This window comes from Pantoea sp. GABEPS69 (assembly GCF_045780835.1).
Taxonomy (GTDB): Bacteria; Pseudomonadota; Gammaproteobacteria; order Enterobacterales; family Enterobacteriaceae; genus Pantoea; species Pantoea septica.
In genome coordinates this window covers 2,942,788-2,998,547 of sequence record NZ_CP118618.1, presented here as the reverse complement: position 1 = coordinate 2,998,547, position 55,760 = coordinate 2,942,788, and the positions used below count along the sequence as shown (strand labels likewise).

The 55,760-nt window shown below is 52.5% G+C and carries 59 protein-coding genes, 1 tRNA gene and 2 pseudogenes (2 of these 62 only partly in view); 44 read left to right on the top strand and 18 right to left on the bottom strand.

Annotated elements, in window-relative coordinates; all coding sequences use genetic code 11:
• Positions 1 to 24, top strand: the end of a protein-coding gene (gene cysS, locus PVE98_RS14745) for a cysteine--tRNA ligase (RefSeq protein WP_096072724.1). The gene continues 1,362 nt to the left of window position 1, outside the view; the window shows 24 of its 1,386 coding nt (coding positions 1,363–1,386); its start codon lies beyond the left edge, outside the window; its stop codon occupies positions 22 to 24.
• A gap of 164 nt (positions 25 to 188) precedes the next feature.
• On the opposite strand, the gene ybcJ is transcribed toward cysS, so the two are convergent.
• Both ybcJ and folD read right to left on the bottom strand, forming a co-directional pair.
• Positions 189 to 401 (bottom strand): ribosome-associated protein YbcJ, encoded by a 213-nt coding sequence (ybcJ, locus tag PVE98_RS14740; RefSeq protein WP_048781499.1) that lies wholly within the window; start codon positions 399 to 401, stop codon positions 189 to 191.
• Positions 401 to 1,267 carry a bifunctional methylenetetrahydrofolate dehydrogenase/methenyltetrahydrofolate cyclohydrolase FolD gene (gene folD / locus PVE98_RS14735; protein ID WP_033752629.1) on the bottom strand — a complete coding sequence of 289 codons (867 nt, stop codon included), beginning with the start codon at positions 1,265 to 1,267 and terminating at the stop codon, positions 401 to 403. The genes ybcJ and folD overlap by 1 nt, the downstream gene beginning before the upstream one ends.
• A gap of 181 nt (positions 1,268 to 1,448) precedes the next feature.
• Here folD and PVE98_RS14730 point away from each other — a divergent pair.
• The 26 genes and pseudogenes from PVE98_RS14730 to PVE98_RS14605 form a co-directional block, all read left to right on the top strand.
• A tRNA-Arg gene (locus PVE98_RS14730) sits at positions 1,449 to 1,525 on the top strand.
• A gap of 166 nt (positions 1,526 to 1,691) precedes the next feature.
• Entirely contained in the window at positions 1,692 to 2,906 is a 1,215-nt protein-coding gene (locus PVE98_RS14725; protein ID WP_333620561.1) for a phage integrase central domain-containing protein, read from the top strand.
• Between the two features lie 144 nt (positions 2,907 to 3,050).
• Positions 3,051 to 3,368, top strand: a complete 318-nt coding sequence (locus PVE98_RS14720; RefSeq protein ID WP_333620560.1) for a hypothetical protein — start codon at positions 3,051 to 3,053, stop codon at positions 3,366 to 3,368.
• A gap of 17 nt (positions 3,369 to 3,385) precedes the next feature.
• Positions 3,386 to 3,844: a hypothetical protein gene (locus PVE98_RS14715; RefSeq protein WP_333620559.1), complete on the top strand. Its 459-nt coding sequence runs from the start codon at positions 3,386 to 3,388 to the stop codon at positions 3,842 to 3,844.
• Positions 3,845 to 4,092: 248 nt separating this feature from the next.
• A complete protein-coding gene (locus PVE98_RS14710) occupies positions 4,093 to 4,290 on the top strand; it encodes an AlpA family transcriptional regulator (protein WP_333620558.1) in 198 nt (65 codons plus the stop codon).
• Positions 4,290 to 4,709 carry a hypothetical protein gene (locus tag PVE98_RS14705; protein WP_239952729.1) on the top strand — a complete coding sequence of 140 codons (420 nt, stop codon included), beginning with the start codon at positions 4,290 to 4,292 and terminating at the stop codon, positions 4,707 to 4,709. Before PVE98_RS14710 ends, PVE98_RS14705 begins: the two co-directional genes overlap by 1 nt.
• 13 nt (positions 4,710 to 4,722) lie before the next feature.
• Positions 4,723 to 5,565 carry an antA/AntB antirepressor family protein gene (locus tag PVE98_RS14700; protein WP_407568517.1) on the top strand — a complete coding sequence of 281 codons (843 nt, stop codon included), beginning with the start codon at positions 4,723 to 4,725 and terminating at the stop codon, positions 5,563 to 5,565.
• On the top strand, positions 5,558 to 5,737 hold the full coding sequence (locus PVE98_RS14695; RefSeq protein WP_239952727.1) for a DUF4222 domain-containing protein: 180 nt from the start codon (positions 5,558 to 5,560) through the stop codon (positions 5,735 to 5,737). Before PVE98_RS14700 ends, PVE98_RS14695 begins: the two co-directional genes overlap by 8 nt.
• Positions 5,734 to 6,480: a host cell division inhibitor Icd-like protein gene (locus PVE98_RS14690; protein WP_333620556.1), complete on the top strand. Its 747-nt coding sequence runs from the start codon at positions 5,734 to 5,736 to the stop codon at positions 6,478 to 6,480. The genes PVE98_RS14695 and PVE98_RS14690 overlap by 4 nt, the downstream gene beginning before the upstream one ends.
• Positions 6,473 to 6,760, top strand: coding sequence for a transcriptional regulator (locus PVE98_RS14685; protein WP_333620555.1), 288 nt, complete (start codon positions 6,473 to 6,475; stop codon positions 6,758 to 6,760). Before PVE98_RS14690 ends, PVE98_RS14685 begins: the two co-directional genes overlap by 8 nt.
• Positions 6,757 to 7,050: a hypothetical protein gene (locus tag PVE98_RS14680; RefSeq protein WP_333620554.1), complete on the top strand. Its 294-nt coding sequence runs from the start codon at positions 6,757 to 6,759 to the stop codon at positions 7,048 to 7,050. Before PVE98_RS14685 ends, PVE98_RS14680 begins: the two co-directional genes overlap by 4 nt.
• Positions 7,050 to 7,277, top strand: coding sequence for a hypothetical protein (locus PVE98_RS14675; RefSeq protein WP_316552048.1), 228 nt, complete (start codon positions 7,050 to 7,052; stop codon positions 7,275 to 7,277). Before PVE98_RS14680 ends, PVE98_RS14675 begins: the two co-directional genes overlap by 1 nt.
• A complete protein-coding gene (locus PVE98_RS14670; protein ID WP_333620553.1) occupies positions 7,274 to 7,885 on the top strand; it encodes a hypothetical protein in 612 nt (203 codons plus the stop codon). The genes PVE98_RS14675 and PVE98_RS14670 overlap by 4 nt, the downstream gene beginning before the upstream one ends.
• 10 nt (positions 7,886 to 7,895) lie before the next feature.
• Positions 7,896 to 8,252, top strand: coding sequence for a hypothetical protein (locus PVE98_RS14665; protein WP_333620552.1), 357 nt, complete (start codon positions 7,896 to 7,898; stop codon positions 8,250 to 8,252).
• A complete protein-coding gene (locus PVE98_RS14660) occupies positions 8,245 to 11,028 on the top strand; it encodes a DUF927 domain-containing protein (RefSeq protein WP_333620551.1) in 2,784 nt (927 codons plus the stop codon). Before PVE98_RS14665 ends, PVE98_RS14660 begins: the two co-directional genes overlap by 8 nt.
• 151 nt (positions 11,029 to 11,179) lie before the next feature.
• Positions 11,180 to 11,509: pseudogene (locus PVE98_RS14655) on the top strand (PerC family transcriptional regulator).
• Positions 11,510 to 11,575: 66 nt separating this feature from the next.
• A complete protein-coding gene (locus PVE98_RS14650) occupies positions 11,576 to 11,932 on the top strand; it encodes a hypothetical protein (RefSeq protein WP_033752613.1) in 357 nt (118 codons plus the stop codon).
• A 43-nt stretch (positions 11,933 to 11,975) separates the two neighbouring features.
• Positions 11,976 to 13,115: a hypothetical protein gene (locus PVE98_RS14645; protein WP_084882798.1), complete on the top strand. Its 1,140-nt coding sequence runs from the start codon at positions 11,976 to 11,978 to the stop codon at positions 13,113 to 13,115.
• Positions 13,116 to 13,302: 187 nt separating this feature from the next.
• Entirely contained in the window at positions 13,303 to 13,476 is a 174-nt protein-coding gene (locus PVE98_RS14640) for a hypothetical protein (protein ID WP_167626699.1), read from the top strand.
• Positions 13,476 to 13,802 carry a hypothetical protein gene (locus PVE98_RS14635; RefSeq protein WP_084882802.1) on the top strand — a complete coding sequence of 109 codons (327 nt, stop codon included), beginning with the start codon at positions 13,476 to 13,478 and terminating at the stop codon, positions 13,800 to 13,802. Before PVE98_RS14640 ends, PVE98_RS14635 begins: the two co-directional genes overlap by 1 nt.
• A gap of 9 nt (positions 13,803 to 13,811) precedes the next feature.
• Positions 13,812 to 16,385, top strand: a complete 2,574-nt coding sequence (locus PVE98_RS14630; protein WP_333620550.1) for a tail protein (tape measure) — start codon at positions 13,812 to 13,814, stop codon at positions 16,383 to 16,385.
• An 81-nt stretch (positions 16,386 to 16,466) separates the two neighbouring features.
• Complete coding sequence (locus PVE98_RS14625; RefSeq protein WP_084882809.1) at positions 16,467 to 16,901, top strand: hypothetical protein; 435 nt, start codon at positions 16,467 to 16,469, stop codon at positions 16,899 to 16,901.
• Entirely contained in the window at positions 16,898 to 17,116 is a 219-nt protein-coding gene (locus PVE98_RS14620) for a hypothetical protein (RefSeq protein ID WP_143807591.1), read from the top strand. The genes PVE98_RS14625 and PVE98_RS14620 overlap by 4 nt, the downstream gene beginning before the upstream one ends.
• A complete protein-coding gene (locus PVE98_RS14615; RefSeq protein ID WP_143807592.1) occupies positions 17,109 to 17,327 on the top strand; it encodes a hypothetical protein in 219 nt (72 codons plus the stop codon). Before PVE98_RS14620 ends, PVE98_RS14615 begins: the two co-directional genes overlap by 8 nt.
• Complete coding sequence (locus PVE98_RS14610; RefSeq protein WP_333620549.1) at positions 17,317 to 17,541, top strand: hypothetical protein; 225 nt, start codon at positions 17,317 to 17,319, stop codon at positions 17,539 to 17,541. The genes PVE98_RS14615 and PVE98_RS14610 overlap by 11 nt, the downstream gene beginning before the upstream one ends.
• 3 nt (positions 17,542 to 17,544) lie before the next feature.
• Positions 17,545 to 17,679: pseudogene (locus PVE98_RS14605) on the top strand (DUF6246 family protein); the annotation flags it as partial.
• A gap of 51 nt (positions 17,680 to 17,730) precedes the next feature.
• Here the strand turns inward: PVE98_RS14605 and PVE98_RS14600 are convergent.
• The gene (locus PVE98_RS14600; protein WP_333620548.1) at positions 17,731 to 18,363 is read right to left on the bottom strand and encodes a hypothetical protein; all 633 of its coding nucleotides are present in this window, start codon (positions 18,361 to 18,363) and stop codon (positions 17,731 to 17,733) included.
• 194 nt (positions 18,364 to 18,557) lie between these two features.
• Between PVE98_RS14600 and PVE98_RS14595 the strand changes: the two genes are divergently transcribed.
• Positions 18,558 to 18,887 carry a hypothetical protein gene (locus tag PVE98_RS14595; RefSeq protein ID WP_333620547.1) on the top strand — a complete coding sequence of 110 codons (330 nt, stop codon included), beginning with the start codon at positions 18,558 to 18,560 and terminating at the stop codon, positions 18,885 to 18,887.
• A gap of 32 nt (positions 18,888 to 18,919) precedes the next feature.
• On the opposite strand, the gene PVE98_RS14590 is transcribed toward PVE98_RS14595, so the two are convergent.
• Positions 18,920 to 19,384: a hypothetical protein gene (locus tag PVE98_RS14590; RefSeq protein WP_333620546.1), complete on the bottom strand. Its 465-nt coding sequence runs from the start codon at positions 19,382 to 19,384 to the stop codon at positions 18,920 to 18,922.
• A gap of 143 nt (positions 19,385 to 19,527) precedes the next feature.
• Between PVE98_RS14590 and PVE98_RS14585 the strand changes: the two genes are divergently transcribed.
• Positions 19,528 to 19,743: a hypothetical protein gene (locus PVE98_RS14585; protein WP_407568516.1), complete on the top strand. Its 216-nt coding sequence runs from the start codon at positions 19,528 to 19,530 to the stop codon at positions 19,741 to 19,743.
• A 311-nt stretch (positions 19,744 to 20,054) separates the two neighbouring features.
• Here PVE98_RS14585 and PVE98_RS14580 read toward each other — a convergent pair whose 3' ends face one another.
• Complete coding sequence (locus PVE98_RS14580) at positions 20,055 to 20,678, bottom strand: hypothetical protein (RefSeq protein ID WP_333620545.1); 624 nt, start codon at positions 20,676 to 20,678, stop codon at positions 20,055 to 20,057.
• 42 nt (positions 20,679 to 20,720) lie between these two features.
• Positions 20,721 to 21,155: a hypothetical protein gene (locus PVE98_RS14575; RefSeq protein WP_084882845.1), complete on the bottom strand. Its 435-nt coding sequence runs from the start codon at positions 21,153 to 21,155 to the stop codon at positions 20,721 to 20,723.
• Between the two features lie 1,231 nt (positions 21,156 to 22,386).
• On the opposite strand from PVE98_RS14575, the gene PVE98_RS14570 reads away from it, so the two are divergent.
• The gene (locus PVE98_RS14570) at positions 22,387 to 24,306 is read left to right on the top strand and encodes a methyl-accepting chemotaxis protein (protein ID WP_096072726.1); all 1,920 of its coding nucleotides are present in this window, start codon (positions 22,387 to 22,389) and stop codon (positions 24,304 to 24,306) included.
• Between the two features lie 62 nt (positions 24,307 to 24,368).
• Here PVE98_RS14570 and PVE98_RS14565 read toward each other — a convergent pair whose 3' ends face one another.
• Positions 24,369 to 24,944, bottom strand: coding sequence for a TetR/AcrR family transcriptional regulator (locus PVE98_RS14565; protein WP_096072727.1), 576 nt, complete (start codon positions 24,942 to 24,944; stop codon positions 24,369 to 24,371).
• Between the two features lie 99 nt (positions 24,945 to 25,043).
• On the opposite strand from PVE98_RS14565, the gene PVE98_RS14560 reads away from it, so the two are divergent.
• Both PVE98_RS14560 and PVE98_RS14555 read left to right on the top strand, forming a co-directional pair.
• Complete coding sequence (locus tag PVE98_RS14560) at positions 25,044 to 25,937, top strand: ABC transporter six-transmembrane domain-containing protein (RefSeq protein WP_096072728.1); 894 nt, start codon at positions 25,044 to 25,046, stop codon at positions 25,935 to 25,937.
• Positions 25,938 to 25,984: 47 nt separating this feature from the next.
• Positions 25,985 to 29,101: a multidrug efflux RND transporter permease subunit gene (locus tag PVE98_RS14555; RefSeq protein WP_096072729.1), complete on the top strand. Its 3,117-nt coding sequence runs from the start codon at positions 25,985 to 25,987 to the stop codon at positions 29,099 to 29,101.
• 78 nt (positions 29,102 to 29,179) lie between these two features.
• Here the strand turns inward: PVE98_RS14555 and PVE98_RS14550 are convergent, their stop codons facing one another.
• Both PVE98_RS14550 and PVE98_RS14545 read right to left on the bottom strand, forming a co-directional pair.
• On the bottom strand, positions 29,180 to 29,608 hold the full coding sequence (locus PVE98_RS14550) for a GFA family protein (RefSeq protein WP_072010452.1): 429 nt from the start codon (positions 29,606 to 29,608) through the stop codon (positions 29,180 to 29,182).
• Positions 29,609 to 29,777: 169 nt separating this feature from the next.
• A complete protein-coding gene (locus PVE98_RS14545) occupies positions 29,778 to 30,911 on the bottom strand; it encodes a glutathione-independent formaldehyde dehydrogenase (RefSeq protein WP_033752588.1) in 1,134 nt (377 codons plus the stop codon).
• A 179-nt stretch (positions 30,912 to 31,090) separates the two neighbouring features.
• Here PVE98_RS14545 and PVE98_RS14540 point away from each other — a divergent pair, with 179 nt between their 5' ends.
• Complete coding sequence (locus tag PVE98_RS14540; protein ID WP_096072730.1) at positions 31,091 to 31,441, top strand: DUF305 domain-containing protein; 351 nt, start codon at positions 31,091 to 31,093, stop codon at positions 31,439 to 31,441.
• Between the two features lie 78 nt (positions 31,442 to 31,519).
• On the opposite strand, the gene PVE98_RS14535 is transcribed toward PVE98_RS14540, so the two are convergent.
• Positions 31,520 to 32,860: an aspartate aminotransferase family protein gene (locus PVE98_RS14535; protein WP_096072731.1), complete on the bottom strand. Its 1,341-nt coding sequence runs from the start codon at positions 32,858 to 32,860 to the stop codon at positions 31,520 to 31,522.
• Positions 32,861 to 32,923: 63 nt separating this feature from the next.
• A complete protein-coding gene (gene eat, locus PVE98_RS14530; protein WP_096072732.1) occupies positions 32,924 to 34,288 on the bottom strand; it encodes an ethanolamine permease in 1,365 nt (454 codons plus the stop codon).
• A gap of 243 nt (positions 34,289 to 34,531) precedes the next feature.
• On the opposite strand from eat, the gene PVE98_RS14525 reads away from it, so the two are divergent.
• The 9 genes from PVE98_RS14525 (at position 34,532) to PVE98_RS14485 (ending at position 47,966) form a co-directional block, all read left to right on the top strand.
• On the top strand, positions 34,532 to 35,536 hold the full coding sequence (locus PVE98_RS14525; protein WP_096072733.1) for a phosphotransferase enzyme family protein: 1,005 nt from the start codon (positions 34,532 to 34,534) through the stop codon (positions 35,534 to 35,536).
• Between the two features lie 138 nt (positions 35,537 to 35,674).
• The gene (locus PVE98_RS14520; protein WP_096073879.1) at positions 35,675 to 36,742 is read left to right on the top strand and encodes an AraC family transcriptional regulator; all 1,068 of its coding nucleotides are present in this window, start codon (positions 35,675 to 35,677) and stop codon (positions 36,740 to 36,742) included.
• A gap of 583 nt (positions 36,743 to 37,325) precedes the next feature.
• On the top strand, positions 37,326 to 41,057 hold the full coding sequence (locus PVE98_RS14515) for an inverse autotransporter beta domain-containing protein (RefSeq protein ID WP_187143622.1): 3,732 nt from the start codon (positions 37,326 to 37,328) through the stop codon (positions 41,055 to 41,057).
• A gap of 854 nt (positions 41,058 to 41,911) precedes the next feature.
• Positions 41,912 to 42,292: a hypothetical protein gene (locus tag PVE98_RS14510; protein ID WP_096072735.1), complete on the top strand. Its 381-nt coding sequence runs from the start codon at positions 41,912 to 41,914 to the stop codon at positions 42,290 to 42,292.
• Positions 42,293 to 42,326: 34 nt separating this feature from the next.
• Entirely contained in the window at positions 42,327 to 42,899 is a 573-nt protein-coding gene (locus PVE98_RS14505; protein WP_096072736.1) for a hypothetical protein, read from the top strand.
• A gap of 176 nt (positions 42,900 to 43,075) precedes the next feature.
• Positions 43,076 to 43,639 (top strand): fimbrial protein, encoded by a 564-nt coding sequence (locus PVE98_RS14500; RefSeq protein ID WP_096072737.1) that lies wholly within the window; start codon positions 43,076 to 43,078, stop codon positions 43,637 to 43,639.
• Positions 43,640 to 43,698: 59 nt separating this feature from the next.
• Positions 43,699 to 44,376, top strand: a complete 678-nt coding sequence (locus PVE98_RS14495; RefSeq protein WP_096072738.1) for a molecular chaperone — start codon at positions 43,699 to 43,701, stop codon at positions 44,374 to 44,376.
• 43 nt (positions 44,377 to 44,419) lie between these two features.
• Positions 44,420 to 46,912: a fimbria/pilus outer membrane usher protein gene (locus PVE98_RS14490; protein ID WP_227741472.1), complete on the top strand. Its 2,493-nt coding sequence runs from the start codon at positions 44,420 to 44,422 to the stop codon at positions 46,910 to 46,912.
• Between the two features lie 76 nt (positions 46,913 to 46,988).
• A complete protein-coding gene (locus PVE98_RS14485; RefSeq protein ID WP_096072740.1) occupies positions 46,989 to 47,966 on the top strand; it encodes a fimbrial protein in 978 nt (325 codons plus the stop codon).
• A gap of 85 nt (positions 47,967 to 48,051) precedes the next feature.
• Here PVE98_RS14485 and PVE98_RS14480 read toward each other — a convergent pair whose 3' ends face one another.
• From PVE98_RS14480 to PVE98_RS14450, 7 genes are all read right to left on the bottom strand, one after another.
• The gene (locus tag PVE98_RS14480; protein ID WP_096072741.1) at positions 48,052 to 49,407 is read right to left on the bottom strand and encodes an MFS transporter; all 1,356 of its coding nucleotides are present in this window, start codon (positions 49,405 to 49,407) and stop codon (positions 48,052 to 48,054) included.
• Positions 49,408 to 49,441: 34 nt separating this feature from the next.
• On the bottom strand, positions 49,442 to 50,377 hold the full coding sequence (locus PVE98_RS14475; RefSeq protein WP_096072742.1) for an SMP-30/gluconolactonase/LRE family protein: 936 nt from the start codon (positions 50,375 to 50,377) through the stop codon (positions 49,442 to 49,444).
• Positions 50,374 to 50,640, bottom strand: coding sequence for a hypothetical protein (locus PVE98_RS14470; RefSeq protein ID WP_096072743.1), 267 nt, complete (start codon positions 50,638 to 50,640; stop codon positions 50,374 to 50,376). Before PVE98_RS14470 ends, PVE98_RS14475 begins: the two co-directional genes overlap by 4 nt.
• Positions 50,640 to 50,765 carry a hypothetical protein gene (locus tag PVE98_RS14465; protein WP_255404267.1) on the bottom strand — a complete coding sequence of 42 codons (126 nt, stop codon included), beginning with the start codon at positions 50,763 to 50,765 and terminating at the stop codon, positions 50,640 to 50,642. The genes PVE98_RS14470 and PVE98_RS14465 overlap by 1 nt, the downstream gene beginning before the upstream one ends.
• Before the next feature lie 550 nt (positions 50,766 to 51,315).
• On the bottom strand, positions 51,316 to 51,552 hold the full coding sequence (locus tag PVE98_RS14460; protein WP_096073880.1) for a DUF2171 domain-containing protein: 237 nt from the start codon (positions 51,550 to 51,552) through the stop codon (positions 51,316 to 51,318).
• A gap of 390 nt (positions 51,553 to 51,942) precedes the next feature.
• Positions 51,943 to 53,451: a UbiD family decarboxylase gene (locus tag PVE98_RS14455; RefSeq protein WP_096072744.1), complete on the bottom strand. Its 1,509-nt coding sequence runs from the start codon at positions 53,449 to 53,451 to the stop codon at positions 51,943 to 51,945.
• Positions 53,452 to 53,489: 38 nt separating this feature from the next.
• Positions 53,490 to 54,056: a non-oxidative hydroxyarylic acid decarboxylases subunit B gene (locus PVE98_RS14450; protein ID WP_096072745.1), complete on the bottom strand. Its 567-nt coding sequence runs from the start codon at positions 54,054 to 54,056 to the stop codon at positions 53,490 to 53,492.
• A 138-nt stretch (positions 54,057 to 54,194) separates the two neighbouring features.
• Between PVE98_RS14450 and PVE98_RS14445 the strand changes: the two genes are divergently transcribed.
• Together PVE98_RS14445 and mdcA are read left to right on the top strand one after the other, a co-directional pair.
• The gene (locus PVE98_RS14445; RefSeq protein WP_096072746.1) at positions 54,195 to 55,103 is read left to right on the top strand and encodes a LysR family transcriptional regulator; all 909 of its coding nucleotides are present in this window, start codon (positions 54,195 to 54,197) and stop codon (positions 55,101 to 55,103) included.
• A 291-nt stretch (positions 55,104 to 55,394) separates the two neighbouring features.
• Positions 55,395 to 55,760 carry the start of a malonate decarboxylase subunit alpha gene (gene mdcA / locus PVE98_RS14440; RefSeq protein ID WP_096072747.1) on the top strand. 1,290 nt of this gene lie beyond the right edge of the window, so the window shows 366 of its 1,656 coding nt (coding positions 1–366); it begins with the start codon at positions 55,395 to 55,397; the stop codon falls past the right edge of the window.

Genomic DNA, 55,760 nt, shown 5'->3' with positions numbered 1-55,760 from the left:
GGCTCTACCTGGCGTCGTAAGTAACACCGGAAAGGGCGCTCAGGCGCCCTTTTTTATGCCTTAGCGGATAGCCTGTGCCTGCTGCAAAGGCTATCTGCTAAGGCATCGCGGGTTGATGAGGGCAGTGTTCAGAAAGTGGCAGGGCGGGACGCCTGGCCTTTACGCCAGACGCCCGCTTGTCGCCGCCGTCAGGCGGTAACGGTAATGCGCTGTCCGGCGAACGCGACGGTCTGTCCGGCCACGATTTTGCAGCGCTTGCGGGTTTCCACCGCGCCGTCAACCGTCACTTCGCCGTCGGCGATAACGATTTTGGCCTGCGCGCCGCTCTCTACCCAGCCTTCCAGCTTCAGCAGATCGCACAGATCGACGTGTGGATGTTTACCCAGGCTAAAAGTCGCCATTATGCTTCCTCTCTATCGTGATAGGTTTCGCACGCGTGCAGCGTGTTTTCGATCAGCGTAGCGACGGTCATCGGACCTACGCCGCCCGGCACCGGCGTGATGTACGACGCGCGCGCCGAGGCCGCCTCGAAATCGACGTCGCCGACCACTTTGCCGCTCTCCAGTCGGTTAATGCCGACATCGATCACCACCGCGCCCGGCTTAATCCAGTCGCCGGGAATAAAGCCCGGCTTGCCGACGGCGACCACCAGCAGATCGGCATGCTCGACGTGGTGACGCAGATCTTTGGTGAAGCGGTGGGTAACGGTGGTGGTGCAGCCCGCCAGCAGCAGCTCCATGCTCATCGGACGGCCCACGATATTGGAGGCGCCAACCACCACGGCGTTCAGGCCGTAGGTGTCGATATTGTAGCGCTCCAGCAGCGTCACGATGCCGCGCGGCGTGCAGGGACGCAGCGTCGGCGCGCGCTGGCAGAGACGGCCGACGTTGTAGGGATGGAAGCCGTCGACGTCTTTATCCGGCGTAATGCGTTCCAGCACCTTGACGTTGTCGATGCCGGCCGGCAGCGGCAGCTGCACCAGAATGCCGTCAATCTCCCGATCGTCATTGAGATCGTCAATCAGCTGCAGCAAATCGGCTTCGCTGGTGGTCGCCGGCAGATCGTAAGAGCGCGACACGAAGCCGACCTCTTCGCAGGCGCGGCGTTTGCTGCCGACATAGATTTGCGAAGCGGGGTTTTCGCCCACCAGCACGACCGCGAGACCCGGCGCGCGTTTACCGGCCGCCAGGCGCTGCTTTACTTTTTCCGCAACCTCAAGGCGCACCTGCTGCGCAATCGTTTTACCGTCAATAATTTTTGCTGCCATCAGAGAGGAAATCCACTGTGTTGTGTTGAATCGGGGAAAGGCGCCTATTCTGTCAGAAGCGCGGCGCGCTGTCAGGTTCTGAATCGCCGCCCGTTGTCTGATTCTTCGGCATACGCATTGTGGCAGCGGCCAAAATCGTTGACTCGTCGAGGTCTCGCCGTATAATCCTCGCCATCCCCGTGCGCCCTTAGCTCAGCTGGATAGAGCACCGGCCTTCTAAGCCGTAGGTCACAGGTTCGAATCCTGTAGGGCGTGCCATTTTCACTTCTCCTGTCGTCTACTAAAGTCCACAAAACCCCAGCCAGTAAGCACCTTCCTGCGAGTCTCGTTATCTCAACGTCTACTATCATCTATTGAAATCAACAATCATGTGGGGGTACATTTGGGGGTATAGTTCTGTTCAATGAGATGAGATACCCCCAAATTGAAACTTAATGCCCGCACGGTGGACACTTCAAAGGCCAAAGATAAAGCCTACAAGCTCTCTGACGGCGGCGGTCTTTACCTTCTCGTTAACACCAATGGCTCACGATACTGGCGCTTGAAGTACCGCGTTGCGGGAAAAGAAAAGCTGCTGGCGCTGGGGGTATATCCTGATGTCTCTCTGGCCGATGCCAGGGCAAAGCGTGATGAAGCAAAACGCACTTTAGCTGCTGGTGGTGATCCGGGTGAGGTTAAACAGACGGAAAAGCAGGCTAAGATTCTGGCGGTCAGTAACAGCTTCGAAGCACTGGCGATTGAATGGCATGAGCATAAGCGCCCTAACTGGTCACAGGGCTATGCCAGTGACATCCTGGAGTACCTGCAAAAAGATGTGTTCCCGTTTATTGGTAAACGTGCCATCGCAGAAATCAAAGCGGCAGAGATGCTGCTGGTGCTGAGAAAGATGGAGCAGCGCGGCGTTCTGGATAAATTGAAGAAAACACGTCAGGCTTGCCGCCAGATTTTTACCTACGCCGTCATCACCGGCAGGGCAGAGCATAACCCTGTTACCGATCTCGCCGGCGCACTAAAAGCGCCAAAGCAAAAGCATTTCCCTCATCTTATCACTGAACAGATTGGCGGCTTCCTTCGCGCACTTAGTGAATACACTGGCAGCAAGGTTACACAAAATGCCACACGGCTGTTGATGCTTACTGGCACACGCACGATTGAATTACGTGCTGCTGAATGGGCTGAATTCGATTTAGAGAAAGGCATCTGGCAGATACCTGCAGAACGTATGAAGATGCGCCGCCCACATGTAGTGCCGCTTTCCATCCAGGCTAAATCTCTCCTCAAAGAAATCCACCAGCTGACGGGAAGAGGGCGCTTCGTATTCCCCGGACGCAACGATGCCGGAAAGACGATGAGTGAAGCCAGCATCAATCAGGTGATCAAACGTATCGGCTACGAAGGTAAAGCTACTGGGCATGGCTTCAGGCACACCATGAGTACCATACTGCATGAGCAGGGCTATAACACTGCCTGGATTGAAACCCAGCTGGCTCACGCAGATAAGAACAGCATCCGTGGAACATATAACCATGCCCAATATCTGGACGGGCGCCGGGAAATGCTTCAGTGGTATGCCGACTATATGGATGCGCTAGAGAAAGGTGAGAACGTGGTTCATGGTTCGTTTGGGAAACGTGCATAACTGGATGAATAGACAGTGTTAGATGAAGGTAGTAGACTTCAGTAGACGAACAAAGAATAGGCTATGTCTAGGCTGATCCCCGAAAACCCGTACACCTCTATGGGCTGGCATAGCCGCCAAAATCAGAGGGCGTGAGGTGGCGTTATGTTAGACATCGCTGAAGTGCTCAAAGCACGAGAAAATGAGTTTATAAGTTTAAGAGAATTGATTACTCGTATCAGACTACAGCAACCACATGTCAGTGAATCTGATATCGCAAGCTTCCTTTACATCGAAAATAGTAATAGAGAACTCCCTGAGTGGGTGAAGAAAGGTATTGCAAGCACAATTGAGGGGACCGATGGTGGATACCAAGATTCAGAATTGGTAACTCTCCTGAAGGTTATTCATGAGGAAGGGCATATGCCTGAGGTGACTCCACCACCAGAGCCTCCTATGAACTTCGATGATATTCCATTCTAGAACTGGAGGTTAATGTTATGGCGGGATGGGGAAAGCCGGTGGAAGATCATTGGTCAGCACCAGCGTTTGATACTTATGGATTCAGGCGTTCCGAGTTGAAGCAGTTAGCGGATAAGCTTGGAATTGACCTTTCAATTCCTCTTGAGGATGTTAAGCCCACACCACTGAATGGTGTTGAGCAAAAACCACTCAGCGAAGCTGATGTTGAGATCCTGAAAATGGAAATCGACTCGCTTAAAAAGCAGGTTAGAAAGCTCGAAAATGAACGTCCTATTTTGATTAACAAATATCGGGAAGATGACCCTCTCTACCTTGCAATTAAAATTCGGAACCAAGAATGGGCAAAGTACGACCCTGATAGTGATAGGCAAACAAGAGGCAACCAAACTGCGATTGTTAAAGACTTAGAGGATAAAGGTTTTTCGAATGTCCAGGCCAAAGCAATCGAAATGGTGGCTTGCCCTATTAAACGTTGAACAATCAGCACCCTTAGGGATTATGCAGCATGAGGCTTACCCTCAGGGTGAAAATGAAATTTTATCCATACCCTTAAGGCAGTCTCTAGCTTACCCTGAGGGTGCAATTAGACATAGAGCCACTGAGCACCCTTAGCCCTTAGGGTATTTGAAAAAGTAAAATCCCTCATGCCTGAGGGTATGATTTTTTTTTGTTTTTCCATGCCATCATTTATCTCGTAAACCGCAATAGACGTTACGAGGTAAACATGTCTAACAGCCTTATCCGCTTATCAGAAGTTCAACGCCGCACTGGCTATAGCAAGGCATGGATTTATCGCCTGCTTAAAGAAAGTCGCTTTCCTCAATCTGTGAAAATTGGCTCACGCGCTATCGCTTTCGTCGAAAGTGAAGTTGATGACTGGATTAATCAGCGCATCGCTGAATCACGCGGTGAGGTGGCGTAATGGAAATGAAAAACCGCCCATCACAGGCGGCTAATCAGGGAGTTGGCACCTCTGATATTACGCCTGCCGCAATCATTAAGCCAATCCCAAAGAAGCACCGCGCCCGCGTCTATATGATGCGAACCGGAGTTAATGGTTTCACTGAGAACGAAATCCTCCGCTACTGCCGATTGTCTAGCGCCCGTAATTACGCGACTGAGCTGGAAAGAAGGCTTGATATTCGCCTGGAGCGCATTGACGAGCCTAATGGTGATGGCATCGGTAGCCACTTCCGTTACCGGATCACCTGCCGCGCTGACGTGATGCGAGTGATTCAACTCGTTAATAGCAATGCCGCTGCTGGTGGCTATACCGGCCTGTCTCAGCATGAGATTAACGACATTCTTTCCCTCTACCCGGATGCGTTCAGCGCCGCTTAACGGAGCCTGACAAATGAAAACTGAAAAAAGCAGATTAAATTCTGAGGCCGCCCCTCAGCCCACAACCAGCATCAGCGATATTTCAGAAAACGACTTTGCCACTATTGTCCCGGTTATTTCCGGCCAAATCGGTGGGCGTGAAACCAATATTGTAAGTGCAAAAGCTCTGCATAAAGCATTAGGCGTGGGTAATGACTTCTCTACTTGGGTAAAACTCCGCATTGATGAATATGGGTTTACCCTCGGTGCTGATTACGTGGTTTTTGATTCCTCAGATTTCAGGAATCAAAGTGCAAATATTGAGCAGGCCGAGCGCGGATGGGTCACGAAGCGCGGCGGTGATCGTCGCAGTAAGGATTACGGCCTTTCGCTTGGGATGGCAAAAGAAGTGGCTATGGTTGAGCGCAATGAGCAGGGCCGTGCCATACGCCGCTACTTCATCCAGTGTGAAGAGGCACTACAGCGCAGCGTGCCTGAGATTGCCGCACAGTATCGCCGCCAGCTTAAAGCCCGCCTGAGTGCCGCCAACATGTTTAAGCCGATGTGCGCCGCTCTGGATGTTGCCCGTGCAGAACAGGGGAAACAAACTTTATCCCGTCACTACAGCAACGAGAGCAACATGATCGCCCGTATTGTCTTGGGTGGCCTCACGGCTAAGCAGTGGGCGCAGGTAAATGGCGTTCAGGGCGAACCACGCGACGGCATGAATTCATCTCAGCTGGAGCACCTCACCTATCTTGAAAGCACCAACATCACGCTGATTGATATGGGCATGGCCTATGACCAACGGAAAGCCGAACTGATGCGTCTGTCTCAGCGGTGGCTGGCTAAACGCCTGGAGGCAGCCCATGACTAAGCCCACCAGAAATCCAACCCCAAACGCTCGCTATCAGGACGCCAGCGGCGCGATGGTCACAGTACACAGCGTGCAATTTAATCGCGTGACGTTCTACCGAGACGGGTACTCATCGCCCTGCAAACAACCACTAGAGCGCTTTATGCGTGAGTTTACGGAGATAAAGCCATGATGGCCGTTCAGAGCAATGCTTACCCGCTGGCTGGCCTGTCACTATGCCCGGAAAACTTAGCCAAACTTAGCCAGTTGATGACAAATGATGACGTCAGCAACCTCACAAAACCTGACATTTACTCAGCCAGTAATTTGGCTTTGTGCCTGACGATGCGTAAAGCCATGATGCGTAAGGCAGTGTCTTACGCTGTCGGCAGCGCCTGTCACAAACACTTAAAAAACCGCTTGCCCTCTTTGCAACCTTCGGACTATCCTCAATCTGCATCGGCAAAATCCGGTGTCAGGATTGGCGTCCTGGGAATGTTGTCGGCGACAAGTGACGCGCCTAGCGTCTTTTTTTGTGTCGTAAATCTGACTCACCCTTTTTTCGGCGATATGGTTATAATCCGTGTCGCTCACGAAGTAATGGTGGGCTGGATGGGGGCGGAGAAATCCGCGCCGGTTTCCGATAACGCCGGTTACGCCAACCCTGTTCAGTCCACCACCAGTGAAATTGGCGTTTCCGGTGGTGGTATCAAATACCAGTTATCGGAGGCTGCCATCATGGCTACTACCCCCACCCAAGCCACATCCAAATTTGAGTTTCGTTTTCTGGCTTTGTCACGCGCTGACATGCAGGCCAAACCTTGCCGCGTATCCGTTCAGGCTGTTAGCGAGAAAGAAGCCCGCCGCGTTCTGGCGCCTCACTTCAGCCTGTCATTAGCCGCACGCCTGCCAGTTCAGGAGGTGGCTCATGCATAACGACACCATTAAATCCCACACTGAAGATTTCAAGCGTACTCAGGCCATCATCGGCAATGAGAGCGCCCCGACGCCAAACACGCCTGAGAATATCTCTCGTGATCGCCTGCTGCGCGCTCAGGCTGGCTTGCTCCACCTGCTGACTGTGGTAATCCCTCAGATTACAGACGAAGAGCAGCGCCGTGAGATGTACCTGCTCGTAGATGGCATCCACAATCTGACTCGCTTTGAGGAATGTGATGCTGCGAGAGAACGTCAGGCGCAGGAGGGAAAAGCATGAAACATCTCCACGTCGCCGTATCTAACAAGCACCCGCAGCCGGTTGCCGTTCTTACTGAGCAGCAATCGCCCCTCAGATCTGTGTCTATCGACATTCATAACGCTGACAAATACGCGAATCTGCTCGCTGAAATCTACAACGGCAGCGTGCACGCAGCCCTTATGGAGCACGATCCAAGAGCCGCAGTCCGCATCGCCACACTGTTTGCAGAGCTGTGCTCAACCACTGATCGGGCTGGTATGCGTATCGCCAGACTCTCCAGCCAGCTTGCTCATGGAGGTGCTATCTGATGGCTATTTCATTTGCTGATATTGACGGGCAAGCAGCCAATCTGAAGAAGGCTCGTGCCGTTCTCTCAATCCTTCTCGATACGATGCCTGGCACCGACATTAACGAGGATTACACCTGGCTCATCAATCTGGCGCACGACACCGTTCACGACACCATTGAGGCGCTTGAGGCGGCAGTAGATACCGAGCTGAAATCACGCGAAAAGGGGGCAAAGACAAAATCATGAGTAACGTCCTCAAATTCCCGAAAATGCCGGAGAAATCCGGCTCTTTCTCAGCAGAAGCCACTTCTGATGGTGTGCGCTGTGGCAACAGAGTTATTGGTTACTCATCAGCTATCCGCCAGCTGAATGACGGGCGCTTTGATAACCCGCTTTCAGAGAGTTTTGGCGTGATTGCTGAGTTATCCCTGGCTGAAATTAACGGCTGGTTCAAACCCAGCCTGGAGCAGCAAGTAAGCGTCTGGCGCTGGATGGTGGCGGGCGTTTTTATCGTCGAGCAGATGAAGGCAAATGGCACAGTTGCGGTCAGCCAGAATGACGGCACAACGACTCATGCGGTGCGTTACGTGGGTAAACATGGCGGCATTGTGATTTATCCGGCAACCGAACGGTTTTCTCTGGCGCTCAACGTTGAGGAGCTGATGCTGAAAGACTTCACACATGATGAGCCGTATCAGAAAGCGCTCATGCTTTATCAGTCAATGCTTGAACCGTCTGCCGATGGTGGCATGACTCTCTCTGCGTGGGGGCGCGACGGCATGGCCATGCTTCATGATGGCTTTATCGAGCTTCTCAATACCGAAGGCATTCCTGCCGCACCGACAGCGCATTAAAGGGGGAACCATGACGCTAATCACTAAAAACTTCCGACTTAATGCGTTGGCCAACCAGTATTCAGTGGCCATTTATAACCATGTCAGGCAGCTGAACAGGGGCGACTGGTTCCCGATGGAAATCAGCGGGCAGAGGATTGAGGTTGCCATTGTGGATGGATCAGCAGGCATCAGGTTGCTGGTGGACAGTTATCTGCTGGAGGCATTGAAACGGGAATATCCACACTGGGAAGCGCTGGCTGTCAATCTGTTGACCCTCTGCATAGAGGGCAGCGGACTGAGCGAGCGAGGGGAAAGCATCTGGCAGAGCATGATTAACGACATGAGCGCCTCTCTTTCAAAAGGGGAGGTGAGCTTCCATGCGTAATTACGACCTGATCCGTGAGACAACCAGCGCCGCAGCTGACCGCTGGCCGATGGTGCTCAGCCAGCTGGGGATTGATGTGCCACGCTCACCCCGCCAGCACGCGCCATGCCCGGCCTGTGGCGGTAAAGATCGCTTTCGCTTTGATGATAAAGGGCGCGGCAGCTTCTTCTGCAACCAGTGCGGCGCGGGTGATGGTTTAGACCTCATCCAAAAAGTTAATCAGTGCGGTACTACTGAGGCCGCCCGCATGGCGGCTGATGTACTGGGTATTGATTACCGGGTGACTGAAATTGACCAGAAAGCAGCCAGCCAGAGAAGGCGGCAGCTTGATGAACAGCGCCACCAGCATGAGCAGGATCGTCAGAAGAAAGAGGCAATAGAAGCAGAACAGCGCCGTGAAAACTTTGTGGGCCACTACCAGAGGCTCGCAGGACAAACCATGCCAGGCGAAAGCGAATACCTGATTGCCAAAGGACTTGATGGCTTCGCTCTGCCATGCCTGCCCGATGGATCAATTCTTCTTCCGCTGGTGGATGAGTCCGACGATGTGGCCGCAGCACAGACCATCACGCCACAAGGTGAAAAGAAGGTGCTCTTTGGCTCAGCCAAGCGCGGAGCGTGGCACCTTGTTAATCAGCCGCAGGAAGTGAAGGAAATTATCATCGCTGAAGGGCTTGCCACAACGCTCACAGCTCACCTGATACGCCCTGCAGCGCTCGCTGTCGTAGCTCTTGATGCCGGCAATCTGCCATCTGTTGCGAAAGCTATGCGTCAGCAGTACCCGAACGCCGCAATCGTCATTGCCGGCGATAACGACTGGCATGAGCCTGGCGAGCTTGATGACCGCGGCAAACCAAAAGTGAACAGCGGGAAGATATTCGCTGATAAAGCTGCCGAGGCTATCAATGGTTCGGTTTCATTACCGCCCACCAGCTATAAGGCCGACTGGGATGATTACCGCCAGCAGAATGGCCTTGAGAGCACCGCAGCAGCATTTAACGAATCACTGTACCAACCGCAGGGGGAAAGCATGGGCGCTCAACTGGAAGTGATTGAAGGTGGCAAAGCAACAGCGCCGGATCGCGACGCGCTAAAGCCCCGGATTGAAAGCCGTCAGGATGGCGTGTACTGGGTTGAGCCAAACACCGATAAGCAGACAGGAGAAATCATTAACCGTGAAAGCTGGCTGTGCTCCCCTCTGCAGGTAGTCGGCACCGGTCGCGATGACAAAGACCAGTTTCTCATCCTCCGCTGGCAGGCGTGGGGTTCAGAGAGTGAAACCACTCAGGCTATCCCGCTGGCTGACATTGGCGAGCGAGAAGGATGGAGAACGCTCAAGGCTGGTGGCGTGAACGTGACCACCAAAAGCGGCCTGAGAGCAATTCTGGCGGACTGGCTACAGCGGAACGGGTCAAAGGAGGTCTGGAGAGTGGCGCACGCTACAGGGTGGCAGTGCGGCGCTTATATCATGCCTGACGGGGAGATCATCGGTGCGCCTGATAAGCCGGTACTGTTCAATGGCCGCAGTTCTGCCGCAGCCGGTTACACCTGCAGGGGAAGCGCTGAAAGCTGGCGCCAAAGCGTTGGAGCGCTGGCCGCCGGTAACTATTCAATGATGACTGGCGTTGCTGCGGCGCTGGCTGCCCCGCTGATTGGCCTGGCGGGTGCTGATGGCTTCGGCATTCACTTCTACGAGCAATCAAGCGCCGGTAAAACCACCACCGCCAATGTGGCCAGCAGCCTCTACGGTAATCCTGACCAGCTGCGCCTGACGTGGTACGGCACCGCGTTAGGCCTGGCTAACGAAGCTGCCGCCCATAATGATGCGCTGATGCCACTGGATGAGGTGGGGCAAGGCGCTGATCCGGTTAGCGTCTCACAGTCAGCCTATGCGCTCTTTAACGGCGTGGGGAAACTGCAGGGAGCCAAAGAAGGCGGTAACCGTGACCTGAAGCGCTGGCGCACAGTGGCGATCAGCACCGGCGAGATGGATTTAGAAACCTTCATCGCTATGGCGGGCCGTAAAGCGAAGGCCGGGCAACTGGTCAGGCTGCTGAATATCCCACTGAGTAAGGCTGTGAGATTCCACCAGCACGAGAACGGCAAGCAGCACGCCGACGCGCTGAAGGATGCCTGGCAGAATCACCACGGCGTAGCAGGCCGGGAGTGGATTAAATGGCTAGCCGGCAATCAACAGCAGGCTACTGAAACAGTCAGAGAGGCAGAGGCGCGCTGGCGCGGTCTGATACCGGCAGAATATGGCGAGCAGGTTCATCGCGTAGGCGCACGCTTCGCCATTCTTGAGGCTGCGCTACTGCTGGGCCGCGTTATCACTGGATGGGACGAGCAGACGTGCCGCGACGCCGTTCAGCACAGCTATAACGCCTGGGTGAGAGAGTTTGGTACCGGCAACAAAGAACATCAGCAGATCATCGCCCAGTGTGAAGCGTTTTTAAACGCCAATGGCTACAGCCGGTTTGCCCCTTTCCCGTATGACCCTCAATCGCTTCCTATCCGCGATATGGCTGGCTATCGCGCCAGCGGCAACCATGACGATGATCCGATCGTCTTTTACACCTTCCCGGCAACGTTCGAGCAGGAGATAGCCAGTGGATTCAACCCCAAGCAGTTCGCCCGGGTGCTGGCAGAGAGCGGCATGCTGACACCACCGACCAGCGGCAGAGGATTCCAGCGTAAGTCTCCGCGGATTAACAAACGTCAGTACAACGTCTATGTAATCCAGTACCGGCCAGAGGATGAGGCTCAGGAAGAGTAAGCCTCACATGTGAGGATTTTAGTGTTGGTTCAGTTAGTTCAGTTGGTTCAACTCCTCGTCCCCTTTGATTTATAAGGAATTTAAATTTAAAAGTGAACCAACACTGAACCAACAAAGGGCTGTTTTGAACCAACATCCTCAGCGGAAAAACATGCTTTTCAAGACGGTACAGATGGTGAATGACAAGATAGCTGAAGAACTTGAGGCGAAAGGCCTCTACAGCAGGGCAGCTTCTCGCTGGCTGGAGGTGTTCGACAATTGCGACTCAGAAGCAGGCCGAGAGTGACTCAGATCCCGCCGCAATCAGTGTCTGGCGAAGCGTGTTCGCTTAACTGTGCTTATTGACACCTTTGGAGATGTGACCAAGGCCGCAGTCGATACACAGCGCAGAATGGGGTTAGCCAAACCAGACGGTGAGGCCTTCAGGTTGAAAGATGAAGTGAGTTATCAATCAAGGAAGGTCGGAAAACAAAGAAAGTAACAACAATTGCAATGTTAATAATTATTGATAGGATGTTTCCGATTGCAATCAATGGAAATATAAAAAATGAAAAAGGTTTTGGCAGTGGCGCTTGGGGCGTTGTTACTTTCAGGATGTACTGTGCGTGTCGCTGATATGACTGTCGCAAGCACCAAAAACTACAACTTGAACGCAGCTAAGTTTGAGAAAGGTGCTCGCGTGACCGGCGAAGATAAAGCGCCAATCGTAATTTTCCCTTTAGGTATTCCGAACGTTAAAACGGCTATGGATCACGCTATTGAGAAAGATAAGTGTGCAGTTGGCTTGAGCGATGTGGTTATCTACCAGTTAAACCACGCCTTCCTCTTCGGCACATACGGTTTCCGTGTTGAGGGTACGCAAATTATCGACAAATCACAGATGGGATGTGAAAACCACATCTGATAGCAAGCCACCTTCGGGTGGCTTTTTTCTAGGGGGCAAGGAAATGAAAAAGTCTATTCTGGCATGTTTTATATCTGTGTTCATTTTGACAGGATGTGGTCCAAAAGAGCTTTCTCCGGAAGAGAAACAAAAAGTAGAACAACTCAAGGTGGAATTATCACAAACAGAAAGTGAGATTTCATCTGCGAATGCCGCCAATCAGAACTACTCTGGCGGGCTGATCAAGACTTTAATCAGCGCCAGAGTTGAGATTCTCAAAACAAACCAGGCGCTGATTAAGCAGCGAATTGATGGTATTGAGTCAGGCGCAAAAATAACAATGGATGTACCCGGAACAAAGCCGGATGAGGTGGCGGCTGAGTCAGTTAAGAGCGAAATAGATGCGTTAAATGCTCAGATTTCTCAGGCTAAAGCAGAAGCCAACCAATATAGCGGTGGCCTGGTTCTTGCGATGAAACTAGCAGCAATCGCAACTCAGGAGCAAACCATGGCGATGCTTCAACAACGATATTTGTCAGCCAAGTATGGACTTGCTAACGCTATGCCATCTGATTTGAAGCAGAGCAACGTTGCTGAAGCAAAGCAAATCGAGAAGCCAGCCCAGGCTAGCAATAGCCAGCCATTGCTTCCGCCGGGAGATGGGCCATTTGGCCTGGAGTCAGGTTTAAGCAAAAAGAATATCGAAGATATGACCGGTGAAGAGCTTAAGCCTTATGAGGGCGTGCCGAATCTCTACACGATAAAATCGCCACCGAAAAAGAACGCTGAATTTGAGGGTTTTGGTCTACTCATTTCTCCAAAATCTGGCCTATGCCAAATTAGAGCGTTAGGTAAAAACATTGATACAGACAGCTATGGACTTGCGCTCCAATCAAAATTCAAAGAGCTCTTAGATTCTCTATCTTCAATCTATGGCAAACCTAAAAGTACCGATTTTTTACTTTCAGGCTCAATCTGGAAAGAACCTCAAGACTGGATGATGGCGCTGAACAAAAAGGAACGTTTCCTCTCAGCCCAATGGGGAGGATCTCCCGCAACACCTCTTAAAAACAAGCTTGCATCAGTATCTATGGAAGCAAGAGCCAATGGCTCTAGCGAGGGATATGTTTTCCTTCAGTATGACTTTGACAACATAGATGCTTGCAACGCAGAAATTGAAGAAGCTAAGAAAAGCTCGTTATAAACCTTTCCTCTATATTGCTATATAAACGCTTATAAAATTTTGTAACCACACCTCGCTCCGGCGAGGTTTTTTATGAGCAAAATATTCGATCAAAACGATCCAATCATCATTTCATAAATCGGCATATAAATAGAGATCGTTTCACTTTTTGCAATTATAATCACTGTATATTTATCAGGAGGTGGTTATGCAAAAGTGCACAGTAAAAACAGTCCTCATTAAAGTCGAACAGTATGAAGAACTCCGTAAATTACAGGAAAAAGAGCGAGCAAAATCCCCTCTAGGTGTTGCCCCAACAATTCACGTTATCGCTCGCGGCCTGATGGATAAGGCATTGGCTCAACTTGCTCAGGAGGCGTAATGGAACAATTACAACGCCTGGCCGAAGCTGTTGCGGACGCTTACCTTCGTAATCGGCTCCGAGAGCATGGGAATACTCAGTTTTCGCATGACGGAAAAACAGGTGAAATTCGCCGTGATTTACTGGCGTCCGGGCTGGTGGATAACTGCGTTTATGCTGCCCGAAATAGCGGCAAGGCCGATTATGAACAGGAGGCATACTCAATGCTAATGGAGATGATTTCTCTGGACGGCAGAGAGTACCGGGTAACAGACCACGGCCTGAACGTAATCGAACATATGCATCGCATAGCGCTGGTTAAAGCCACGCCCCGCGTCAATCATTAAGGGGGATGAATGGCTGATACCAAATTAGGGGGCGTCTATTACGAAGTTGATATTGATCTGGAGAAGGCCCTTGAAGCAAATCAGCAACTCAAGCGAGAGCTGAAGGCACTAAGTGACAATGCCAAGAACTCCGCAGGTGGAATCAAAACGCTTGAGACACAGGCCAAAACCACTGCCACAGCGGTCAACCAAGCCACTAAAGCAGGAGGCGCTTTCCGCAGCCAGTTCCAGCAAGCCGGTTATCAGATTCAGGATTTCATCGTACAGGTTCAGGGCGGACAATCTGCACTGGTCGCTTTCAGTCAGCAAGGTTCTCAATTGGCGGGAGCATTTGGCCCAGGTGGTGCCATTGTGGGCGCGGTGATTGCTTTGGGTACAGTAATCGCAGGCACGTTAATTACCGCTTTAAACGGCGGTAAAAACGCAATGGATGCTCTCCGAGAAGCAGCAGACGCAATGGATAAGGTGATCACCATTTCACAAAATGGGGTAGCCGCGCTGTCAGATAAGTATGCAAATCTTGCCAGGGTAAACGCAGAAGTTGCCACGCTGATGAGAAATCAGGTGCTGCTGGAATACAACCAGGCAATGACGAAGGTTTCAAAGACTATATCTGATACCACCAGCGAGTTTTTCTCCTTTGGCGATACAGCTAAAGCCGCACTGTCTGGCGGCACAGTCAGTGTTAAGTTGCTTAGCACTATCCTTGACGCCGCTGAAGTCAAAACCAATAACTTCACCGATGCGTTCAATGAGATAAGCAAAAGCAGCATTGCGAACGAAGCGACTATCTCAACATTTACAAACACCGTTGGGGCATTATCTTCCCGGCTGGGTATTACTGATCAAGCTGCTTTTGAACTGGCAAAACAGCTGAATGACCTAAGTAAAAACCCTTCTCCACAGGCATTAACTACCTTAGCTATTCGCCTGCAAAATATGACCTCATCTAGCAAGGAGGGACAGGAACAAATCACCAGTCTGTCTAAGACGTTAGTAGGATTAGCTGTAGAAGCTACCAACGCTAAATTAAACATGGATAGCCTCAAGCGCACCACTGACAACCTAACTGACGGGCAGAAAAACCTGTTAAAGCAGGCAGAACGAAACCTCTCGCTGTCAAAACTTCAGGGAGAAGCTCGCGCCCGACTCGCAGCCCAATATGCTGCTGAAGATGCAGGATTTGCTAAAGACGACCCTCACGCCAAAAAGATGGAAGATGATGCGGCCGCCACTTATAAAAATTTAGAAGCGACGAAGAAGCTTAACTCTGAGCAGAAGAAATCAGCCGGCCAGGCATCCCGTAATGCTCAGGTACTGGAACAGTATCGGCAAAAGGCCGAGCTTTCTGCTGATTCGGTTGATGGACTATCCCGTGCTCAGGCAGTTCTTCAGGCACGTCAGAAACTGGTAAACCCTACACCAGCTCAAATAGCGCAGGTAGAGAAGGATGCTGGCGCAGCGTGGGATAAAGCCGCCGCAATACGCGCTCAGGCAGCGGCTATGAAGCTAATCCCGGAGCAGGCAGAGAACACTCGATACAAACAAGATGTTGCCGATCTCAAAACCGCCCTGGAACAAAAGACCATCACACAGAAGCAGCACGACACGGCTGCCGAGCAGATGGAGCAACAGCACCAGGTAAATTTAGCCCGAATAAGGGCCACGCAGAACGTCGGAGTTACCCCACTGCAGGAAGCACAAGGCGCTATCGATCCTGTTCAGGCAATGGCTAATGAGAACGCCAAAAAGCTCGCATTAATACAGGAGTTCGAAACCGCTAAGGGGCAAATCACCCTCAATGGTCTGGCATTGATGAATGCTGCTAACACGCAGTATGAGCAACAGCGCATCGCTGCTCAGTGGGAGATATACCGCAACCAGAGCGCCGCTAACAGCCTGCTGGCTGACGCGGTTGATTCTCTTCAAGGTGGCGCGACAAATGCCATTACCGGCCTTCTGAATGGCACTCAGAGCCTTAGTGAAGCATTCGCCAACATCGGAAGCACGATCCTCAACAGCGTTGTGAGTGGGCTGGTGGAGATGGGCCTACAGTATGTGAAAAACATGGTTATGGGGCAGGTGGCGGCATCAGCGGCACTTGGAGCAACAGCAACTCAGGCTACTGCCGCTGCGGGCATGTGGGGACCAGCAGCTGTGAGCGCCTCTATCGCCACTATGGGTACAGCCTCAACTGTTGGCACAACGGCCTACTCAACCGCATTGATGGCTTCCAAAGGGCTGGCAGTAGCTGGAGCCCGTGAGCATGGCGGGCCTGTTCTGGCTAACTCAATGTACCGGGTAGGTGAAGGCGGTAAGCCCGAAATCTTCAAGGCGTCTAACGGCAGCCAGTACATGATCCCGGGTGATAACGGCTCTGTTATCAGCAATAAGGATATTGGCAACGCTAATGGTAGTGGTGGTGTGAGCCTGGAAGTCAATTTCAACATCACTACCACTAACGGTATTGATGAAGCCACACAGAAGCAAATGGCCCAGCAAATGGAAATAGTTGCCCTGAAAGTCGCGCGGGAGCAAAGCACGCGTGATGGGGGCTTTCTTCAAAAGCGGATTAGGAAGTAATTGAACGGTCGCAGGGACGCGATCATGTTGAGTTTGGTCAAGGTGAAACGGGTATGAGAAATAGCGAAAGGTGGCAGACAGATGCCTGACAGCACGAAAGAACAGGCCAGCCGTGATAAAGGCGGCAAATGGAAGAAAGGCGCATCGGGTAATCCCGGTGGGCGCAGCAGCAAAGCAGCTGAACTGAGGCGTGTGCTGGAAGGTGGCGCTGATGATGCTGTGAAAACCATCATGGACGCGGCTAAAGAAGGCGATATGGCTGCTTGTCGCCTCATCCTGGACAGAGTTGTCCCGCCGAGTAAGCCGGTTTATCAGCCTGTTTCGTTTGAGCTGGACGACAGCGATTTACCTGCAGCAGCCCGTTCGGTAATTAAGGCGATAGCCGCGGGAGAACTGCCGGCCGACCAAGGGAAAATGATTCTGGATGGCCTGGCGAACATGGCGAAGATTATCGAAATTACAGAACTGGCTGAGCGTGTAGCTGAGCTGGAGAAAGCACAGGAGAGCGGACAATGAGCCTGTTAAGACGAATTGAAGCACTGGAAGCCACCAGCAGCGCCCAGACCAACAGCGGCGGCCCTGATGAAATATGGTTAATCGGTGTTAGCCCTGACGGTTCACGCGAGTGTAGGGGCGGCTGGGTCAAGGATGAAGGGCTTTTCCGCAACGCCACAGCTGAAGAAGCACAGCGACATAATCAGCTTATCCTGCAGTGGGATCATCATGGGTAGCCTGCTGGCGCGACTGAACCGGCTGGAAAAGACCATGACGCCCAAGGATGGCGATACACAGGTGATTTCAGCCCTGATGGATGAGTTAGCAGGCAATGCCCCTGCAGGAGTGTATGAGAGGGCCATAGAGCGCCTGTCACTGCGCGGGCATAACTTCCCGCAGTCACCAGAACTGAGAGTGTTGCTAATGGGCGGTAACGATGAACATTAAAGCTCGCCTGGCTGCGCTGGAGAAGGTAGCTAGAGATAAAGGCAGCAAATCCATTGACGGGCCACAGCCACCCGTCAGAGCGGACTATGTGCGCGAGGATGGCACCTTTGATCATGTTGGTTACAGAGCGGCGACTGACCAATGGAGCGTCGAGGTATTTGGCAAGCCACTGGAGCAGGTGGCTGAAGAGATTGCTGAAGCTGAAGGTTTCTAACTAATAACCATGACTGAGTTCACCATGCTGCTGGCAGCCAAGTACCCTGACCAGAAAGGCTTCACGCGCGACGAGTACGATAAAGTTTCTGATGACTATTTCGCACGGAAAGCTCGTAAACTGGCAAAGGCGGCTTGAACCGCCTATCGAGGCAAGATGAAGATAAAAACACTCTTGGCAGAACTTCCTTTACGGGAATGTGAGATTATTCCCTTCGGAGAGCGCACTATTCAGCCTTTTGGTGGCATTCCAGATACTTTGGAATACGGTTGCAAGGCAAGCCCAAACTTCAACTTCCCCGTTACCATAGGCATTGAAGGTAATCCTGATTCGATGTCCGGAGTTCTCATCGCCAGGAAGCAGGACAAAATCAGTAGGCGCACTCTCCAGGTCGATAAGGGCATCGAAGAAGTCGGGCCGTTCTACCTGCAGATAAAGCGATAGCATCCTGAAAAGCCATGTGACAGCTTGCGCAAGGCAATTTACCTCGTGCTGCCGGAGAAGAATTTCGACACGCCCGTCTATCTTATGGCTGAATTTGAAAAGAGCGTCAGGATTCTTAATCACCCCTTCACGCAGAGCGCAGTCATTCGTTTCAAGCTGGGAATCTGGCCCATTTATCCAGCGCAGGAAGTCGTAAAATGTTTGAACGGCTTGCTTATCTTCGTGAGGGTTAAAATCCTCAAGCATCGTCGTAATTAGCTCAGGATTTGTGATGAAATTGGAGTATTGGCCTGCTCTCTCCTCATATTCGGTCTTGCCCCATGGATGCGACCTGGCATGCTCTTCCTCTAATTTCAACGGGTCGAAATTCACTAACATAACTGCGTCCTCTGCTGTTTTTATCAGCCTACCCTGGCCTCATATTTTGGCCTATCCTGACAAATGATCAGTGCTTATGCTTTGGCATTCATGACATGCCTTCTAAACAATGGGCTGCGTCACTATTTTTGTTTAGCATTAACCTGTTTTCTTCTCGTGATAGCATTTCTTGAGGATTAGCGAAGGAGGGCGTTATGAAGTATCGGATCGAACTGGAATATGCACCATTCCCCTTAGATAAACTGTGGCTTGATGTTACGTTGACCGGCAGCAAGATTATCGATGAGACTGGAGAACGCTTTGGTTTTGGTGGGGTATACAGCTCAAGAGATGCAAGAGAATACAAATTCTCTTTATATGAAAGCTCTGAGATCATAGCTGGACTAGATTGGATCGACGGCGAGTTTGCTGCAGGTGAATTGCATATTCTCAAGCAGCGCCTGGCAGTTGGGAGCAGTCACCTTTTCAAAGATGCTGGTGAGAGCTACCACTACAAAATTAAAAGAATCATCCCATACACTTAACCCGCTTCGGCGGGTTTCTTGTTATCTGGTGCTTACTTCATCAGAACAGCGAGGCCTGCTGTAGTAATGGTTTGAACAACCGTTTTGAGTGACTCCGTTGTCAATTCAGATAGTTTAGACTTCGCCTTTTCTTTATCTGCATCGTTCATGCCTGATAGGGTAATAAGGTCTTCAAGTACGACAACAGCATCGCGGTGGAATCTGATGGTCTGGACGTTAAGAATTGCACTTAGCCCGCCATCTTTTTGCATAAAGTCGATGCCTTTGACTGTTATTTTTAGCCCGGCAGTATTTATAGAATAATTGTTTGCTCCAGCTCTCAGACCACTTTCAATAAGGTCATGCCCTTCAAGGTAAAGAAGGTTAGAAATCAATGCGTTATCATCAGGAAATAAATTGGTCACTTCTTTATATTCTTCGCTTGTCATCCTGTTTGGGTAAAGATTGAAGAGTATTTGCAGCAGTTCATTCTGAAGCCGTCTATCGAACTTATCCATTTTCGCATCCTCTGCCGTGTGTCATCTAAGGCTACCCTGAAAGAACCGCTTCGCCCATCCTGATAGATGATCAGTGCTTAGGGTTTTGCAAATGATCCAAGCGATGGTTAAGATGCTCCTGCTTTAGGTTAGCGGTGGTGGGTGTGGGTTCAACTCCCGCTCTGTTGTATGTGCTCTCCCTGTTTGCACTGGCAGTTTTCTTGATGTACATGGCAATTCGTTTACCAATTTATTTTCAAAGCAAGGGGGTTTATATGGGCGCACTTCACTACATGGTTACAGCATTTTTTTCAGTTGCTTCAAATTACGTTCTGGGATTGGGCATTAATACAACAGGTACGGTTACCTCGCTAACCTAAAGCAAACATTTAAACTCGCTTATCTGCTTTATTTTCAACTGAGTGAAAGTTGAATTCTGATGCTACTAGCCGCATTTAGCATAGATTTTGCCTGACGTTTCCTATAAACAGGCAGGGGGTAATGATTGACCGACAGCCGATTGAGATGACGCTGCTACATATTGCCCGCCAAGACGGTGAGCCACTGTACAGGCATACGCTGTACACCATCAGGAACGGAAAAGCTCAGGCACTTCAGGCTAAAGAGCGCCACCAGCAGAGGATGGCTGCGTCAGGGGCTAAATGGCAAAAGCCGGCTGAAAGAAGAAATATCAAGTGTTAGGATATAAATGCTTATCCAGCGTCTCTTTGAGAGAAATAGCAGCGTTTCCCAAAGAACTAATATCTGAAATCTGGTGCGCCTGGAAGGATGTTATCTCACCGATAGTCATCGTTAGGGAAACATTGAGACCGTCGAGGACCAGCATATCCGGGGCGTAGCTATGTGAGGATAAAGCGCGCGCCAACTTCTCTATTTTGGTTGTATCAGTATCACTAATTGTCACTGTCAAAGATTCAGGCTCAGAGTCAATGCTGGGAAGGTAGGCATATGAGAGGACATTTCCCTTAATTGAATAGTGTTCTTGTGGATTGAATGGTGCCGAAGTTAGATCAAGCCTAAACCATTCATTCTGCTTTGATAATTGATAATTCCTGCGGCTTTTCTCGGCTTCCGTTTTGTCTAATCTGTAAAAGCTATAGCCAGCCAGAGTTAAGGCACAAATAAGCGATATTCCCCCTCCGCTTCCTACGCCGCCATGGTGTGAGCAAGCTCCCTGTATACCAATTGAAGGTGACTGCCAGCCATCTGAACACCCACCACCCAATAAAGCTTTCATTCCAAAAAACACAGTAACAAACACAATACCTGGAACTAGCCAAAAGCGTTTTTTCATTTTTCATCCATGCAACATCAATAAGCCTACCCGTTCAGGTTACTAATTTCTGAGCATGGCCGCATCGACTTTAGCTTTATGGTCTGCCTGACGTTTCCATGCGCTATATATATCTTTAGTCCACGCCTTACCAGCTTTCGTCTGATAGCCTGCATCGTTAAGTCGTTCTGCGATGATGCGACCATTGTCAAAGCCCTGATTGATAGTCTCTGCAATGATGCGGATCACCTCCTGTTCATCGTATGGCAAACCCGGCACACCCTGCTTACCGATGATAAGAGCAGCCGCGGCCACTTCCATACGTTCCACCAGCGACATTAAGCGAGCGTTAGGATTAGTCTCTGGCAGGCTCATCTTCTGCCGAATAGCATCGACCAGCCATGCTGTTTTATCACCACCAGCAGCGCTAACAGCATCAGTAAAAGCTTCGCTTAGTTCGGCTGGTACACGGAAAGTAACGGAAAGGGATTTGCTCATAGGTCACCAGCATCAGGGGAGAAGTGAGCATTTTAGCATCGTAAGACAGTGTAAGACATGAAAAATTGTTGGTTCATACTGTCCCGTTGTTGGTTCAATTGGGGGCTGTGTTGGTTCACTTTTTCCAAAATAAACCTTACAAAACAAGAATCTTTACAAATTGAACCAACTGAACCAACTGAACTACATGTTTTTGCATATATATAACGCAAGCGCGGCCTAAGGCTCATCATGCGCTTTCCTATTTGATGATCCAGATCTTTCAGTATCTATAAGACATATCAAAACATCTGGATCAGCTATCTAGGTCAGCGTCAAAGTAGAAGTGTGACGCAGTCATTAATCGCTGTTCAAAAAATGGGCTGACTTTGAGGTCATAAAAACATTTGGGGGTACTTTTGGGGGTATGTGGAATTATCTAATGCATAAAAAACATTATATAACATATACATATGTTTTATTATTCAATCCTGTAGGGGTGCCATTTTCTCTTCTTTCACTCCTTCGTGAATGCTTCAAAATATATAAAAAAGAAATCGGCCTCTGATGCGGGTTTGTCGATATGCCGTCCCTCTATGGCGACACCTCGTTGAAAAGAGTGCGGCTCGACGTACGGTTATTCCCTGGCGGGTCGCTGTATTACGCTACAGCGACCCTCAGTGTGCAGAGGTTATTTTTTCCAGAAGCTGCGCTGTGTTTAAACTTTCGGCCATAGCAACGAGTAAAGCCCTCACGTAAGAGGGCAAAGTACTTTTTAATTTTAAACTTACCCTGGTGAGGCTATTACAGTTAACGTCACTTTTATTATTTACTTTAGGGCGGAAGAGGGCTTTCTACGTTTTAATCTCTTGAAGCCGATATTTCGGCGCATACTTTGTTTGCAAATGAACAGGGCGCCTGTTCTGCTATTCGAAGAGTAAAAAAAAAGATTGCGGGGCCGAAACGGCCTGTCATTTTCACTCTATTCATTTCCTGTTTCTGACGTCTGGGGAAGCGAAGAGTAGGCGCACATTATTTCTTTTTATGGTTATCTTTGCACAGGAAATAGTTAGATCCCTTAATGTTCTGCCTCTTATTTTTAGCGAGAAAAAAGTGATCGTTGTCAATTTTAATGCAGATGGATGAGCTATGTCGCAAAATTAATATAAATTTTATGGCTGCTTTCCCGATAAAGCAGATATCCAGCAGGGCTTTTCGCCACTGGGAAAACTGCCAAACAGGGGCTGCATCAATGAAAGTCATGAAAATTTTCCCAAATTTAAAAATAGGCGGCAAACTAACGCTGGGTTTTGCATTAGTCATCTTCGCCTCTGTCATCATTGCGCTGCTTGCGTTCCGCTGTTTTTTTAGCATTCAGGAAAACTCGGCTAAACGTGACATTATTGTGAATATGGCCAATACGCTTAGTGACGCCAGGCTCAATCGGACGCTGTTTCAATATACCAGGGATAAAAGGTATTTTGAGCTTAACGGGATGGCGATGAATAAGCTGACCGTATTGAAAGATAATCTGGAAGAGCACGTATGGTCTGCCGAAGGCGAGGCAAAAGTCATTCGGCTCGAACAAAATCTGAAACAGTATCAGGATAAACGAGCGAGCTTTCTTGCCGCGACGAACAACACCGACAGCGCGTTAACAGAACTCACCGCGATGGCCTTTCCTTCATTCGCAGAGCAGCTCAGCTCACGTGTCTCTTTTGTACCATCTGAAACAGCGGCGGCGCTTTTTGCCCTGAAATCGAAAATTGATTCTCTCTCTTTGACATTACGAGATTATCTGACAAAGCCAGATGAAGCGTTGTTGAATACCCTTATCAGACAACTTGATGAGATTCAGTCGCTCATGGCAACGGCTGGCACCTCTGATGATGCTTTACTCAGCGAGTTATTGACAGCCATACAACAGAAAAGCGCAGTCATGCCCGGTCTGTTGCAAAAATATCTACAGCAGGCACATTTAGAAAAACTGGCTTCAGACGAGATGACCGGGGCCGCAGTTACGCTGAATAAAACGATGACAGATTTGGCGCTTTATCAGTCAGAAATGGCAGGCAGGTATATTCAGACGGCGCTCTGGCAGATTGGTTTTACCACTATCGCCTGCATTGTGCTTAGCCTTCTGGTTGCATGGCAGATGACCCGCAGTATTACCCGGCCCCTTAAAGAAACCCTCTCTTCCGCGCAACGTATTGCGGAAGGCGATTTGACGTCGGAAATCGCCAGCACACGCTCTGACGAACTGGGCCAGCTGATGACCGCCGTCAACACCATGAACCTGAGCCTTCGCACCATCATTTCGCGCGTGCGTGACGGCGTAAACGGCGTGGCGCGTGCATCCTCGGAGATTGCCGCAGGCAATATCGATTTGTCATCGCGAACAGAGCAGCAATCCGCAGCCGTCGTTGAGACCGCAGCCAGTATGGAAGAGCTGACTTCGACGGTAAAACAGAATGCCGAAAACGCGCATCATGCCAGCCGGCTGGCCACTGAGGCTTCGCATAATGCGGGGCGGGGTGGGGAAATTATCAGGGATGTCATTACCACGATGGGCGGCATCAGCCAGAGTTCTGGAAAAATCGGCGAGATCATTGCCGTAATAAACGGTATCGCCTTTCAGACCAATATTCTCGCACTGAACGCGGCTGTTGAGGCGGCGCGGGCGGGTGAACAGGGACGTGGATTTGCAGTCGTTGCCGGCGAGGTAAGAAACCTGGCGCAGCGGAGTTCGCTGGCTGCAAAAGAGATTGAAACGTTAATCCGGGAATCGCTGGATCGGGTCAACGGCGGGACTGAACTGGTTAATCGCGCCGGGGATACGATGCAAGACATCGTCCGATCCGTTTCGCAGGTCAGGGATATCATGGGCGAGATCGCCGCGGCATCGGATGAGCAGAACCGGGGCATTACCCAGATTGCTCAGGCGATGACGGAAATGGATACTACGACACAGCAGAACGCGGCGCTGGTGGAGGAGTCTTCAGCTGCGGCCAGCAGTCTTGAAGAGCAGGCGCTTGGGCTGGAAAAAACTGTTTCCGTCTTTCGGCTGCCGTCATCCACGCCGGCGATGCATCAGAAAGTGCCAGACAACAGAACCAGTCATAAGGTGCCGGCATCCGCTACCTCTGCTGAGAATGACTGGGTAACCTTCTGATTAATCATAGCCCCTCGGGAAGAGGGGCGCAGAACGGTAACTGCCCAGCGAATGCCCATTATTCACTCAGCAACGCTTAAAAGCTGCTTAACCAAATAGCGTAAATCCTCTTTCGCTTGCTGAAAGCCCGCTGCTGTGGGGTTTACGCTAAGAATATCGGCATAGCCATTCACCGCGCCGCCTATCATACGGGCGGTGCGCGCCACATCGACCTGCCGGTAAAGTCCCAGGCCAATGCCCGTCTCAATCAGTCTTTCTAAAAGGCTAAACCATCTGTTCATGTTGCTCATGGCCAAATCGGCATAGGCCGGATCGTGCTGGGCCTGCGTCCAGACCGCATTGTACAGCTGCCAGTCCGCATCCTGGGTGGCAGGCAAACTGATAATAAAAGCATCAAGCGCGGCATCAGGCGCGAAACCGGCGATAGTCTCTTTAAAAGCATCAAGATCGGCCTGCATGAAACGCTCAACCGCCTCCAGCCTGAGCGAACGCCAGTCGCGGAAATAGTGATAGATATGGCTACGTGAGATACCGACATGCTCGGTAAGCTCCCGGGTCGTCACGTTATCGATGCCTTTATCGATAAAAAGCGCTATCGCTCCGTCGAGGATTTTAGTCCGAAGGTTTTCTGCTGGCATAGGTTCGATATTTCCCTGCATTGACTTTGAGCAAGCGCTCAAATAGACTCGCTTCAGTCTTGAGCAACCGCTCAAGCACATCATAATCAGAAGTTAAACATGCAAATATTCAAAACGCCAGCGCCGCCTGCGCCTGCTCGCAGCGCCCTCAAGACCCTGAAAATGTTGGGGCGTCGGCATCGTAAAAAGCTGCTGCTCACATTTTTTCTGGTCGTTGCCGAGAACGTTATGTATCTGCTCTACCCGCTACTGGCGGGATTTGCCATCAACGCCATGCTTTCGGGACGGGCGCTGCACGCTATGTTATATGCGGGCATGGTATTTATCATGTGGGCGATTGGCGCCGCGCGCCGCAGCGTAGATACCCGCACTTTTGCCCGTATTTACGCCGAGCTGGCGGTACCGGTGATCCTGACGCAGCGCAGCGAAAATCAGGGCGCATCGACTATTGCGGCGCGCGTCACGCTGTCGCGCGAATTCGTCGATTTTTTCGAGAAGCATCTGCCGGTGCTTATCACTTCCGTCGCGTCGATTACGGGAGCCGCTGTGATGCTGCTGACTATTGAGTTCTGGACCGGCATCGCCTGCATCGCCATCCTGGTTTTCTTTGGCGGCTTTCTGCCCGGCTTTACGCGTAAAAACGAAGCGCTGTTTGTGCGTCTGAATAACCGGCTGGAAAAAGAGGTGGGCTTTGTCAGCACCGCCACAGCGCCTGCGCTGACGAAGCATTACGGCGTGCTGGCCGGCTTGCGTATCCGCCTTTCCGATCGTGAAGCCATGGGATATCTGGCCATTGGGTGCGTGGCTGCGCTGCTGTTCGCCATGACCATTCTCTACATGACGCTAAACGGCGTTCGCGACGCCGGCCATATCTATTCGGTGATGACCTATATGTGGATGTTCGCCATGAGCCTGGATGACGGCCCGCAGCTGCTGGAAAAGTACTCCCAGCTCAAAGATATCGGCCGCCGCGTCAACACCGGGCACATCTGAGCCAGACGCAAAAATGATCTCCTGCCGCTTAACCACCGGATATACCGATGCCGCAATTCTTTATTGAAAGGCCTGTTTTTGCCTGGGTTATCGCCCTGTTTATCGTCCTGGCAGGCCTCATTGCCATTCCGCAGCTGCCTGTGGCGCAGTATCCGTCGGTGGCGCCGCCGAGCGTCAGCATTACGGTAACCTATCCAGGCGCCACGCCGGAAACCATGAATGAGTCGGTTATCTCGCTGATTGAAAGAGAGATCTCCAGCGTCGACGACATGCTCTACTTTGAGTCTTCAAGCGATACCTCTGGCACGGCCAGCATCACGGTGACCTTTAAACCCGGCACGGACATCAGGCTCGCTCAGGTTGATGTGCAGAACAAAATCAAGGTGGTTGAACCGCGTCTGCCGCAAACCGTCCGCCAGAACGGGCTGAACGTAGAGGCGGCCAACTCAGGCTTTCTGATGATTGTCGGGCTGCGTTCGCCCACGGGGCAGTTCAGCGAGCAGGACCTGAGCGACTATTTTGCGCGTAACGTTTCTGAGGAGCTGCGGCGCGTGCCGGGCGTCGGCAAAGTTCAGCTGTTCGGCGCGGAGAAAGCGATGCGCATATGGCTGGATCCAATCAAACTGTTCAACTATAAGCTGTCGGTCAGCGACGTTACTACTGCCCTGAGCCAGCAAAACGCACAGGTCTCGCCCGGCAGAATCGGCGATGAACCGGCGCAGCCCGGACAATCCGTTACTTACCCGCTCACGGTGCGCGGACAGCTCAGTTCGGTGGAAGATTTCCGCAACATTACGCTTAAGGCGCTGAATAACGGCTCGCGCGTCCGGCTGGCTGACGTGGCGCGCGTGGAGCAGGGGCTGCAAAGCTACGCGTTCGCTATTCGCGAAAATGGACACGCCGCCACGGCCGCAGCGATTCAGCTGATGCCCGGCGCCAATGCCGTCAGCACCGCAGAAGGCGTGCGTTCACGACTGAATGAACTCTCAACGGTGCTGCCGCAGGGCATGGCGTTCTCGGTGCCGTTTGATACCGCGCCTTTTGTGAAGCTCTCGATTGAGAAAGTCATACACACCTTTATTGAAGCCATGGTGCTGGTTTTCCTGGTGATGCTGCTGTTTCTGCAAAATCTGCGCTACACCTTTATTCCGGCGATTGTTGCGCCGGTGGCGCTGCTCGGCACCTTTACCGTGATGCTGGTGAGCGGTTTTTCCATTAATGTGCTGACCATGTTCGGCATGGTGCTGGCCATCGGCATCATCGTGGACGATGCGATTGTGGTGGTGGAGAGCGTTGAGCGCCTGATGGCGGAAAAAGGTCTGTCGCCGAAAGAGGCGACGCGTGAGGCGATGCGCGAGATCACGCCGGCGATTATCGGCATTACGCTGGTGCTGACCGCCGTGTTTATCCCGATGGGGTTCGCGACCGGCTCGGTCGGCGTTATCTATCGCCAGTTCACGCTCTCCATGGCCGTTTCTATTCTGTTCTCGGCTTTCCTTGCGCTGACCATGACTCCCGCGCTGTGCGCTTCGCTGCTGAAGCCGATTGCGCAGCACGGCGAGGAGAAGAGGGGCTTTGCAGGCTGGTTTAACCGCCGCTTCAATGCCCTGACCGCCCGCTATGAGCGAGGATTGCACGCCACGCTGCGCCGCAGCGGCCGCGTCATGCTGATTTACGCGGTGCTGTGCGCGGTAATTTTTGCTGCCTGGTCGGCGCTGCCTTCATCGTTTATTCCCGATGAGGATCAGGGCTACTTTATGACGTCGATCCAGCTGCCGTCAGACGCCACGCAGGAAAGAACCCGCTATGTGGTCGATCGGCTTGAAAAAGCGATTATGGAAAGGCCCGGCATTGCCAGCAATATCTCTATTTTCGGCTTTGGTTTTTCCGGCTCCGGCCCGAACACCGCGATGGCCTTTACTACGTTGAAGGACTGGGGCGAGCGGCAGGGCGCAACCGCGGATGGCGAAGCGGAATTTGTTCAGACCACCATGAGCAACGACGCTGCCGCCACGGTAATGAGCCTGATGCCGCCCGCCATCTCCGATATGGGGACGTCATCAGGTTTTAATCTTTACCTCGAGGATCGCGCCGGTCGCGGCTACGCCGCCTTGTTGCAGGCGGCCACAGCGCTGACGGAAAAGGCCAACCAGAGCGGCGTGGTGAGAGATGTCTACATTGAGGGGTTGCCCGAGGGCGTCAGCGCCGCGCTTGAGGTGGACAGGGAAAAAGCGCAGGCGATGGGCGTCAGCTTTGACGACATTAATCAGATGCTGTCAGCCGCCATCGGCTCAAATTACGTGAATGACTACGTGGATAACGGGCGCGTGCAGCAGGTTATTGTGCAGGCGGATTCCGCCTACCGCATGCAGCTGGCGGATTTACTCAAGCTCTACGTCAGGAATGCTTCGGGCGAGATGGTACCGCTGTCGGCCTTTGTCACGGCAAACTGGTCGCAGTCGCCGCAGCAGCTCAATCGTTATCAGGGCTATCCCGCCATTAAAATCGCTGGCAGCCCCGGCGACGGTTACGCCAGCGGCGCGGCGATGGCTGAGATGAATAAACTCGCGGCATCATTGCCGACAGGCTATTTCGCCGAGTGGACCGGCGCCTCGCTGCAGGAGCGCAGCACGGCGGCGCAGATGCCCTTGCTGATAGCCTTATCCGTGCTTGTTGTTTTCCTGGTGCTTGCCGCGCTGTATGAGAGCTGGTCCGTGCCGCTTTCAGTCATTCTTGTCGTTCCGCTGGGTATGGCTGGCGCGCTGCTGGCGGTGTTTATCGCGGGGATGTCTAATGACGTTTTTTTCAAGGTCGGCATGATTACGCTCATCGGACTTTCCACTAAAAACGCCATCCTGATCGTAGAGTTTGCCCGGCAGCTTTATGCGCAGGGTAAACCGCTAGCTGAGGCCGCCAGAGAGGCCGCCCGGTTACGCCTGCGCCCCATTATCATGACGTCGCTGGCTTTTACCCTTGGCGTGGTGCCGCTGATGCTGGCGAGCGGCGCCAGTAAAAGCACCCAGAATGCCATTGGTACAGGCGTTTTTGGCGGGATGATAAGCGGCACGCTGCTGGCCATCTTCTTCGTGCCGGCGTTCTTTGTCATTGTTACTTCTGGGGTGCAAAGGCTGAGTGGCGCGCTAAAAAGAGTTAATAAAGCCTGATCGATCGGCTCAGGGCAGTCATTGCTGCCCTGAGGTGACTCTTTACTGAAACGTCCGCTTGATTGCCGTCGCCAATCTTCAGGAAGTGAGTTTCAGGCACGTTAAAAGTGACGCCAGCGAGTCGACAGGTCCGGCATGGCATTGAGGTGAGCGCGTCTTATCCCAGGGCATGGCATCATCAGTACAGAAGTCTCCTGCGCATTGCATTTCAAGCCGCTCATCCAGCAAGCCAACGGGGATCCAGACATAAGGCTCGCCGCGCAAGGGGTTAGGCACCGTTGAGCCGCACAGGCTGCAAAAATCTGTCCGGTAGCCAGTCGGTTTTGACCATGAAACAATGCCGTTTTCGCCGTTAATCCACCTGAATCCGGCGCTTTTCACCAGCGTGGCAAGATTGTAGCCGACGCCACTCTGCTTTCTGCAAAGCGAGCAATGGCAACGATAAAACAGGGCAGGCTTTTCAGCTAGTTCAAATACGACTGCTCCACACAAACACGATCCGTTCATTTCAAAACCATCCTGGCACAGCCATATAAACTGCAACAGACAATAGCGGCTGCAGCCGTATTGCATCGATAATTGCCTGACAGAGGAAGAGTCGCACGATGACAGGATACGCAAGGGTATCCTGTCGACATCCACATTTCAGATGTTATTTTCTACTGGCCAACGTCAGTTAAGGTTTAAGGATAACCTTTGTCCATCCTTCGTCGCGATCGTCAAAATGTTTATATCCCGTAGGCGCCTCTTCAAGCGAAAGGCGGTGTGAGATGATGTCGCCCGGGCTGGCTTTACCCTGATGGATTAGACGGGCCAGTTGACGATTATAGGCTTTGACGTTGGCCTGCCCGGTACGTATTGCCTGTCCTTTAAACCAAAAGCTTCCGAAATCAAAAGGCATTTTACCTTGTTTGGCGAGGTCTGAGGCCGCTCCCGGATCCTGAGGTATAAATACGCCAACCACACCAATTCCCCCGGTTGCTTTGGTTGACGCCACAAGACTGTTCATCGTGATCGAATTGTCTTCATGGCCATGTTTGTTACAGCACTGGTAGCCCACACACTCACAGCCGCAATCGGTGCCACGTCCATCCGTCAGGTCGAGAATTCTTTGTACGGCTTCATCGCCGGTCGCATTGATGGCCGTCGCTCCCAGTTTCTCCGCCAGGGCCAAACGGTCTTTGTGTGTATCCACCACAAACACCTGTGAAGCACCTTTTATGATGGCTGAATGGGCAGCCATCAGACCCACCGGCCCCGCGCCGTAAATGGCTACGCTTTCGCCTGGCTTTAATCCTGCGAGTTCTGTTGCGTGCCAACCGGTAGGAAAGATGTCAGAGAGCATCACATAATCATCTTCTTTTTCTACTGCGTCAGGCGGGAGCACGAGGCAGTTAAAGTCCGCGAAGGGGACCCGAAGCAGCTCCGCCTGACCGCCTTCCCACGCGCCCATTTCAGCAAACCCATAAGCAGCGCCTGCGGTTCCCGGATTGGCTGTAAGACAGAAGCCCGTCAAACCTTTCTCACAATTCTCGCAAAAACCGCATCCGATGTTGAACGGCAGACAGACGTAGTCTCCGACCTTGACGCGCTCAACCCCTGAGCCAATTTCAACCACTTCACCCAGGTTTTCGTGCCCTAAAATACGGCCCTGCTCAAAGCTGGTCCGGCCCTCATACATGTGCAAATCAGAGCCACAGATGTTGGTGGTGGTAATGCGGACAAGGACATCTGTGGGGCGGACGATTTTCGCATCCGGCACCTCTTTTACTTTTACATCATAGGGACCGTTGTAAATAACTGCTTTCATGATCTTCTCCTGCTTGCGTCCGGAAAGGAACGGCTGCCCGGCCGAGTGAGTGTCGACTAAGCTTAGCTGCCATGACCGATAACGCGATTGATAACGCGGCGATCGGGATAGTTCTTATCTGCATAAGCTGGATCTCCCGGCCAACCCTCAAGACCTCTGGCGCTAAGAAGGAATAAGCCATGAAAAATTTACGCACCGTTCTGATTTCTCTGCTGGTTGTACTGCCGGCTGCGGCTATGGCGCAGAAGCCCGGTATGAACATGACGCAGTCCATGCCTCTCTCTCCGGCGTCAAAAGAGTACATGTCGGGCATGCAAAATATGCATCATGGCATGATGGAGGCAATGAAGGAGCCGGATGCTGACCGGGCATTCGCAAAAGGTATGGCTGAGCATCATAAAGGGGCGATAGCCATGGCGGAAACAGAGCTAAAATATGGAAAAGATCCTGAGATGAGAAAAATGGCCGAAGCTGTCATCAAAGCGCAGAAAGCTGAAATTGAGCAGCTGGAAAAATGGCTGAAGGAATAGCCCACTGCTATCCGGGTTTGTTTCATTAAGATATGAGTCCGCTATGCGCGCATAGCGGACGGTAAAATGGGGTTAAGTTCACCCCTGCAACTTCCTCAGACAGCGATCCATCGCGCTGACCACCCAGTCGATATCGTGCGTCTGGAAACAGAGCGGCGGGCGGATTTTCAGCACGTTGCCGTAGGGCCCGGCGACGGAGGTCAGCACAAACTCTTCGCGTAGCGCCTCCACCAGGTCGAGCGCCAGACGCTTGTCAGGCAGCTTGCTTTCCCTGTCCTTCACCAGTTCAAACCCGATAAACAGCCCTGCGCCACGCACTTCGCCGATGCAGGGGTAAGCCGCCTGCAGCGATTGCAGGGCCGCCAGCAGCGCAGCGCCGGTTGTCAGGCTGTGCGCCTGAAGCGCTTCCTGCTCAATGACATCCATCACCGCATGGGCCGCCGCCATGGAGACCGGATTGCCGCCAAAGGTATTAAAGTAGGGCAGCGCATCGCTAAACGCCGCCAGCACCGGCGCTTTCGCCATTAGCCCCGACACCGGAATGCCGTTCCCCATAGGTTTGCCGGTGGTGACCACATCGGGCACCACGCCGTGTCGGGCAAAGCCCCAAAAGGCCTCGCCGGTGCGGGCAAAACCTGGCTGCACTTCGTCAGCGATAAAAATTCCGCCGTTCTGATGCACGACATCAATCGCCTGCTTTAAAAAGCCTGGCTGGCCGGGTAATACGCCGTCTGACGAGAAGATCGAATCGGCCAGAAAACCGGCAAACTTGATGCCGTGCGCGGCCATATCGTCGATCTGCTGCTGAATTTCCCGCGCGAACCATGCACCCTGGTCCGTCGTCTGAACGCGATAAAAGTCGGGCGGCGCCACCAGGCGGGTATGCGCTGAAAGCGGCTGGCCGCTGCCCAGCGCGGGCGAGACGCCGGAGGTGAGCGCGCTGGTGCCGTGATAGGCTTCTCTGGATACGATGATCCCGGTGCCGCCGCTCCAGCACTGGGCAATGCGGATAGCCAGATCGTTCGCTTCGGAGCCGGTACACATATACATGGCGCGATCGATTTCAGCGGGCAGGGTGGCCAGAATGCGATCGCTGTATGCCAGGATCGACTCGTGCAGATAACGCGTATGCGTATTCAGCTGCATCATCTGTTGATGCACCGCCTCTACGACCGCCGGATGACAGTGACCAATACTGGCCACGTTGTTGTACATATCCAGATACTGATTGCCCGCCTTATCCCAAAGATACTGGCCCTCTCCGCGCACCAGATGCACCGGGTTGCGATAAAACAGCCGATAGGACTCCCCCAGCACCCGGCTGCGCTTATCGGTCAGCTGTCGAATGTCCGGCGCCAGCGTTTCCGCGTGTTCAGCACGAAAGCTGTTGGTATCCATTATGGTTGAACGTACCGTCATCGTGACTCCTTGGTCTTGGTGCTGCCCTGCCGCAGGCTACGCGCAGCAGGGCTTATAGATGCGTTAGTCGGCTTCTGCGGCAACAGAGGTCTGCGCGATGGCGCCGCGGCGGGAATGGGTGGTCAGGAAATAGAGATAGCCTGTCACCATAAAGCCGACAAACAGCGCGCCGATCTGCGGGTTAAACCACAGCATCGCGATCAGACAAATCACCGATCCACACAGGGCAATGCCAGGGATCACCGGGTAACCCGGCGCGCGATAGCTGCGCGGCAGGGTCGGATCTGTACGACGCAGTTTAAACAGGCTCAGCATGCTCATGATGTACATGACGATGGCGCCAAACACCGACATGGTAATCATCGCTGCGGTCAGGCTCATTCCCTGAAAGCTGATGCCGTCAGAGAAAATCGCGAGGATGCCGACCGCGCCGCCCGCCAGAATCGCGCGGTGCGGCGTGTTAAAGCGCGACAGCTTCGCCAGCGACGGCGGCAAATAGCCTTCCCGCGCCAGCGCAAAGAACTGGCGAGAGTAGCCCATGATAATGCCGTGAAAACTGGCGATCAGACCGAACAGCCCAATCCATACCAGCATATGCATCCAGCGCGAATCGTTGCCTACCAGCATTTTCATCGCCTGCGGCAGCGGATCGTTGATGCCGGAGAGGGGGCGCCAGTCGCCTGCGCCACCTGCAAACACCATAACGCCAACCGCCAGCACCACCAGCGTTAAAATGCCGCTGATATAGGCACGGGGAATGGTGCGACGCGGATCTTTTGCCTCTTCGGCCGCCATCGCGACGCCTTCGATGGCCAGGAAAAACCAGATGGCAAAAGGAATAGCGGCAAATATGCCGGATACCGAGGCCAGCGAGAATGTCTCCTGTCCCGCCCAGCCGTGAGCCACAAAGTTCGTCAGGCTGAAGCCTGGCGCCACCACGCCCATAAACACCAGCAGTTCAATCACCGCCAGCAAAGTGACCAGCAGCTCAAAGGTTGCCGCAATGCTGACTCCGATGATGTTGAGGCCCATAAAGATCAGATAGGCGCAGACCGCGATAAGTTTGGGGTTCACTTCCGGAAACTGCACATTGAGGTAGGCGCCTATCGCCATGGCGATGGCCGGGGGCGCGAAAACAAACTCGATTAAGGTGGCAATGCCCGCAATCAACCCACCGGTATCGCCGAAGGCGCGACGGCTGTAAGCAAACGGCCCGCCTGCCTGCGGAATGGCGGTCGTCAGCTCGGTAAAGCTGAAGATAAAACAGGTGTACATGGCGGCGACAAACAGCGTCGTGACCAGAAAGCCCAGGGTACCCGCGGCGCCCCAGCCATAACTCCAGCCAAAATACTCGCCCGATATAACCAGTCCCACGGCGATACCCCAGAGTTGCAGGGTGCCCAGGGTGGGTTTCAGTTTCTCTTTCATCACTGCGTTCCCCGTCTGCGTAAAGTGAAAAGCGATGCCTTAAAAGCTGACGGGTAGATGATGGACACAGCGCTAACAGAAAAACTTGACCGCAGAAAACAGAAATTCGTCGGCTGGGGTCAAGTCGCCCCAGCTCAGGCCGTCGTTACTCTGCTGAAGTCAATTTTTGCCTGCTCTCCTGTCAAGCGTGCAGGGAAGGTTCAGCGCCATGCTGAAGCCACACGCAGAGAGAGGGAGCCAGATATGAGCATTAAGCAATATGACACCTTGAGTAACGACGCCATTCTTCAGCTTGCCCATCAGGCATTGCAGGCCTATCCCGGCTGTCTGCACGCTGAGATCAGACTGCTGTGCCGTTCTGAGAACGCGACCCTGTCTGTCAGCACGCCGCAGAGCCGCTATGCGTTGCGTATTCATCGGGGCGACTATCACGCTAAGCAGGATATTGAAAGCGAGCTTCACTGGCTGGACGCCCTTCAGGCTGCTGAAATCTGTGTACCGGTTGCCGTCAGCGACGGGCAGGGTAACCGGATTCAGACGCTTCCTCTGCCTGACAGCGGCGAACGTTATGCCGTGCTGTTTCACTGGATAGAGGGCGATATGCTCACCGATGCGGTCGAGCCGGCGGCATTTCGCCAGTTAGGCCGCATCACCGCGCAGCTGCACCACCACAGCCGGCGCTGGCAAAAACCGCAGGGCTTTCGCCGTATCGTCTGGGATCATCACACCATGGTTTCTCCTGCTGGCCACTGGGGCGACTGGCGGGATGTCGCTGGCCTGGCGCGGTCGCAACACGCGGTCGTTGAAGAGACGCTGGCTCATGTGAGACGCGAGATGGCGGCATTTGGCCAGTCGCCCGATCGCTATGGTTTGATTCATGCCGACCTGCGGCTGACGAATCTGCTGGTTCACAAAGGCGAAACGCGGGTCATTGATTTTGATGACTGCGGAATGGGCTGGTATTTGCACGATCTTGCCGCTGCCATCAGCTTTGTCGAGCACCATCCGAGCGCGCCGCAGTGGGTGGAAAACTGGTTAAACGGCTATGAGCAGGTGGCGCACGTCAGCGATAAAGAGCTGGCTATGATCCCCTCGCTGCTGATTCAACGCCGCATCCAGCTGACGGCCTGGGTGGCCTCCCACAGCGAAACGGAGATGGCCCGCAGCCTGGGCAGCGGTTGGGCCAACGACACGCTGCGCCTGTGCCATCGCTACCTCGAAGGCGCCCGTTTGCCGATTGGCGTTTAGCGCACTCCGGCGGTGCCTGAATGGATGATTGCAGTGCAATCTATTCTGAGGCGGCGCTAAGTCGCTGTTATCACGCGCCTGACGGCTGGTATGTTTTTTGCAGAAATAACAGATGTTCAGTTTCAGGCGGAAAACATCATGACCAGCAGATTTCCAGAGGTGGCGCTCACAGCCTTATCCAGCGCAGGAAACCAGCACCGTGGCGTCCTGTCGGCCGCCGCGACAGGACTGGGCGATTTCATTAACGCTCAGGGCGGCGATGTGGACCGCATTTTTGGCGTCAGCGGCATCGATCCTGATACGCTCGCCTGCCCGACGCTGAGTCTGGATCTGGTGAATTACTGCCGGGTGCTGGAGGAAGCCGCCAGCCAGGCGGGCGTGGACAATTTCGGTTTGCAGTATGGCCATCAGTTCCGCCCGCAGTCTCTGGGACTGATCGGCTATATCGGCTTATGTTCGGCCACGCTGGAACAGGCGCTGCGCAACGTAGTCAATGCGTTTCCCTGGCATCAGCACAATACCTGTATCCGTCTGACGGAGCACGGCGACTGCTGGCAACTCGATTATCAGGTGCGTCACGGCGCGATTCTGCTGCGCCGACAGGATGCTGAGTTGACGTTAGGTATGTTTCTTAACCTGATTCGCCACGCGGCAGGACGGCACTGGGCGCCGCGAGAAGTCCACTTTGAGCATCCGCGCCCTGAACACTGGCATGAACACTGTAAAGTCTTCGATGCGCCGGTTTATTTTGATCAGCCCTTTAACTCGATGATCGTGGCTAAAACGGATCTAAGCCGCAAAATGCCGGATCACGATCCCATGCTGCTGCTGGTTATGCAGGATGCGATCCGTCGGCTCAGCCCGCCAGCGGTAAATCAGGACACCGTTAATCAAACCCGCACAGATATTCATCTTCAATTATTAAGCGGCGAACCCTCGCTGGAAATGATCGCCGAGAAACAGGGGTTATCCGCCTGGTCGTTACAGCGGCGGCTGCGCGATGAGCAGACCTGTTTTTCCGCCCTGGTCGACAGCGTGCGCAAGGAAATGGCGACCCACTATCTGAAGCAACACCATCTGTCGGTGTCAGAAATGGCGCTGTTACTGGGCTATTCTGAAGTCAGCGCCTTCTCCCGCGCGTTCCGGCGCTGGTTTGGCTGCAGTCCGCGCGACTGTCGTAAATCGCAAAGTAACGTTTTTCTTTGACTTCGCCCGCTTATTAGCCAGCCGGTAAAGCTATGTGGGGATAAAAATAGCGCTTAAATAGACAGAAGCGTGCGCAAAAATGGGCACGGATTAAAGAACATATTCAGAGTTACGACGAAAAAATTTAGCAATAAATGTTTTCTGCCCGCAAAAATAGATAGTTTCCATCTGAAAATCCTCCTCCTTTAAAATAATCCTAAATACGCAAGGCCTGTTCTGAAGAGAGCATTATTAATTCAGGTATGCCCGGCAAACCAGACTGCATCTTATTTAATCGATATAGGATTTTACGTGATGAATTATCTGATTGTTAAGAAGTGTCTGAAATATTAAAATTATAAGAATCATTTTCTTGGTGGTTATTTATACAAAGCAGCGCTTATTTTTTAAAATAATCTTAATGGCTCTCAAATATCCTTTTTTTCCAGCTTGAGAACGCCTTTTATTTAATGGAGTTATTATCAGCATGGTCGCTTGCTACCCGCCTCGTCTTAAGCGTAAGCATGGACTTTATATTGTCTTATTTATTCAACCAGGACTGGCTGTCGGCAGCGCTAACGACCCCCGCAACGAGTCGCTAACGGTGAGAGAGAGCGTTTATCGCGCCTTCCAGACGCAGCAGCAGCACAGCGAAGAAAAGAGCCTGCAGGCGAGAGCGGGCGCAGGCGCCAAACTGGCGCAAATGCTCGGCCAGGATGCTTCAGCGGATCGTCTCGGCACCGTTGGGGGAACCATGGCCTCCGGCCTATTTAGCTCTGCCGTTCAGCAAAGTCTGGCCTCTTTCGGCACCGCCCGCGCCAGACTCAATCTCAGCAGCTCGCATTTTGACGGCAGCGAGTTCGATTTTTTATTTCCCCTTAACGAAAATCGCCGCCATCTGCTGTTTTCTCAGACAGGTATAAGGCGCATTGACGGCAGAACGATGACGAATATCGGGCTCGGTTATCGATTCTGGCCCTCAGATAACACCCTGCTTGGCGCCAGCGTTTTTTATGACTATGACATCAGCCGTAAGCATAAGCGTCTGGGTACCGGTCTTGAATATGGCCGCGATTTTTTCCGCGTCTCTGCCAACGGATATTTCCGCCTTAGCGACTGGAAAAGGTCGCAGGATTTTACCGATTATCACGAGCGCGTTGCGAACGGTTTTGATATCCGAACGGAGGCGTGGCTTCCTTCTTTACCTCAGCTGGGCGGCAAGCTCTCCTGGGCGCGTTATTATGGCGATCGGGTCGGCGTTTTTGGACCGGACGATCTGCAAAAGAACCCTCAGTTGCTTACCGTTGGCGTCAGTTATACCCCCGTGCCGCTGCTGGGCCTCTCGATGCAAAAAACGCTTAATACGCGCGGCGGTCGAGATGAATTTTCCGTAGGGCTTAACCTCTCCTGGCAGTTCGGAGCGCCGCTTAAGACCCAGCTGGATCCCGACCGTGTCCGCTTTAACCGTACGCTGGCAGGATCCCGCTACGATCTGGTGGACCGAAACAACTTTATCGTTCTGGAATATAAAAAGGATCGTCTGTTTTCTATTGCCGCCAGCCAGAAGGTTTCGGGTATCGAAAGCAGCAAGCTGGCGCTCAACCTGAATATCTCTTCACGCTATACCGTTACCGGAATTGGCTGGCGGGGCGATGATTTTTTCGCCGCAGGCGGCAGCGTGGCGTATGAAAACGGCGTCTATCTGCTCTCGCTGCCCGAATGGCGACCTGTCGGTACCAATCGCTATCAGCTTGAAGGACGCGCGGCAGATGAAAAGGGCAATCTGTCGGCACCGTTCCGCGTTGAAGTAGAGGTGCTGCCGATGAACGTCAAAATCTCGCTGGCTGGAGATCTCAAAGGGGAAGAGGGCCAGACCCTGGCGACAGGGCTCAATGTGCGCAGCGAAGAGAGCATAAGTAAAGTTGAGTGGAAGGCGCCCGCCTTCCTGGCTGCTGGCGGCAAGTTTATTCAAACGCGGCCGGTAAAAGCAGATAGCCCGAGCCTGAACTATGAGGCGGCGCTGCCGCCCTATCGCGCTGGCGGTGAAAACCGTTATCCAGTGGAAGTAACGGTAACCGACAGCGAGGGAAATATTTCCAATACCGCTTCGGCAACGATTGTCGTTGAGCCTCGCTCAATCGTACTGGCGCTGCCGCAACAGCTTTCGGGCGCTGAAGGCACACGCATCGCGCTGCCGCTGAAGGTAGAGGCAAAATCCACCGTGACGCGGCTGGAGTGGGAAGCGCCGGAATTTATCGCCAGCGGAGGAAAAGTCGACGTCGAAAAAGATAAGCTGTGGCTCACGCTGCCGGCATGGTCGGATGGAGGCGCCAACCAGTATGCGATTACGGTTACTGCGGCTGACGACCAGAACCACCGCTCCTTGCCGGTGACGACCCGCATTTCGGTGGCCTCGTCGAGCATTAACATGGTGCTCGACGATAGCCTGACGGGAAAATCGGGCGATCAAATTGTGGTGACGCCACAGACCAGCGCTCAGGCAGGCATTGACCGAATCGAGTGGCAGGGCGACGCCTTTTTTAATGCCGGAGGCAAAATTATCCAGGATGGCGCAAATAGCTTTCGTTTCACTTTGCCCTTGTGGAAAAAAGAGGGCAATAACCGCTATACCCTGACCGCTATCGCCTGGGATAAGCAGGGCCGTTCGTCAAAACCGGTAAGCCTGACTCTGGAGGTACAACCCGTCAATATCGCAGTAACTGCGCCAGGTACGCTAACGGGAACCGAACAGCAGACGGTGGACGCATCGATTAACGTAGTCTCTGAAGGCGCAACGGCGAGTGAAGTTCAGTTCAGCGCAGAAGAGTTTATCGCCGCGGGAGGAAAAATCACCGGAACCCCGCCGGACTTTCACTTCGTTATGCCTGAGTGGCGGGCAATAGAGAGTAACCACTACGCCATTATCGTCACGGGTAAAGATGCCCTGGGGAATAGCAGCGAACCTGTGACCATGACTATTTCCGTCAGCCAGGCGCCGTTCTCCATCACCGCCGATACCGCCGTAACCGGCCCCGAAAGCACTACCGTAGTGGTGACGCCGGAGGTGCAGAGTTTGTACGGCATTGCGCGCTATGAGATTGACGCTTCCGCTTTCAGGGCGGCGGGTGGCGCGATTAACGAGAAGGAGGGCGTCTTTCGACTGACGCTGCCTGGCTTTGTGGTCGGCGGCGAAAATCGCTATCCCGTCAGGATTAGCGCGGTGGATAAAAAAGGTCACGTCTCCGCTCCGCTGGAGCTAAACGTCGTGGTGACTACCCACCTGCTCGATGCCAGCGGGCAGTGCTCGGTCGTTGGAGGCGGAAGCGGCTATGCGCAGCAGATTGATAAAAACAGCGTTAGCTATCAGGAAGCTCGGGATTACGCCACGCTGAAAAAGCTGGTCGATGCCGGCACCGCTTATATCTACATTCCCGGCGACGTCGAAATTGAGCTGCCGGTCCAGCAAAACGCGCTGTTTGTCAAAAGCGGAACCACCATTTTCAGCGATCGCGGCCTGAACGGCAGCGACGGGGCGCGCCTCAGCATTCCCTATATAAGCGAGCTGAAAAATGAATTCCCTATTATCGCGATGGACAGCAACACGCGTATATCGGGCCTTCGCTATGAAGGACCCTATAAAGGCACCGTCACCAATAATTCCACTATCGGCATTCAGACCGTGCCGGGCAGCCACAATGTCGAAGTGGACAATATGGAGATGTGGGGCTGGCCATGGGCGGCGGTAAGCGTGAAAACGGCCACTGACGTACGCGTCCATCACAGCTACATTCATGACAATATTAAATCGGGGCTCGGCTATGGGGTGGTGACGCAAAATGGCAACGCAACCGCGGAAGTCGCCTGTAACGTCTTCAACAGCAACCGACATTCGATTGCCGGAAACGGCCGATCGGGCGAAGGCTATGCAGCGCACCATAATCTGGTGCTTAACGGCGGCGAACGCGGAGCTTTCCATCAGTTTGATATGCACCTGTACCAACCAGAAGGCATTGCCGGCGCATTTATGGAGGTGACGCAAAACTGGTTCGACTACGGACGGTACGGCACAAATAACCGCTCCTCAATCGGCGTACGAGGACAGCCTGAGCGCGGCCCCATTACCGTAACGGATAACTGGTTCAGCCAGCCCTGGAAAAACGGAACTCAGTATGCCGTCGCGGGAGAGTATGGCACCTGGGTGCCGACCGTAGACGCTATTCTGGCCACCAATCAGTTTAGCGTTAAATTCAACTATCTCGACAAAGGCAATAACCAGTGCGTCCTTGACTGGTTGAATAACAGTCAGGGCGTTAACTGTACGGGAGTGGGCTTCTGATTCAGCAGCGCCGCATATTTTATGCGGCGCTGCTGTTTTGAGCATCTGGCCATCACCTCATTCTCCATTATAGGGCTCTTTATTATCCGGCCTGGTTTTAACGCCTTTCTCCCGCGAAGTTATTATTGCGACATTATTAATTGTTTTAAGTGACTAAGCGCCAAAATACTCATAAAGGAGTAGTTGCTGTCACCAGTAAATATCCTTATGCCCCAGAGGTACGTCGCAAGATTAATAATGCTTCAGGTTAAATGAATCGCAGGTTTTGATTCAGATTAATTATGCAGAAATAGTGCCGTTTTGCTGGATTTGATCAAGAGCCCTGTTTTTACATCTTTTTGTTTTTCAATGGTTTTATGGTTGTTTTTTGAGGCTGGTAATGTGCAAAATAGGGTAGGTTGTAAAATTAAATTTATTTGTGTATGCGGGTTTATAGCAGAGATTAAAGAATTGTCCTGACTATTCCTAAATTACATTGGTTAAGATAATATTTAAGAAACTTCTGCATTCAATTTAAATAATTGATTTTGTTGTTTTATTTTTTATCTTTAGCATTTTTAACCAAGATGAGGAAATATTTAGATAAATTATCTATGGTTAATTTTTTGTAAAAACAACTCTTCTGGAGATAACATTTTGTTTTCATTTGGGATTTAAATCTGCCATTTGTATAAAGACAGATTATTGTGTTCTGTTTTTGTTATTTTTTGGTTTTTATTTTTTATAAAATTGTCTCATTGTCACACTTTCTTCATTGAAATAATATTTTTAACGTATCAGGTGGCTGTGAGCTTATCACCCGCATACGGAAAAGGTGTCATAGATATGGGATAGTTACCCCCTAAGGAGTCATTATGCCTTTTGTCTCTGACAAGGTTCTCTATGGATACAATATATTTCAAAGTCTGGAATACCGAATTTCTACCAGAACGCTAATCAATATTAAAAATGGGCGTATAAAAAGATTTGGAGCAACAAAGGCCAGACTATTCGAATATTTACTTGCCGGAATGGACGCCGGAGTAGTGTACGATAATGACATTATTGTGCATGTCTTTGAAGATTACGGTCTGCGCTGCTCGAAATCATATTTGCTCTCCATGATAAAAAAAATTCAGTTCGCATTTAATAGTGTGGGATTTGAAAGATATCCTTTTTTAAGGCTGAATGGAAAGGCCTATAAAGTAGAGAAAGATGTTCTGGAACGCGTATATGTTGTCAAAACCTCGCCTTAGTTAAGTGTTTTTTTTATTACAAAAGGAATAGACGTTGACGACAGTACTGGTATTTACCCGTAATTTTGCTATCCGACAAGCGATAACGTCGCTCTCTGCTAAAGACAGGCAGGTATATTTTTTTGATAATCGACTTGAATTTTTAGTCTGCGCGACGGTTTTTGATAAACCCTGCGTTATTATCGACACCCTACATGAGTGCGGAGAAAACATACGCTGGATTTACTCGCAGTTAAGCGCTCGGGGAGGAATAAAGAACATTTATTTTATTGCGCCTGAGGAGATAGCCGAAAATAATTATTTGAAACTGTTTTGGCTGGTGACAACCATCAAGGAACTCAATCAGGTATGCGATCAGGCCTCCAGATTTCCGGTGGCAGGAAAATATTACGGATTGAAAGAGGCGTTATACCATCAGTTGTCTGTCATGTTATCGAAAGATCATATGAGGTTTCTAACGGCGGTTTATGATCCGATAAATAGTCACTATGTTTGCGAAAATAAGAGTGATATTAACAAAATGCTTTACTTAAGAAAGCGGCTTTCTCTTGGTACCAGTCTGGAGATGAAGCAGTTAATTGCGCTTCTAACTTCGAGTCGTTTTTAAAAATAAAGGTTTTGCTATTTTGAATTGCAGGCGCTCGCGCTGCCTGCCCTGTTACGCCAGGGTTTTTTATTTCAATTTTTAAATATGTTGAAAGTGAATTTGGTTGTCTGAATTTTCTTTTTTCTGCGTCGAGATGTCATCGCTGCAGATATATTCAATACGGAGGACATAGACCTATGCAAAAAAAGTTAACTTATGCTATTCGCAACCTGATGGCGGCGGCAGTCGTTACGGGCAGCGCATTCGCAGCGCATGCGGCCGACGGCACCATTAATTTCACCGGAGAGATTCTGGATTCGGCCTGTACTGTTGATACCAGCACAGCCACCCAGACCGTTAACCTGGGCAAGATCCCTAAAAGCGCATTCACTGGGGTCGGTCAGGTAGCCGCAGCAACGCGTTTTAGCATTGTGCTGAACAACTGTCCGGCCGCGGTAACCTCTGCCTCCGTTAAGTTTGATGGTACGGCAGACGCGATCGATTCTGACATTCTGGCGTTAAGCAGCGATCAGACGGCGCAGGGGGTGGGTGTCGCGCTTTATGAAGAGGATGGCGTCACGCCTGTTCCGCTGGCCACGCAGTCTAAAAGCCTGACGCTGGATACCTCTTCCGCAGGGTCGCCCGCCGTCGCTGCAAACAGCAACACCATGACGTTCGTGGCGAAATATAAAGCCACTAAGGCGACGGTTGTGGCCGGTACTGCGAACGCAACATCAGATTTCACTATCACCTATCAGTAATACCCAGGGCGTGCATGCGCACGCCCGTCTCTCTCCTGATGGCATTTTGGAGCTAATAAATGAGCCTGTTCATTCGCGCTATTTTTTTGCTGGCGGCGTCTTTTTTTACTCACACTGTGCAGGCCAGCATTACCGTTGGCGGCACGCGTTTGATTTATAACGGCGCGGAAAAAGAAGCATTCATTTCAGTGACCAACAGTAAAAGTTCAGTTCCCTATCTTATTCAGTCATGGGTTGAACTGGATGAAAAATCCTCCGAGAAAGTACCTTTTATTGTTACCCCGCCGCTGTTTCGTCTGGACGGAGGGCATGAGAACACCCTCAGGGTTATTTATACCGGTGAAAAACCGCTGCCGAATAATCGTGAATCCGTCTTCTGGCTAAACGTTAAATCCATTCCTGCTATGGAGAAATCAGAGCAAAACCGGCTGCTGATTGCCGTTAAAACGCGGATAAAGCTTTTCTATCGTCCCGCAGAATTGAAAACGGATAACGCGAACGAGGCCTGGAGAAATTTAAGCTTTAAGCAAAAGGGCAGTCAGACGGTGATAACCAACGGTTCGCCCTATTTTATCTCGCTCTACGCCTTAACGTTGGGAGGAAAGCGTATTAAACAGCCGCCTATGATTGCACCCTTCGCGTCGGTGACGGTTGCTGGCAGCGGGCGAGAGGTGGCCTGGAAGGCCATAAATGATTTTGGTGGCGTCACGGAAGAAGCGCGTCAGGCGTTACCCTAATCCACAAACAGTATCAGCCATGTCACACGAGCAGGAAAGCAAAGTGAAGACTGTTTTTGACACCCGATATTTATTTTCCTCAGGCATGCGCCCTAATACGGTTGCCCGGTTTTCAGCCATCGCGTTTTTTATTTCCGCTCTCTCTCCCGCAAGAGCGGGTGAGCTCTATTTTATGGCGGATGCGCTTGAAAAAACGAGCTCAGCGGCAAAAAGCATCGACCTCAGCCGTTTTGAACGAGGAGAGCAATTACCTGGAACCTATCGGGTTCAAATATGGCTTAATCATGAGTATGTCTGCACAGATAATATCTCTTTTGTGGCCATCAATGGTCTGGGGCTATCGCCTGAACTCAATCGGTCGATGTTAAAGAAGCTGGGCGTCCGAATCAGCGCCTTTTCAGAATTAGCTGCGCTTCCGGCAAACACTATTATTACTAACCCAGGCGACTTTATACCTGATGCGAAGGCGAGTCTGGATTTCGATAAGCAAAGGCTGGATATCTCCATTCCTCAGTCTGCGCTGGAAACCCGGGTGCGTGGAAGGGTCGATCCCGCTCGTTGGGATCAGGGTATTCCCGCTGCGTTGCTAAATTACAGCTTTAATGGTGCTCGCAACTGGACAAAGCAGGGGGAAACGCAGGATCAGTTTTACCTTAATGTGCAGAGCGGGCTCAATTTCGGCCCGTGGCGCCTGCGTAATTACAGCACCGCCACCAAAAGCAGCGGCAAGCATGCCTTTTCTTCTTTGAGTACCACCCTGAGTCGCGATATCCAGTTTCTGAAAGGACAGTTCCAGATAGGGGAAACCAGCACGCCCGGGGATATCTTCGACAGCATTCTGTTTCGCGGCATGCAAATCTACTCTGACGATACGATGCTGCCCGAAAGCATGCGCGGCTTTGCGCCGGTGATCCGCGGTATTGCGCGTACCAATGCCATGGTCACCGTAAAACAGAATGGCTATACGATTTATCAAACCTATGTTGCGCCAGGAAGCTTTGCGATCCGCGATCTCTATCCAACCTCGGCGAGTGGCGACCTTGAGGTGACCGTAACCGAGGCTGATGGAAGCGAGCAGCGTTTCGTTCAGCCCTTTTCAGCCGTGCCCGTTATGCTGCGGGAAGGGCGCATAAAATATGCCCTGAGCGGAGGCGAATATCGTACGACGAAAAAAGCGGCGCAAACGCCCACGTTTGGCATGGGGACGCTGGCCTATGGCGTATCGAATCATCTGACGCTCTACGCGGGCGGACTGGGCGCGGATAACTACCTTTCCGGCGTTGTCGGGGCCGGCTTGAGTTTTGGCGAACTTGGCTCGCTCTCCGCGGATATAACGCTGGCTGACAGTAAGCTGGATGAGGAGACAACCACCCGCAGCAGGGGACAATCTTACCGGATACAGTACTCCAAAACGGTTACGACAACCGATACCACCGTTACGCTGGCCAGCTATCGTTACTCGACGCAGGGGTTTTATACCTTTCAGGAGGTTAACGAATACGCGACCCAGCGTTACAACAAACGTAGCCGCCTGCAGCTTAATCTGAACCAGTCGCTGTCAAGCTGGGGCAGTTTTTATATCAGCGCCTACCAGCAGGACTACTGGCGTCGAACAGGCTACGAGCGCAGCATCAGTACGGGCTTCAATACCAGTTTCCACGATATTAGCTACTCGCTGGGCTACACCTATAGCGAAACGCCAGGCTATGAAAAAAAAGATCAGATACTGGCTTTCAGCATGCAGGTGCCGCTCAGCAAATGGCTGCCTCAAAGCTGGGTCAGCTACAGCGTAAACGCGCAAAAAAACGGCCCGGAAACGCACCAGGTTGGGCTGAGCGGAACGGCGCTTGCTGATAATAATCTGAGCTACTCACTGCAGCAGGGCTATACCTCGTGGGGCGGTGAAGCCAGAAGCTCGGTAAGCGGCACCTATAAAGGCGGCTATGGCACCCTGAGCGCCGGATATAACCGCAGTCGGGAAAACAGCCAGGTTAATCTCGGTTTGCAGGGCGGCATTCTCGTTCATGAAAACGGTGTGACCTTTTCGCAGCCGCCGGGCGACACCGTGGCGCTCGTCCAGGCTAAGGGCGTGTCTGGCCTGAAGATTCGCAATAATCCAGGAGTCAAAACCGACTGGCGAGGATACGCGGTTGTCCCCTATGTCAGCGCTTATCAGGAAAACGCTATCGCAATTGATACCCGCTCGCTGGGGCCTGAAACCGATATTGCGGAATCGGTCGTCAGCGTGGTGCCCACTCGCGGCGCCGTTGTGCGCGCCTCGTTCAAGGTGGCAACAGGCTATCGCGCGCTGGTTAAGCTGCTTTTCAAGCATAAACCCGTGCCCTTTGGCGCTGTCGTTAAGATGCACGACAGCGACATGATGAGCATCGTCGGCAACGAAGGAGAGGTTTATCTAAGCGGACTGAATAACGGAGACCTGGTTTCCGTGAGGTGGGGGCAGGCTTCCTGCCAGGCAAAAATAAACGTTAAGCCTCGGCCTGGCGCTATTCAACGCGCCACGGCGACCTGCAGTTGAATCATCAACGTATCGCGCAGTGAAACAGTCGCCGGGCATCTCCTTCTCTACCCTTTGCATGATTAAGGAATCAGGTATGTACAGGTTTTTTATTATTGTCGCCCTTTTAACGAGCAGCGTTCTGTCGACGAAGACCTACGCGTTATGTAGCGCATCAGATGTTGCCGTTAATTTTGATAATAATATTCTTATTCAGCGCGATGTGCCGGTGGGAACGGTGCTCGGCTCGGTGACGATTAGTCATGCCATTAATTGCGATGCTAAAGGCCAGACAACGGCGGAAAGTTCCTGGTACATTCAGCTGGCAGGTTCAAACTCAGACAATGGCGCTTCGGTGCTGGCTGGCGTCCGCGCCACCAACGTCGACGGGATCGGCCTGAGGTGGAAAAACTATTCCAGCGCTACCGGCACAACCAGTCCGGTCACCAACGGCAGCCTTAACTTAAGTACCTGGAATCGAGGGATTTCTCAAAAGGGGACGACGACTTTTATCGACACGTTTGAACTTGTTAAAACGGCGATGACGCCGAAAACAGGCAGCGTCTCCCCAATCACTATCGCTATGCAATACAGCACGCCGGTCAGTAAAAATGTGCAGAGGCAGCCGCTCTTTAAATATATTCTTTCAGCGGTCAATACCAGCACGGTTTCATGCCAGGTGCTGGATACCAATTTAAATATCGATATGGGTTTTGCGGTTGCCTCTAAATTCAACGGCGTAGGGAGCACGCTAAATCCCGTTGATTTTAATCTGTCGCTTAACTGCGATGCGCAGACCTCGGTGAATGTGACGCTGGACAACGTCACGCCGCTCGCGGACGCGTCCAATGGTGTTTTAGGGTTAAGCAGCGGATCGACGGCAAAGGGGGTCGGTATCCAGCTCCTCTATAATAATGCGGCAGTAAAATTCGGCAGTTTAATCAATTACGGCACTACGTCAACCGACGGAGAAAGGGTCAATATTCCCTTCCGCGCCGCTTACTATCAGACATCCAGTACGATTCAGCCGGGTAAGGTGAATGCGACAGCCTCCTTCACCATGACCTACCAGTAACAGGCGTCGGCTTCCATGCCGGCGCAGTCGGGCGCTTTAGCTGCCGAGCCTGCCAGTACAACCGGATTGTACTGACAGGACGGGGTCAGATATGACGATAGGGATCTTTCACCAGCGCGACAGCCAGGGAGCCTAGCAGCAGGACAGCAGACACTGCCAGCAGTGGCCACATAAAACCGTCAGTCATCTGTTTGATGTAGCCGATCAATGAAGGTCCAAAGAAACCGCCCAGGTTACCAATGGAAACTATCATCGCCAGTCCCCCTGCGGCTGCGCTGCCGGTCAGAAAGCCGGAAGGCAGTGCCCAGAATGATGCCTGAAAAGAGAGGATGCCGCTGACGGTAAAGCAGAGAGCGATCATTTTCAGCACCGGCTCATCCACCAGCGCACTGGCGGCAAGAGCAACCGCGGCGATGAATAGCGCCCCACAAATCCAGACAATGCGGTTTTTTGCCCGGTTGGCTCGCTGCGCCCACAGCAGCATCGATACCGCGCCGCACAGATAGGGGACGGCAGTCAGAAAGCCTGTCTGCGTGTGGCTGACGCCGAGTTGTTTAATGATCTGAGGCATCCACAAGCCAACCCCAATGGATCCGACGATGCCGCAAAAGTTGATGAAGGCCAGCAGGTAGAGCAGCGGATTTTTCAGCGCATCCTTCATGCTCGAGCCGTGAGAGGCGGCGATCTTTTGCTGTTCCGACTCAAGGCGCCGGGTCAGCACGCTTTTTTCAGCGTCACTGAGCCAGTTGGCTTTTGCCGGCTTATCGCTCAGAAAGAACAAACAGACGATGCCTAAAATTACCGCCGGCGCTCCCTCAATCAACAGCAGCCACTGCCAGTTACGAATATGCTCATGATGGGTGATTTGCATCAGCGCACCTGAAACCGGCGCGCCAATGATATTGGCGACAGGTATTCCTACCAGAAAGGCCGCCGTGATTTTGGCGCGCCAGGTGCCGGGGAACCAGTAGGTGAAAAAGAGATAGATGCCCGGGGTAAAGCCCGCTTCAGCCACGCCAAGCAAGAAACGCGCAACGGCAAAGCTCGTTGGGCCGGTCACAAAGGCGGTGAGCATGGAGATCAGCCCCCATGAAATCATAATGCGCGCAATCCAGATGCGCGCGCCGACCTTTTGCATAATCAGGTTACTGGGAATTTCAAACAGGAAGTAGCCAATAAAAAACATCCCGGCGCCAAAACCGAACTGTTCGGCGGTGATCCCTAAATCACTGTTCATCCCCAGCGCGGCAAAGCTTACGTTGGTTCTGTCCAGGTAGCTGACGACATAGCAAATGAAAATAAATGGCAACATGCGCGTGAAGGCTTTTCTCGCCGCCGTTTCGCTGAGCGTAAAATCATGCTCGTTAAGGGAACTCTGTACGCCTGGCGAGCCCGGCGATGAGGTCACATTATTCTCTTCAGTCGAAGTAAGCAGGGCCATAACGATCTCCTGTGCGCATGCCGCGCACATCTTTTTATTTGGCAGGAACCTGTGGCGATACGGGAACAGGCTTGCCAGGCGTAGCCATTGAGCAGGTCAGTATCGAGCCTGAAACGGATTCGGTGATGTACAACTGGCGCAAATCAACACCGCCATAGCAGAGGTTGGTGGTCGAACGCCCCAGCGGGCTGGTCAGGATCGCTATCGGCTCAGCCAGTTCATTTAAATGCCAGACGCGTCCCAGTCCTGGATTGGCAATCAGTAGCTCGCCCCTGGCATTGATCGCCAGCCCGTCAGGCCCGCTGGGGCCATAGGAGGTAAAGAACTGACCAACTTTACTGACAGATCCGTCTGGCTGTAACGGACAGCGCCAGATGGTATTGCCACGCGTCATAGCGACATAAAGGATTTTTTCATCTGGCGATAACACCAGCCCGTTTGGGCTGGGGCAGTTATCGAGCAGCAAATCCAGTTTGCCCTGCGGTGACAAGCGGTAGACGCGGCCGGTGGGATCGTGCAGCCCGGTTTGGCCCTGATCGGTGAAGTAGAGATTCCCCTGGCTATCTGGCGTTAGATCGTTAACGCCGCGAAAGCTTTCGCTGTTGCGTCGCGCCAACCAGGGCGTCACGCTGCGATCATCCAGCGACAGCTTCATTAAACCGTGGCGATAATCGGTGATAAGCAGCGTATTCGCCGATATCAGTTTCATGCCGTTCGGCTCACCGTCGTACTGTACGATAAGCTCCCAGTTGCCCTGCATATCGACTTTGAAAATGCGGCCGTAGGGGATGTCGGTGATATAAAGGCAGCCCGATGGATGCCATACCGGACCTTCCAGAAACGAGTCGACCGGCTCGCCGCCCCGGTTGGCCTGTGCCCACGCATTGCTGGGGTCTGGCTGGCGGAACGCATCAGGCAGGCGCGTAAACAGCGTTGTGGCGCGTATTTCTGGCGGGTGCTGGAACATCATAACAGCGCACCTTCTTTTTTCAGCGGTTTAGCCAGCACTTTCAAGAGGTTGCTGGCCGCTGCCGTGCCCATTTTAATGAATGACTTGTGCTTGCCGTAGCGTACGATGAAGGCAACAGGATGGTACCGCTCACACAGCCGGCATAAGTCATCTTCGGCTGGCTGCCTGCCCGCATAAATCAGCTTAAAATTAGTCAGCCGTTCCAGCGCCTCTGGCGCAATATCGCAGCCTGTAGTCAAAATGACCGGTTTAGCGTGTCCCATTACAGATTATCCCCTTCTACTAAGATGCCGACATTACGCAGCGCTTCTTTCAGCCAGGGCGCGCGAATATCGCCATTGCGAATGCCCGCAATATCGAGGCTTGAGCTGGATCGACATAATTTCACCAGTCAGCGCGCAGCTACGATAACCTTTACCATCAATCGCGTTTTACTGTGTAAAACATGGTTGTACAATATAAAACTACTATAGCGATGTTAATTTATGCTCCGCTACTGTTAAGGTTTTATTTGTAATGTAATTAAGATGTGAATCACAATTTGCTCGGTTATTGCGCGATAACAGAAAAGAGGCGATTTTGCGTTGGGAAATGAGGGAATAAGTGCCGGGCAAGCGGCGCGGGCGCAAACACAAAGAAATATGCGAGAAATCTGTTGCTTATCGCTGCGGCCGCGTTACCGCCTACACAGGGCACTCACAGCTGTACGTAAACCGAAGTGCAGGACAAACAAGCATCGGCGCCAGATATTGACACGGTTTATGCCTTTTCGGCTGATTGTCGAGGCTGCGGCAAAGCGCGCAGCTGGCGTCTGCTACGCATGCTCATCTTTTTGATGGTAAAAGGTAATTAACGGCGGATAAACAGAAAGGGGTCGAGCAAGACGCTGTTGGAGAACGAGAAAGCAGACGCCGCGGCGTGGGCCACGGCGCAGGAAATCAGGCAGACTGCCACTCGCTTTCCACATCTTCTTTCGATTTGGACAGAATCACTTTGTTATCGTCCACCTCTTTTACCCAGCTGAAGGGAATGATGTGGTGTTTGCCGCCAGCTTCAGGATCGCTTTTAGCAAGCTTGATTTTGTCTTCGCCTTCGAAATGGTCAACGATGCCAACGTGTTCACCGTTAACGTCTACAACCTGAGCGTGATCTAAAATTTCTGATTTGCTTACCATAATGCCTCCGTCCTGGTTTCGATTTTTGAAACGCATCGTCTGATGTGCTTCAAGACCCTCTAAGCCTGGTCACTATTCTCTGGTTCGGTCAAGTCAGTAACAAAATGAAATATCTGCTGTGGGCGTTAAAGTAGAGTAATCCACTGCTTTTTAGCGCCATAAACCCTTTTGTAATCTGTTCATGCCGCACCCGCTGACGGTGTGTCGAGCAGGACAGCGTAGCTGTCTGCTGGACCTGATGCGCTAAAACGCTAAAAAAGAAAACGGCGATCTTGTCTACACATTACCGCTCGATTAATCGCCGTTGACGGAGCGCACCACAGGGTGCGCTCCGTCAAGGCTGAGCAACAGTTGTCGCTGGCTCGCGGACGCAGCGGCAACGTCCGTTTGTTATTTTGCGCTCTCCATAAAGCCCGGCACAAAGCGATTAACATCGACCTCCATAAACTGCGAGCGCTGGAAGTTCGACTTAAGGTCATAAGGCACCGTGCAGTCGTAAATCGTTTTGCAGGTGATGCCGTGCGCCCGGATAGAGGGGCTGAACGCGGGATCCTGTGACGGATCGAGCGGATGGCAGCGCACGCCGGGAATAAACACCGTATCCACGTCGGCCTGATAGCGGGTGGTCATCGCCCAGATCACATCGCTCAAATCGAAGATATCGACATCGTCATCCACCAGGAAGACATGTTTAAGCTCTGAAAAGGCGGAGAAGGCGAGTAACGCCGCCTGACGCTGGCGTCCCTCATCCTGCGGACTACGCTTGTTGATCTGCAGCACCGCCATATATTTGCCGGTGCCTGGCGACGGGCAGTGTACGTTTTTCACCAGCCCCGGCAGCGCACGCTCCACCATATCGAGAATGCTTGCCTCGGTCGGAATGCCGGCGAGATTGGTGTGCTCGTCGCTTGGCCCGATGCAGGTCTGCAGAATAGGGTGCTTACGGTGCGTGACCGCCTTTACTTTGATGACCGGCACGGCCGCCTGCGCTTCGCCGGTGTAGCCAGGGAACTCCGGCATCGCTTTGCCGGTGTGGGTATGCTGATCTTCCTGAACGCGATAGTTGGGGATCAGCTCGCCTTCAATCACAATCTCCGCGTTGGCGATAGCGCGCGCCTTGACCGCCACCCCTTCAACCAGCTCTACCGCGCGTCCGCGCAGCCCGCCGGCGATGGCCAGCTCGTCGAAGCCCAGCGGCGTCGTAGGCGGCTCGAAGCAGGCGCCGATTTCAATTGCCGGATCCACGCCGATGCTGATGGTGACAGGCAGCGGGTTGCCGGCCTGTTCCGCTTTGATGCGGAACTGATCGAGATGACGGCCCGGCACGAAATACATTGAGATTTCATCTTTGCCCTGCACGCAGAGGCGGTGAATAGTTACATCATGCTCTCTCGTTTCCGGATCGGCGGCGTAGCACATGCCGAGCGTGAAGTAGGGGCCTGCGTCTTCAGGGGTATTGGTCGGCGCCGGCAGCAGCGTACGGATATCGAATCCTTCGTCGGATGCCAGATGCACCACTTCCTGACAGACCGCCCGCTCGTTGGGGATCACCACCGGCGCGATAGCGCGATGCACCGATTCGCGCAGCAGGTTAGCCAGATTCTCTTTCGGCACCCCCAGCAGTCGCGCCACCCGCTGACGCGAAGCCAGCAGGCCGATCAGCACGCGAAAATCGTCATAGCCTTTCACTTTGTTGAAGACCATCGCCGGCCCGGTGCGGGTCGGGCGCATCACCGTGCCGCCTGCGCCGACATAGCGGTAAACGCCCGACAGCTCAGCGGCCGGATCCACCGGTTCGCTGGTTTCAATATATTCGCCGTCATACTGTTTCAAAATGTCGATGGCGGCACGCAGATCGAAGCTTTTTTCCTCTGCGGGACGCTGTGCAATGTCTGTCATATTTTTCTCCTGGAGCAAAGTAAGATTTAACCGGGCGTTTAGCGGGCCAGGCCCTGCCAGCGGGTCGATTGCGCGGTCTCCAGCCCGAACTGATCGAGCACGCGACCGGCGATATGGTTTTCAACATCCGCGATGGTCTCGGGATGGTTGTACCAGGCAGGAACAGGGGGAATGATGCTGACGCCCATGCGCGAAAGGGCGAGCATATTTTCCAGATGGATGGTGTTCAGCGGCGTTTCCCGCGCCACCAGTACCAGTTTGCGCTGCTCTTTCAGCACGACGTCCGCCGCGCGGCCAATCAACCCTTCAGCATAACCGCTGCGAATGCCCGCCAGCGTTTTCATGCTGCAGGGAATGATGATCATCCCGTCAGTGACAAAGGAGCCGGAGGAGATAGTCGCGGCCTGATCGCCGGCGCTGTGGTAAACGTCCGCCAGCGCTTTAAGGTCGTTTAGCTGCAAACCTGTCTCGTGCTCAAGGGTGGTTTTACCCCAGCGGGAGACGATCAGATGCGTCTCTACATGCGGCATCGCCGCCAGCTTGCGCAGCAGGGTCACCGCGAGCGGCGCGCCCGTCGCGCCGGTCATGCCGACAATAATTCTCATGTAGCCTCCTGAAACAGGTGGAAAGATGCCGAGCCCGAAAGGGCTGGATGGCGGTATGGGAGGAAGATAACGCCGAGACTGATAAGGGTCTAATTGCTATTATGCTTTTATTAATAAGTAACTGTTATCAGGTGAGTCATGGAATACCCTAAGCTGCGATCCTTCATTACCCTGGCGCGCACCCTGCATTTTGCCCGCGCGGCGTCGGAGGTCGGCCTGACGCAACCCGCGCTGAGCCAGCATATTCAGTCGCTGGAGCAGAGCTGGGGCGTCAGGCTGTTCGAGCGTAACAAACGTCAGGTCAGCCTGACGGTCGAAGGGCAACTGCTGCTTGAGGAGGCGGAGCGCACGGTGCAGAGGATCGACAACCTGCGCGCCACCGTCAAAGAGGTCGCCGCCGGCAGCCGGGGCCTGTTGCGGCTCGGCTATGTCGGCACGGCGGTGTTGGAGCCGCTGCTGGTCAGGGCGCTGCGAAGTTTCAGAAGCCAGTTCCCGGCGATCCGCCTTGAGCCGATGGAATATAACGTCAATCAGCAGATCGGCCTGCTGCAAAGCGGCGAGCTGGATGCAGGCATTCTGCGCGGGCCGCTGCCCGATTTTCGCTTTATCGCCTGCCGGGAAATCCATCAGACGGCGCTGAGCGCGGTGATACCCGACGACCATCCGCGCGCCGGGGACAAGCAGGTCAGCCTGCGCGATCTGGCGGGCGAAACCCTGATTGTTCAGCAGGATCCCGACGGCGTTGGGCTGGGCGGCACCGTGCTGCGCATGTATACGGAAGCAGGCCTGGTGCCGGCGAAAATAGTGCGGGCGCGGGACGTCAACACCGCTATCGACCTGACGGCGATGGGGGTGGGAATAACCTGCATTCCCGCTTCGCAGCGTAATTTTTTACGCCAGGATGTGGCGGCGTTAGATATTACCGGCACCGATATCACCACCTCTTTGTATCTTTGCTGGAAAGAGGGAAGAAAAAATAGCGACATAATGCATTTTATTAAAAATACGCAGTCGCTGTTTATGCCATCTGACGACAAGAAAAAATAACCTGCATAATCCGCGTATTATCCTGGCCGCTTAGCTGTTACGGCGCATTAAAAAACAGAAATGCGCGGGAAATATATATTACAAACTGAAGAAATATTTTGTTTCCGCCTTTTTCTCCTGAAGATGACGTCTACACTCAGTTTTCGTGTTTCGTTTATCTCCACTCCGATACCTGAATCATTACTCTAAGACTAATGATCTTCCCGTTGCCTTAATTGAATCACTTGAGCAGAAAGCGCAGACTCCATCCAGCATAAACGAAAGAATGATTATCTGAATCAGGAGGTTATAATGCACACTGGCCAAGCGCCGGTCCGGGAATGGAACACGCGCCGCAGTGAAAAAGCGCGTCGTCTCGCCTCTTTTCCCGTAGACGGTAAAGTGATCCCTACTGAAAGAGCGGTAGAAGCGCTGGAGAAATTAATTGCTCCAGGCGACCGCGTTGTCCTTGAAGGAAATAACCAGAAACAGGCCGATTTTTTATCGCGGACGCTGGCTGAAGTGGATCCGGCGAAAGTCCACGACCTGCATATGATTATGCCCAGCGTGGGCCGTAGCGAACATCTCGATATTTTTGAAAAGGGCATCGCCCGCAAACTCGATTTCTCATTTTCCGGCCCGCAGAGCTTACGTATTTCCCAACTGCTGCAGGATGGC

What these genes read in the sequence shown, in the direction of transcription:
- ybcJ (WP_048781499.1), bottom strand. Translation starts at nt 401, where the DNA reads ATGGCGACTTTTAGCCTGGGTAAACATCCACACGTCGATCTGTGCGAT.
- folD (WP_033752629.1), bottom strand. Translation starts at nt 1,267, where the DNA reads ATGGCAGCAAAAATTATTGACGGTAAAACGATTGCGCAGCAGGTGCGC.
- PVE98_RS14720 (WP_333620560.1), top strand. Translation starts at nt 3,051, where the DNA reads ATGTTAGACATCGCTGAAGTGCTCAAAGCACGAGAAAATGAGTTTATA.
- PVE98_RS14715 (WP_333620559.1), top strand. Translation starts at nt 3,386, where the DNA reads ATGGCGGGATGGGGAAAGCCGGTGGAAGATCATTGGTCAGCACCAGCG.
- PVE98_RS14710 (WP_333620558.1), top strand. Translation starts at nt 4,093, where the DNA reads ATGTCTAACAGCCTTATCCGCTTATCAGAAGTTCAACGCCGCACTGGC.
- PVE98_RS14705 (WP_239952729.1), top strand. Translation starts at nt 4,290, where the DNA reads ATGGAAATGAAAAACCGCCCATCACAGGCGGCTAATCAGGGAGTTGGC.
- PVE98_RS14700 (WP_407568517.1), top strand. Translation starts at nt 4,723, where the DNA reads ATGAAAACTGAAAAAAGCAGATTAAATTCTGAGGCCGCCCCTCAGCCC.
- PVE98_RS14695 (WP_239952727.1), top strand. Translation starts at nt 5,558, where the DNA reads ATGACTAAGCCCACCAGAAATCCAACCCCAAACGCTCGCTATCAGGAC.
- PVE98_RS14690 (WP_333620556.1), top strand. Translation starts at nt 5,734, where the DNA reads ATGATGGCCGTTCAGAGCAATGCTTACCCGCTGGCTGGCCTGTCACTA.
- PVE98_RS14685 (WP_333620555.1), top strand. Translation starts at nt 6,473, where the DNA reads ATGCATAACGACACCATTAAATCCCACACTGAAGATTTCAAGCGTACT.
- PVE98_RS14680 (WP_333620554.1), top strand. Translation starts at nt 6,757, where the DNA reads ATGAAACATCTCCACGTCGCCGTATCTAACAAGCACCCGCAGCCGGTT.
- PVE98_RS14675 (WP_316552048.1), top strand. Translation starts at nt 7,050, where the DNA reads ATGGCTATTTCATTTGCTGATATTGACGGGCAAGCAGCCAATCTGAAG.
- PVE98_RS14670 (WP_333620553.1), top strand. Translation starts at nt 7,274, where the DNA reads ATGAGTAACGTCCTCAAATTCCCGAAAATGCCGGAGAAATCCGGCTCT.
- PVE98_RS14665 (WP_333620552.1), top strand. Translation starts at nt 7,896, where the DNA reads ATGACGCTAATCACTAAAAACTTCCGACTTAATGCGTTGGCCAACCAG.
- PVE98_RS14660 (WP_333620551.1), top strand. Translation starts at nt 8,245, where the DNA reads ATGCGTAATTACGACCTGATCCGTGAGACAACCAGCGCCGCAGCTGAC.
- PVE98_RS14650 (WP_033752613.1), top strand. Translation starts at nt 11,576, where the DNA reads ATGAAAAAGGTTTTGGCAGTGGCGCTTGGGGCGTTGTTACTTTCAGGA.
- PVE98_RS14645 (WP_084882798.1), top strand. Translation starts at nt 11,976, where the DNA reads ATGAAAAAGTCTATTCTGGCATGTTTTATATCTGTGTTCATTTTGACA.
- PVE98_RS14640 (WP_167626699.1), top strand. Translation starts at nt 13,303, where the DNA reads ATGCAAAAGTGCACAGTAAAAACAGTCCTCATTAAAGTCGAACAGTAT.
- PVE98_RS14635 (WP_084882802.1), top strand. Translation starts at nt 13,476, where the DNA reads ATGGAACAATTACAACGCCTGGCCGAAGCTGTTGCGGACGCTTACCTT.
- PVE98_RS14630 (WP_333620550.1), top strand. Translation starts at nt 13,812, where the DNA reads ATGGCTGATACCAAATTAGGGGGCGTCTATTACGAAGTTGATATTGAT.
- PVE98_RS14625 (WP_084882809.1), top strand. Translation starts at nt 16,467, where the DNA reads ATGCCTGACAGCACGAAAGAACAGGCCAGCCGTGATAAAGGCGGCAAA.
- PVE98_RS14620 (WP_143807591.1), top strand. Translation starts at nt 16,898, where the DNA reads ATGAGCCTGTTAAGACGAATTGAAGCACTGGAAGCCACCAGCAGCGCC.
- PVE98_RS14615 (WP_143807592.1), top strand. Translation starts at nt 17,109, where the DNA reads ATGGGTAGCCTGCTGGCGCGACTGAACCGGCTGGAAAAGACCATGACG.
- PVE98_RS14610 (WP_333620549.1), top strand. Translation starts at nt 17,317, where the DNA reads ATGAACATTAAAGCTCGCCTGGCTGCGCTGGAGAAGGTAGCTAGAGAT.
- PVE98_RS14600 (WP_333620548.1), bottom strand. Translation starts at nt 18,363, where the DNA reads ATGTTAGTGAATTTCGACCCGTTGAAATTAGAGGAAGAGCATGCCAGG.
- PVE98_RS14595 (WP_333620547.1), top strand. Translation starts at nt 18,558, where the DNA reads ATGAAGTATCGGATCGAACTGGAATATGCACCATTCCCCTTAGATAAA.
- PVE98_RS14590 (WP_333620546.1), bottom strand. Translation starts at nt 19,384, where the DNA reads ATGGATAAGTTCGATAGACGGCTTCAGAATGAACTGCTGCAAATACTC.
- PVE98_RS14580 (WP_333620545.1), bottom strand. Translation starts at nt 20,678, where the DNA reads ATGAAAAAACGCTTTTGGCTAGTTCCAGGTATTGTGTTTGTTACTGTG.
- PVE98_RS14575 (WP_084882845.1), bottom strand. Translation starts at nt 21,155, where the DNA reads ATGAGCAAATCCCTTTCCGTTACTTTCCGTGTACCAGCCGAACTAAGC.
- PVE98_RS14570 (WP_096072726.1), top strand. Translation starts at nt 22,387, where the DNA reads ATGAAAGTCATGAAAATTTTCCCAAATTTAAAAATAGGCGGCAAACTA.
- PVE98_RS14565 (WP_096072727.1), bottom strand. Translation starts at nt 24,944, where the DNA reads ATGCCAGCAGAAAACCTTCGGACTAAAATCCTCGACGGAGCGATAGCG.
- PVE98_RS14560 (WP_096072728.1), top strand. Translation starts at nt 25,044, where the DNA reads ATGCAAATATTCAAAACGCCAGCGCCGCCTGCGCCTGCTCGCAGCGCC.
- PVE98_RS14555 (WP_096072729.1), top strand. Translation starts at nt 25,985, where the DNA reads ATGCCGCAATTCTTTATTGAAAGGCCTGTTTTTGCCTGGGTTATCGCC.
- PVE98_RS14550 (WP_072010452.1), bottom strand. Translation starts at nt 29,608, where the DNA reads ATGAACGGATCGTGTTTGTGTGGAGCAGTCGTATTTGAACTAGCTGAA.
- PVE98_RS14545 (WP_033752588.1), bottom strand. Translation starts at nt 30,911, where the DNA reads ATGAAAGCAGTTATTTACAACGGTCCCTATGATGTAAAAGTAAAAGAG.
- PVE98_RS14540 (WP_096072730.1), top strand. Translation starts at nt 31,091, where the DNA reads ATGAAAAATTTACGCACCGTTCTGATTTCTCTGCTGGTTGTACTGCCG.
- PVE98_RS14535 (WP_096072731.1), bottom strand. Translation starts at nt 32,860, where the DNA reads ATGACGGTACGTTCAACCATAATGGATACCAACAGCTTTCGTGCTGAA.
- eat (WP_096072732.1), bottom strand. Translation starts at nt 34,288, where the DNA reads ATGAAAGAGAAACTGAAACCCACCCTGGGCACCCTGCAACTCTGGGGT.
- PVE98_RS14525 (WP_096072733.1), top strand. Translation starts at nt 34,532, where the DNA reads ATGAGCATTAAGCAATATGACACCTTGAGTAACGACGCCATTCTTCAG.
- PVE98_RS14520 (WP_096073879.1), top strand. Translation starts at nt 35,675, where the DNA reads ATGACCAGCAGATTTCCAGAGGTGGCGCTCACAGCCTTATCCAGCGCA.
- PVE98_RS14510 (WP_096072735.1), top strand. Translation starts at nt 41,912, where the DNA reads ATGCCTTTTGTCTCTGACAAGGTTCTCTATGGATACAATATATTTCAA.
- PVE98_RS14500 (WP_096072737.1), top strand. Translation starts at nt 43,076, where the DNA reads ATGCAAAAAAAGTTAACTTATGCTATTCGCAACCTGATGGCGGCGGCA.
- PVE98_RS14495 (WP_096072738.1), top strand. Translation starts at nt 43,699, where the DNA reads ATGAGCCTGTTCATTCGCGCTATTTTTTTGCTGGCGGCGTCTTTTTTT.
- PVE98_RS14485 (WP_096072740.1), top strand. Translation starts at nt 46,989, where the DNA reads ATGTACAGGTTTTTTATTATTGTCGCCCTTTTAACGAGCAGCGTTCTG.
- PVE98_RS14480 (WP_096072741.1), bottom strand. Translation starts at nt 49,407, where the DNA reads ATGGCCCTGCTTACTTCGACTGAAGAGAATAATGTGACCTCATCGCCG.
- PVE98_RS14475 (WP_096072742.1), bottom strand. Translation starts at nt 50,377, where the DNA reads ATGATGTTCCAGCACCCGCCAGAAATACGCGCCACAACGCTGTTTACG.
- PVE98_RS14470 (WP_096072743.1), bottom strand. Translation starts at nt 50,640, where the DNA reads ATGGGACACGCTAAACCGGTCATTTTGACTACAGGCTGCGATATTGCG.
- PVE98_RS14460 (WP_096073880.1), bottom strand. Translation starts at nt 51,552, where the DNA reads ATGGTAAGCAAATCAGAAATTTTAGATCACGCTCAGGTTGTAGACGTT.
- PVE98_RS14455 (WP_096072744.1), bottom strand. Translation starts at nt 53,451, where the DNA reads ATGACAGACATTGCACAGCGTCCCGCAGAGGAAAAAAGCTTCGATCTG.
- PVE98_RS14450 (WP_096072745.1), bottom strand. Translation starts at nt 54,056, where the DNA reads ATGAGAATTATTGTCGGCATGACCGGCGCGACGGGCGCGCCGCTCGCG.
- PVE98_RS14445 (WP_096072746.1), top strand. Translation starts at nt 54,195, where the DNA reads ATGGAATACCCTAAGCTGCGATCCTTCATTACCCTGGCGCGCACCCTG.